Genomic DNA, 52457 nt, shown 5'->3' with positions numbered 1-52457 from the left:
CCGAACCCGCCGGCACCGTCGCGGTGATCTGCGTCGCCGACACCACCGTGAACGACGAGGCATTGACGGCACCGAACCGCACCGCCGTCACCCCCGCGAACCCAGTGCCCGTCAGCGTCACCACCGACCCCGCCGCCCCCGACGCCGGACTGACCGAACCGATCACCGGAGCGGCGACCGCGTATGTGAACGCCACACCGTTGCTGGTACCGCCGGGCGTCGTCACGGTCACCTGCACCGTGCCCGAACCCGCCGGCACCGTCGCGGTGATCTGCGTCGCCGACACCACCGTGAACGACGAGGCATTGACGGCACCGAACCGCACCGCCGTCACCCCCGCGAACCCAGTGCCCGTCAGCGTCACCACCGACCCCGCCGCCCCCGACGCCGGACTGACCGAACCGATCACCGGAGCGGCGACCGCGTATGTGAACGCCACACCGTTGCTGGTCGCCCCCCACCACCACGCCACCACGGTCACCTGCACCGTGCCCGACCCCGCCGGCACCGTCGCGGTGATCTGGGTGTCCGACACCACCGTGAACGACGAGGCGTTGACGGCACCGAACCGCACCGCCGTCACCCCCGCGAACCCAGTGCCCGTCAGGGTCACCACCGACCCCGCCGCCCCCGACGCCGGACTGACCGAAACGATCACCGGTATGTTGCTATCATGCATGGCTTACCCCCAAAGGGTTGTGCAGTCTTCGAGTTGACGAATGTCGTGCCTGACGAACGTCGTGCGTGCGCAAGCGGCCGGAGAGCCGGTTGTCCGCCCGGGGATGCGCGACCACGGGCGCCGAGGCGGGGAGCCCCGGTCGATGGAGGGAACATCGACCGGGGCTCGTCAGGGGTGTATCGCTGGGCGGGTCAGGCGGAACAGACTGGCTCATCCCAGCGGAGGAGATCGCCGCCGTCCGCCCGGTCGCTGTCGCCGGAAGCCTCCCCGGGGCGGTCGAAACGCCGTCCTCGGCCGATCCGCCCCCGGCTCCGCCTGTGCTTGCCGCGGACGGACTCGGCCGAGCGCATCACGGAGGAGTTCCGTTCGAAAGCGTGGCCGTCGACGGCTGCGGTCGCGCTCTCCGTCGTAGACGGTCTGCTCGGAGGTTGACGGCCCACCAGCACGGTCGGCACGTACCACCCCAGCAGATGCCCCCAGCACCACACCGCTGAAGTCGTCCGTCGACGGTCCGAGGGAGGGGAGCCGGCAGACCACCTGTCCGCCGCACGGGTCAGCACGCCTCGGAGCCTTTGGATCGCTTGCATAACGCCTCCTGGCGTATGTAAGCCGCCGCATCCGCCGGCACCGCTGAGACGGTGCCGGCAGATGGATCCACTTCCTCCACGGGGGTGCCCATCGCGAGCCGTACGTCACCCCGCCGCCTGAAGCAACAGCGGGCGCCGGCTGCGCGCTTCCCCCGGGAGGGATGGGCGGCCCGCCGGTTGGATACGGAAAAGTAATCCAGAGCCGTGAAATCGGTGACAAGTCTTCCGACCCGCTTTCACCCGCTTGGCGCAGCGCCCGGCCACCTCCCGAAATCCGGGAAACGGCCGATTCCGTAGCGCGCGACCCGACGCCGATCAGCGAAAACGGACACCCTTCCGGGGAATTTTCACGCTGATTCCCCACCCGGCGGGATCGCGACTTCCCGACCCGGGTTTCGCGCCGTGGGACCGGTCCGGGCAGGACCTGCGCGAGGACGCTCGGAGGTTGTCGCAGCGGGCCGGGTCGACCGGCCTCACAGCCGTGTCGTCCCCGGCACGCCCGGCACGGGCCGAGTCGCTGACCTGCGAAGTCCCGCCGGCGGCCGCGGGCCGGTCGTCCGCCATGGGATCCGTCCGCGGAAATCCGGGACCCCGGGGACGTCATGTGACGTTGCGGGTGATGTCGACGAAACGCGAGTAGTGGCCCTGGAACGCTACCGTCGCCGTGAATGTGCCGCCCATGCGGTTCTTGGCCACGATCAGGTCCGCCTCGCCGGCGCGCGGAGAATCCTTCGCGTAGGCGTCCTCCCGGTGGAGCAGGATGATTGCGTTGGCATTGGCCTCGATGCCACCGGATTCCCGCAGGTCGGCCATGGCGGGTTTCTTGTCCGCGCGCTGCTCGACGCACCGGTTGAGCTGAGCGGCCACGACCACCGGAATGTTGAAGGCCTTCGCGAGTATCTTGAGGCCGCGGGCGAGTTCGTCCACTTCGGTCGTGCGACTGCCGGCCCGGCCGGTCTCGGGGGTCATCAACTGCAGGTAGTCGACCAGGAGGACGGCCGGGAGCCGTCCCTGGGACTGCAGGCGGCGCAGCCGGGAACGCAGCCGGGGGATGCTGACCTCCTCGCTCGTGTCGACGGTCAGCGGAGGGACGCCGGCCAGGGCGATGGCCCGCAGTCGCCGTGCCTCCTGCTCCTGGTTCAGGGTGCGGTCGCGGATGCCGTGCAGGGGGACACGGGCCTCGGCGGCGACCATGCGCTGGATCACCTGCGTATGCGTCATCTCCAAGCTGTTCAGGTAGACCGGAAGGCGGTGCCGGATCGCGGCGTGCCGGGCCAGGTCGACCAACATCACGGACTTTCCCATCGCGGGCCTGGCGCCCACGACGACGAGGTCGCCGGGCTCGATGCGCAGGCCGGCCTCCAGGTCCACGTACGGGAGGGGCAGGAAGGGGACCGGTCCGGCCTCTTCCGCGGCGAACATCGCGTCGATCATCTCGGCCCAGTCCTTCACTTGATCGTCGGCGGCCTCGATGCCGCAGGTGACAGCCATGACCTCGGCCTGGGCGGTGTCCAGGACGGTTCCCAGGTGGCCTTCGGCGGCGTACCCCATGCCGGTGATCCGGGTACCCGCCACGATCAGGCGGCGCAGCACGGCGCACTCGTGGACGATCTCGGCGTAGTACTCCACGTTGGCCGTGGTCGGGACGGAGTCCACCAGGGTGTGCAGGTACGAGGCGCCGCCGACCCTGCAGAGCTCGCCGCGCTTGGTGAGCTCGTGCGCCAGGGTGATCGGGTCGGCCGGCTGGTCGGCCGCGTAGAGGTCGAGGATCGCCTGGTGGATCAGGGCGTGCGCGGGGCGGTAGTAGTGCTCCGGTCTCAGAGCCGTGCCCGTCACGTCGTTGATGGCGTTCGGGCAGAGCAGCATGCTGCCCAGCACGGACTGCTCGGCCGAGAGGTCCTGCGGGGGCCGCCGTTCCATCTCCCGTTCCTCCTCCCCTCGGTGGCGTCGACGGCCCGGGGGCGCCACCGCGTCCGTCGGCGGCAGGTGCGGGGAGGCTTGCGGGGGAATCGTCATGGCGGTCTCCTGTCATGGCGAGGGGCGGGCCGGCAGGGTCACGGGCGCCGCCTTCCTGCTCTGCGGCGCGCGGGACCGGCCGGTCAGGTGCTGCTGGGAACCGGTTTCGCGGCGGACGTGCAGGCACAGCGATCCGCGGTCTCCATGCCGTTGACCCGGCTGTAGACCCAGCCCTCGTCGCAGTCCCCGCAGAACGGCCGGGAGATCGGCGGCCAGGCGCTCCGCAGGCCCGGCTCGGCCGGAGCACCGGCGTACTGGGCCTTGGTGGCCTCACCCAGGCCCACCCAGGACGGCTGCTCGGTCCCCATCCACGTCGCGACCGCGATCAGCCAGTTCACCGACCGGCCCTGCCGCACCAACGTGGCCGCCGCCGCGGTGAAGTCGCGCAGCGCTGTCGCCCGGCGGTGCGGGCCGAAGCCCGCGGCCTTGCGTGCGTTGGTCCAGGCCGCGACGATCCGCTGCACCTGGGCGTCCTCGGCGGCGGTTTCGCCGCTGTCCCCGAACCGTCCGGGAGCGGTTCCCGGATCGGCCGTGCCGCCCGGCCCTCCTTCCGTGCCGGTCTTCTTCCGCTTCTTCACCGCCCGCTGTCCAGCGAACGGAGCAGAGGAGGAGTGGACTGAGTTAGAGGACAGAGTTGGGGTGCTTGAAGCACCTCCTGACAGCACTTCAAGCACCCCGGTGCTTGAAGCACCCGGGTCGAAGGCCTGTGAACCGGTCGAATCCGGACGGGGGGTGCTTGAAGCACCCGGGGTGCTCGGAGCACCCCCCGGGACGTCCGGTCCTGCGGAGCGTTTCGTCCCCTTGTCGACCCGGGGCTTGCGCGGCGGGGCGGGAGCGAGCGGCGGCCGGTCCTCGGCCGTCAGCGGTCCCAGCCCGCGGTCGGCCCGGTCCTCGTTCACCTTCGCCAGCTGTTCGGGGCTGAAGAACGAGAAGGGGATCAAGATGTCGTACACCTTCGGCCGCAGGGGCTTCGGGATGCGGAAGGCCGCCCGCTGATCGCCCTCACGGATGATGCCGCGGGCTTCCAACCGCTTCAGCCGGCGGGTGACCGTCGACTTGTCGCACAGGGCCGCCATCGCCAGCGAGTTCCGTGACGGATAGGCGTCGGTCCCGTCCGAGTTCGCCTTGCGCGCCAGCACGGTCAGCAGCAGCCGCTCGTAGGGGTCGTTCACCGGCGAGTGCTCGAGGGCCCAGTCCACGGCCAGGAAGCTCATCGCGGCACCGCCGTTCCGTCGGAACGGCGGTGCCGCGTGCCGCCCCGGTCGGGCGCGTGTCCGAGACACGCGCGGCAGGGCGCGCCGACGGCAGGACCGCCGGGGCGGCGGGACGGACCGGGATGCTCCGGGACCGGATCGCCGACCGGACGTGTGGGAAACCTCGCACCGTTGCGTGCGGTCATCGTGTTGTTCTCCTCTTCGCGACTGCAGCCATCCCGAAAGGATCAACCAGTGGCCGCTGCACGCGGACGCCACTCACCGAATCGCGATCAACCCCTCGGAACGGGGCCGGAATCCCCTGGTCACGCGACTCGCGCCCGATGTCCCCCGGCAGGCAGAACCCCTTCTGGGTCGGCAGCCGGCTCCGGAGCCGGAGGCCGCCCGCCGACTTGCCAGAAGATTATGTGTAACGCATAGTCACACGCCAAATGCGGATCGTGGCTGGGCGTGCGGCGGCGCCCTTCACCTCCACGGCGCTTCAGCGCGCCGGGTGAGGTGCCCGACGCGGCCTCGACGCGGGCGTCTGCGTCCTGCGGCCGGCGGCCGTGGACTCGGTACTCGGCCTCCGGTCGAGCACGGCGCCCACGGCCGCCGGCCGCTCCGCTCCTACCCGCCGCCGGGCAACCGGGCGGCGGGTACGGCGGAACGAGACTGCCCGGGCGGGACCGATGACGGTCCCGCCCGGGCAGGCGGCCTCGTCGGCCGTGCGGTCCGGTGGCCAGTGGCCTGACTCCCGGCTCAGATCCCCGGGCCGGCGAGGTAGGTGAACCCGCCCACGGCGGTCGCGCTGCCTCCCGCGGTGGTGACCGTGACGTCGACGGCCCCGGCGGTGCCGGGCGGCGTGACGGCGGTGACGACGGTGTCGCTGACGACGACGAACGGGGCCGGCGTGCCGCCGATGGTGACCGACTGGGTGCTGCTCAGGGCGGTGCCGGTGATGGTCACCGGGGTGCCGCCGGAGGTCGGGCCCACGCCGGGAACGACAGTGGCCACGGTGGGCGCGTCCACGTAGGTGTAGGTGAAGCCGTTGTTGGTTCCGCCCGCCGTGGTCACGCTCACCCCGACCGATCCGGCGGCCGTGCCCGCGGGCACGGTGACGGTGATGAGGCCGTCGCTGACGACGGTCGGCGTGGCGGCGTTGGCCCCGAAGTTCACGGCGGTGGCGGTCGACATCCCCGTGCCGGTGATGCTGACGGTGTTGCCGCCGGCCAGCGGCCCGGAGGTGTCGCTGAGCGCGGCCTTGAACGGCGCGCCGACGTAGTAGAAGTTGAGCGGGTTGCTGGTGCCGCCCGGGGTGGTCACGGTCACCTGGACCGTCCCGCTGCCCGACGGCGCGATGACGGTGACCGAGGTGGCGGTGTTGGCGGTGATGGTGGCCAGCTTGGAGCCGAAGTGCACGGCCGTGGCCCCGGCGAGGTTGACGCCGGTGATGGTGACGGTGGTTCCGCCGCCGGTCGATCCCTGGTTGGGGGAGATGGGCACGACTGTCTCCTTGGACGAGGTGGGTGAATGCCGCGACGGCGGGCCCAGGAGGAATCGCGGGGTACGCACGGTGCGGGTCGGACCAGGCCCCGGCGGGGACGAAACGGACGGCCGAGGCGGTGAACCGGGCGTCGGCGGGCCGGCTCACGGGTGTGGCCGGGCCGCTTTCCGGGCGTGAGGACGAGACCGTCCTGGATGGATTTCGCCGGTCGCGGTGGCGGGCGGATCGTTCACGCCCCTGCCAGGGGAGCCCATGGCGCCACGGTAGTGACCGGCCGTACGGCAGGCCGACGCCCCGCTCCCCCGGAGAGGATGGGCGACCCACCGGTTTGCAGCTTCCAGTAACCCATTGAGGTGACAAGCAGGCAAGGCGCTTGACGTCGCATCACCCGATTGGCGGCACGTTGCGGCCGGCAGCGCGACCCGCGCGGCGCGAACGCCCGGCCGCGCCGGACGCGTGGACCTGCCCGGCCGCACCGGCGGGGCCGTCCGCGGGTCGGCCCCCTGGGGGCCGCGTGCGCTTCCGGTGTGCGGCGCGCGAGCCCACGACGCGTCAACTGCCATTGACGCCCGGACCGGCCGACGTCCGGGCACGGGAGCGGACGGGGGGCGCGCGGGCGCCCGGGCGCGCGTGCACATCGGCCTATGCCTCTGACCGGTTCTCCGAGCGGCGGTGCCGGCCGTGCGACCGTCCGGGATCGCGGCCGTGCGCGCCACCGCTCCCCGGGCACGGTGGCGCGACGGGCGGCCGGATGGGCGCACGGCCCGGAATTCCGGGGAGGAACGCGAGCGCCGTCGCGCCCGCAGAGGTCTATTCCAGTCGACCCTCATTGCGCGCTTGCGAAGATTGTCAAGCATCCGACAGTCGAGATCCGGCCATCCTTTGGCCGATCTCCGCGTGCGACTTGACACGGCATACGCGGGGCCTTTGCCAATTGATTACAGCGCGATTCGCTCACTCAAATTGCACAGCAATCGGCGATGTCTTGAAGAATCCTTTCTGCTCCCGCCTCTGGATTTCGTGTATATTTCCTGGCTTCCCATGGGTCCCACGAGGGAGCCGTAATCCGTATCGGATCCTTACAGGAGCAAAATTGCTGACCGGAGAGGAATACATCAACATCTGTGCCCTGCGATCCCGAGGATTGTCCATCGCCGCAATCGCCCGTCTCCTCGGCCGCGACCGCAAGACGGTGAGCTCCTATCTGAGCGGGAAGCGCACGGTCGGGGTCCGCAGCTCCGGCGGGGGCGAGTTCGAGCGGTTCATCCCCTACTGCCGCCAGCGGCTGCAGGACGACGCCCACTTCGAGGCGTCGGCGCTGTTCGCCGAACTCGTCGACCTCGGCTACAGCGGCGGCTACTCGACCTTCACCCGCGCTCTGCGGACCCATCAGCTGCGTCCCAGGTGCCCGCTGTGCCAGCGTCCGCCCCGCACCCGCCCCGCTCGGCAGGACGACGCGGAGGAGGTGCACTTCCGCTGGTTCGTCTTCTGCGACCCCCCTGCGGACTGGGGCAGCACCCACGCCTGCGTCCTGGTGGGACGCCTGACCCGCTCCGAGCGCTGGAGCGCGGCGCTCGCGGAGCAGATCGACTTCGGCCACCTGGTCGGCTCCGTCGACCGCATCCTGCGCCAGTTGGGCGGGACCGGCTGGCGCTGGCGCTTCGACCGGACGCAGCCGATCCACTGCCCGGGGGGCGGAAAGCCGACCACGGCGCTGGGCAGGGTCGCGAAGCACTACGGTGTCGTCGCGGACCTCGGTCCGGCGCGGCAGGACGCCGACGACGAGGCGATCGGGCAAGCGCTCGCCCTGTGGTGGCGGACCGGTGGTGCGGACACCGGCCCGCTGGAGGCGCAGGAGAGCCTCGACAGGCTGGCCAGGCTCATGCACACCCACCAGGCCGCGGCGCGGGGCGGCCACGACGGGAGCAGCGAGCCGCCCGCGCCGGTCCTGCTCGACCTCCCCCACGACCCGTACCCCGCCAGGATCAGCGTGACCCGCGTGGTCTCGGCCAACAGCATGGTGTCGTACCGGGGCAACCTCTACGCGGTTCCGCGGCATCTGCACGGCCACGCCGTGGAAGTGCGCCGAAGGCTCGGTGACCCCCTCCTGGCGATCGCGACCCCTCGCGGACGGGTGATCGCCCAGCATTCACTGGCGCCCGACGGTGCCGGCCTGTCGGTCATCGGCCACCGGCACGGGATCGGTCTCGAGCGTCCGCTCCCGGTGCCGAGGCCGGCCTGCAACAGCAAGATGTACAGTCCTCCGTCCGCCGAAGCGCTCGCGGCGGCCGACGCGCTCCGACAGGACACCCGCGAAGAGGACGGGTTAGAGCCCGGTCGACAGGCCGGCGGTCCGCCGGGGCGCCCCGGCCGGTCCTGGCGGTGGACGGACGTCCTCGACCGGATCCGGAAGGACCCGCCCGAGGACGACGAGCACGTCCGTTCCGAAGCCGTGATCCACCTCGCCGCGCATCGGCAGCACGACCCGACGCCGTACCGGCGAAGCCACACCGGCTCGGCGAGGCACCCGGGATGGACGAGATAGCGCGTACGACGGCCTTCGGCCTGCCGGACCCTGCACCGGGCGTGATCACGCCCGGTGCAGGGTCCGGCAGGCCGCGCCCGAGGATGCACGGGGTCTCGGCCCCCGTCCTGCGGGCGGGCGGCCGGCCGGAGCCGGGTAGTCTCGCAGACCGGCGGCAAGTAAAACGCCGGGAATTGCTAACCGAATTCCCCATCCCACCCTTCCGGGCCCCGGAGGCCGCTCTCCCCGATAGTGACCCGGATGGAGTAGCGCAACTTTTGTATGAAAACTACTGAATTCACCTTCGATTGCCGGGACATCAATTCTTCGCACCACCCTGCCCGCCCACGCGCCCTGCCATCCGCGCTCGGCGGTGCATTACGTTCCGTCCATGCCGGCGCCCCGCCGGCATGGAACTCTTCTTTTCGGAGGGGATTCGGATGACCCGTTCTCGTCTCGCCGCCGGCGTCGTCGCCGTGGCCATCGCAACCGGCGCTGCGCTCGCCATCGCCCCCGCGGCCCAGGCCGCGGAAGCCCCCGTGCTCCAGGTGTCGGCGTGTGCCGCCGACCTCGCGGCCGCGCTCGACAGCAACGCGGCGGCCATCGAGGCCGACATCGCCGGTGACACCGCCGGCGCCCGCGCCGACAACCTCCACACCCTCGTCATCCTGGCCGGAGCGAGGCACGACTGCGCCTGCCAGCACGCCCAGGTCCGCGCGGACATCATCGCCGCGGCGACCGACAGCATCCGCGCGGCGGTGTCCAACTCGGTCGGCGACTCCGCTGCCGCGCTGGACAGCGAGGACGCCGTGGCGGCCGAGTTGACGGAGGCCCTGGAGATCGTCTGGTACTCCGAGGTGTGAGGCCTCGCGGCGTACGGGTGCCCGTCGTCCGCCTGCTCGGGTGCGGGGCCCCGGCGGTCGTGCCGCGCCTGTGGAGCCCGTCCGCTTCACAGGCGCGGCACGACGGCGCCGGCGCCGGTCGACAAGGCCCCGATCCTCGATGCGACGGACAGGCCAGGCCTACCTGGTGAAGGCCACCGGCCTGTGTGGTCCGCGAAGGCCGGCCGGCGTCCGGCGAGGTGGCTACCGTCTCCACCTCGCCGGCCGGCATCATGACGCCGTGCGGGCGTGAGGCGTCCGCGACGGAGCCGCACCAGCCCATCCACCGAGTGCGCGGCTCCACAGCCACGCACTCGGTGGATGGGCTGGTGCGTGACCCGCCACGGCATTGCCTCCGCAGGGGCCCGTCACTGCTGGGGCTGGCGGAACAGGTCCTGCTGCGTGACGCCGTCCGCGAACATGGCGTTCTCGCTCAGGCACGCGAGCAGGTCGAGGACAGCGGCGAGCGGCTGGTATTCCGTGCGGGTGGCCGGGTGCTCACCGCACTCCTTCAAGTGCTCCCAGAGCACGTGGAAGTAGTCCTCGAGCTCCAGACGCGCGTTGAACTGCGCGCTGAGCCCTTCGGAATCGAGGCGACGCAGGCCGGCGCGGTCGAGCCGGGCCACCGAGTTGATGACGCTGTTGACGATCTCACGGCTCTCGATGCCTGAGCTGGACATGGGTTCTCCTCACGATGTGCGCGGTGGAAGACCGGGGCTGACGCTCGATGCACCGCCCGGCCCGGCTGGATCGCGACCGTCCCGCAACGGTCAGCACGCCGCGGCGCTCCGACCGGACAGCGGGACGGCGGCCCACACCGAGCAGCTGCCGTCCGAACCGAGCCGCACCCCCCAGTCCTGCGAGTAGTCCGCGACGAGCGCCAGACCCCTGCCGTGGTCCTCGTCCGGCGTGGCGCGGTGCAGCTGCGGCACCTCGGAGGTCTTTCCCTGGTCACGGACCTCCAACAGGAGCCGGTCCGCGGTCCTGCGCAACCAGGCGGTGATGTGCGCGCTGTTGGAGTGCTCGAGGGCGTTGGTGACCAGCTCGGAGATCACCAGCAGGACGGCGTCCCGGGTATGGCCGGCCCGAACGCCCTCGGCGTCCAGCCACAGCCCTGCCAGCCGCCGGGAGACCGGTACCGCGCGGACCAGCGACGGCAGCCTGAAGGACAGCGGACGGCCCCTGACCCAGTGGCGCAGGACATCCTCTGCGAGGGCTCCCGTCGGCCGTCCATCGATCTCTGCGGTGGTCAGTGGAATCTCCTCCTCGGTGAACGGCGGGGCCGCTTCTCGGCTCACGGGCCGAATGCGGCTGCCGGTGCGACTGCTCGTGGCTTTCGCGTCCCGGTCCACGCCCGGCGCCTGGGGACCATTCCGTTCGGCGCGCAGCCGGCCGAGCGGGCGCCGGACTGGTGGAAGTAAATCAGAAATAGATTATTCGCGAGGAGCTATCCGCCACAAGAAAAGGGGGCGCATTTATACAATACAGCGCCTAGTGTGAAGGTAGGAATAGTTCACGCCGTCGATGATCCGGCGAAATGAAACGGCTTGTTTCGTCCACTCGGGTCCGGATTTGACGGCGAATGGCGGACATCCGGGCCATTGGTCCCGGCAATCGGTGGAGCCTTTTGGGACGAACGTCCCTCCGGGCGCGCAAGGGCGGTCGGCGACTCGCTCACGGAATTCCGCACCGACCTGGCCGAAATCAGCCGTTCCGCCTGTGCGTGTGGCGGCCGGGGAAACGTCCCGGTCGACGAGGGGCGGCCACCAGCGGCACCGCCACTGCGAGGAGCCGCGCCGCAGGCGCATCCCCGAGAGCGGTCCCGTCGTAGGGCCTCTGATCGACGGTGTGATCAGAGGCGCCGCGCGCGCCCGGGGGGAGGGATTCTGCCGGCTCCTGCTCGTGCGGAGAGGCCCTGCGAGCCGACGCGGGCCGGTGCGACTGTGATCGCACCGGCCCGCGGATCCAATTTCCTCGACCGGGGTACGGCAACGCGCCCCTTCAGCGATTGGGCGCAAGCCGGAAGCGCTGGCGGACACCGCAGCTGCTTACCCCCGGAGAGGATGGGTGACCCACCCGGTTCGGATGCACCCAGTTACTCACCGGACCGGAACAGCCGCAATCCCCCGACCGGTCGGTTCACCCGTACGGCCGAGCGCGCCGGAAATACAAACCGCTTCCGCGACCGGACCGGAAGCCCTCCGCAGGAAATTTTCATATCCCGGTCCGTTCGCTCGGGAAATTGGACACCATATCCGGAGGCGACTGCCCGTTGATCGCGGAATACCGCGTGCGGGAACCGGCCGGATCCGACGGCGGTGATCACGGCGCACCGACCGCGGGATCGACGGGAACGGCAGGAGCCGGACCCGGGGTGGGGATCCCGGCGGGCTGTCCCCGCACCCGCGCCGGCCCCCGGCGCCGGCGGGCGACCGGCGGACCACCGCAGAGGCAGACCCGGCGGGAGGTTCCGTGCCGGCGTCCCACAGGCCCCGGCCGCGCTGCGGCGACCGCGCCGGTCTTCCGCGCATCGGGTCGGCCGTCCCCCCGCGGAGCGGGATCGGACACCGCCACGGCCTCCGGGGGCACGTCACGGGGCCCGGTCCCGGGTCCGGGCGCGCGGTCGGCGCTTCCCCGACCGACGGCCTCCTGGCGGGAGGCCCTGTTGGCGCCCCGCCGGTGCGCAGCGGCGTCGGCGCGGCGGGCCGTCGCCGCAGCCTCGCCACCCCGGGCACAGGTCCGCTCCCGCTCGATCCGGCGAGCGGCGAGCCGCCGGCGAAGGATCGCTCCTTCCGACTCGTCGCCCCCTGCCGCCGACCGGTCGGCGGGTTCGCTCGCACCGGGCGCGACCCGCGCCGTGAGCGGGTCTGCCGGGGGTGTCGCGTGCGGCGCCCGGCCGGACGGCTCCCACTGCTCCCGAAGCCGGCGGCAGGCGGCAGCGGCGGCGGCGGGACCGCAGGAACGGCAGGTTTCCGGATCGTCGGCGTCGCGGACGGCCAGGGGCCCGCGGCACAGTGCGCACTCGGGGCTCCGGACCGGCCTGCTCCCGGTGACCGTCTCGCTCGCCCGGTCGACGACCTTGACCAGCCAGGGCAGCGGGGAGACCACCGAGGACCACGGCACCGCGCCGACCGGCTCCCTGCGGCGCGCGAACTCCCACGCCGACTCGAGGGCTTGGAGGACCACCGCGCCGTGGGCCTCGGGGGATGTGCCGTAGTCGGCGAAGGTCGCGACGATGTGCTGAGCGAGGAGGTCGAGCTGTCGCTCGGTCAGCCGGTCCGCCAGTTGCCTCGGCAGGCGGCTCAGGGCCGACGACGCGGCTTGCCGGCCCCATCGCCTCTGCTCGTCGGTCATCGACCGGATCGTCTTCCGGCCGGTTCGCCGTCCGTCGCGCCCGCCCGGGCCTGCTGCGTCCCCGTCGGCTCCCGCCGCGTGGCCTCGCGCGCGGGTGCGCACGGTTCCCGGTCCGCGGGACGGACAACCGCCCACGACCGCGGGCGTCTTCAGCAGGTCATGTTGGGAGGATCGTGTTTCTGCCACCGAATCGGGGGTGGCCGGTGTCACCGGATCGGGGGGATCGGCTGTCACCGAACCGGCGGCCTCCCGGCCCGGGTCGAGCGGGACCCCGTGCCGGGAATCCGGTCCGGAGCCGAGGGCCTCGACACCGTCGTCTGCCGGCCCGTCCGCGGACCGCGGCGCGGGGACGGGCCCGCTCGGGAGGGACTCCGGCTGCCCGTCCGGTCCGCGGACGGGCACGGCATGGACGACGTATCTGTACGCCCTCCTCTCCCCGGCTCCTCGGCTCACCCACCCCTGGGCCAGGAGTTCGGCCACCGCTTCACGGGCGGTTGCCTCCTTCATCCCGCACTCGCGCGCGATCCGCGCGACGGGAGTCGGTTCGGGGAAGTGCTGCCGCAGGGAGAGCAGGGCATAGACCTTGAACCGGGTACCGGCCAGACACGCCCGGGCGTACGAGCCGACGCACACGGTCAGCTCGTCGTCGGCAGGCGGACGGACACTCCGGTTCATGGTTCCGGTGGCGGGATTCCGAGACGCTCGGACCAGGTCCTTGGCCTTCGCTCTGGCGATCAGACGGTTGACACCGCCCCGTGACAGCCCCAGCTGCCGCCCGATGGTCTCGTCGGCCGCGAAGCAGAATCCCGACTTCCAGCCGTAGTCCTGCACCAGCGTCACCACCCGGATCAGGTCGCCGGTCAAGTCCCTGTCACCGAGCCACACCGCCGGGAACCGGGTGGCGGGCAGGCCGGCCCGCCCGGTCGCACGGGCCTGCCCGCGAGCAGGCCAGGGGCCCCGGGCCCGCTCCGTGCACACGGCGCCCGAGTACCGCGGGCTCACGGAGCACCGCCGAAAGCCCGACGCCCGCCCGCTTCGCCGCCCGGCCCGCCCGGCCGCCCGCCGACGCCCGGATCGGTCGACGGGCGATACGCCGGCCGTCCCGAAGTCGCCGAGGCGGCCCTTTCCCCGGCCCGCTCCATTCGAGCGGTGGTCACTCGCGCTCGAGAGCCCGTTTGGGGAGGTCCTTCGAGGTTTCGCTCATTCAGAGCCCGGCGTCCTCCCCAGGGAAGGACGGAACGGCGGATCACGACATGGCTGGGGAGCGGCTGGCAGATTCTGATTCGGTGATGCAAAATGGCAGTGCCTACTTACGGACGTGTGAGGAGGCAACAGCCCGTCAGGACACAGGTTCTCGCCTGATCCCGAGTGTGCGGACGGGCCGAGGCAGCGGTGAATTCCGTCGTCGACTTCAGGCATGTGGTCGGCGACGACGGATACAGGGCGTTCAGACACCGAGGCATGTGATTGGTACACAGACGGTGAAGGTCCGGTGGTGCGGACCAAACCGTCTCCATGCTGCTAGGTCACGTCAAAACCTCCCCGGCAGGGGGGCACAGTGATTGAAGAGGGTCGAACGAACGAAGAGAAGCGATCACGAGTGGTCGCTTCCGCCTGACGCGGTTTCGAGTCCAGGCGCCCGAGGGGTGATCTGGAACAGCGATGTCGCACCGACTGCACCCCCACAGCCGTCCGGACTCACCGGAGTCCGGACGGCTGATCCACGACTGAACCAAGTCTCGACCAAGAGTACTCCTCCCATCACAGAGTGTGAATACCTCTCGTGTACGACTCATCGTCGGGACCCACTGGATCCGGCCACAGGCAGTGGTTCGTTCGAATCGGCGAGAACGGACAGCTCGAACACTTGGCAGTGGGGTTCGATCGTCCGCCCGGAGCGTTCGCGTCACGGCGACGGCAGGACGCCGACGGCCATGATGCGGCATCCAGCGGTCCTGTCACCAGTCACCCGAAACGGGAAACGTGCAACCGGCCATTTCAGGCACGCAATCCGAGCGTCCGTTAATCGGATGACCGAACGGGAAAGGGGCGCAACGGTGGCCGTGCGGCCGACCGAAGGCCGGCTGCCGAGCGACTCCGCGCGCGGGCGCGCCCCGCTGGGGAGAATTGCAGAGCATCCGGCACCGTTCGAGACCGTCCCGCTGTGGAAGAGGGGAAGCCGAGCGAGCGGACGGGGTTGCGCTCGCTTCGACCATCCCCATCCGAGGCCAGCCGCAAGAACGCCGCACGCCCGGCAAGGAGCTCGGCGGCCCGGGTAAAAGCTCTGAGCGCCGGCAGCCTGAGCATATTTCAGGACACCCGGATGCCGTACATTTCCCGGCGATTAGCCCATCGTTGTCGGGGCATGAGTCCAACAGCAGTCAAGCCGCCTCTTCCATTGCCGCTGGAGCGGGACCGGATCTGCAGTGCCGGTGACAACTGGCTATTCGTTCCGGACCGGACGAATCCCGCGGGCGACCTGGAAAGTGGCTATCTCGTGAAGAACGGCGAACGCGTGGTGCTGACGCATTGCTCACGCCAGCTGGCCGAACTCTTCCGCATCCTGCGCCGACTCGAGTTCGAGTTCTCGACGCGGCTGCAACGATCAGAGGAATAAACGGGCTGATTGAGAGCGCCGGCCGCGATCCACGATGACGCAAACAGGAGGACTGCTTTGTACGAGTCGACGGACATCGATTTCAGCCCCTACTACACAGCCGGATTCAACCCCGACGACAGGGGCATACACAACCGCTCCCTCTGGCCGTCCGCCGGGCAGGTGTCCGCCGACCTGTCCTATCCGGTCGTCAACGGCTGGGCCGAGCCGGTCGTCAACGGCTGGGCAGAGCCGGTCGTCAACGGCTGGGCAGAGCCGGTCGTCAACGGCTGGGCCGAGCCGGTCGTCAACGGCTGGGCCGATCCGGGGATGCTTCCGCATCCTTCGAACGCGGAAGCGGTCGAGGAGGAAGTCGGCCTGCCGGCCATGGGGTTCCACCCCCAGTTGATCGCCGACCGCCGGGAGCATCGCGCCCGCCCGGCACGCCGCCAGCCCGACATCCTCGGAACCGTCATCGGATTCCTGACGCTGACGATCGTCACTGCGGTCTGCATCCTCGGTTGGATGATCTCCTACCATCCGCTGCGGAACGTGGCCCTTTCGCAGCTGCCGAGGGGTCTGTCCCAGTACTGGCCGGTCGTCGTCTACGGACCGTGGATGGTCGCGTCCCTCTCCGTTCTGCGTGCCGCTCTGGGAGGGCGCAGGGTGGCGAACTCCTGGACGGTCATCCTGGTATTCGCGGGCATCGCCAGCCTCCTGTGCATCGTCAACACACCCTGCACGATGCCCGAGGCCGTCGTCGCGGGCCTTCCGCCGGTGACGGCTGTGGTGTCCTTGCAGCAGATGGTGCGCCAGCTGCTCGTCGCCCGGCAGGAGTCCCAGGAGGACCGTCGGCAGAAACCCTCGCACCGGGCATCCCGGTAGCACGTGGACAACACGGCGCCTGCATTCTCCGCCCGTCCGTGCGGGAGCCCGAAGACCGCGGGTGACGGACGCGCGCCGGCACTCCCCTTCTCTGCCAGGAGGGCGCCGCACTGTTCCGGGTCGGCACGCCACCGGGCGCGGGCGGCGTCCGGCCGTTGCTTCGGGTCGAGCACTGCGCCGACTGCACCGTTCCCGATTCCGGTCCGGCAGGGACCACGGTTCACATGCCAGGCCCACCGGGCGCGCTCCCGCATCGGCCTGGCGCCGATCCGCTGCCCACGCGGGACCCCACGGTCGGTGACGATCGCTGCGCCCCCCTTCCTCCCCGCCCACGCTGGTGCCCCTGGGCAACGGATCGGGCGTGCCGAACCGAGCAGCGCCCATGACGAGGCGGGTCACACCAGATTGGCCCAATAGGGTGAATCGTCCATCTTTCGGGTGACCTCACGTTTGGCGCGGGTAGTTACGGAGTGCGCGCGACGGGCTGCAGACCGTAGCCGCACCCCGGCGCTGAACTCATACGGCCGGTAACCATGCTCCGACGGAATTGAAAGGAACGAGACTCATGCTCCTCACTCTGCTCGGTAACATCGTGGCCTTCCTCGGCTGGCTGCTCTAGCGGTTGTCGACCCACCCGGCGGCGAGCCGGCCCCGCCCACGCGTTCGGTGACGGGGCCGGACTCACCAAGAGCCTGCCGCGACTGCGAGACGTCCGGCGACTGACGCCATCCCATGCCGCACGCCGGCCGGGCCTCGCCGACCGGGGCAAGCCGGCGCCGGTCGCGCGATGCCACCGTGACGACCCCTCCGGGCGAGCGCGACGCCTCGGCCGAACGGGTGATCCCACACGACCGGCTCTTGTCACCCATTTGATGGTATGGGTCACTTTGAGCAGTAGAACCGGTGGGCTGCCCATCCCTTGCCGGGGGCCGTGCCTGAGGCGGTCGCAGCGGTTCTCCCGTGTGCTCCTCCGGTCATGAGGACCAGTGAGGGCCGTCGACCGCCTGCAGCACGGGCCGCACCGCCGCGGGCAAAGCCCCGCGGCGGCATCAGCCGCAGCCACTGTCCCATGAAATGCCTTCTACGCCCGGGGCAGTGCGCTGCGAGGCTCCGAACCGTGCTCAGAAAGGCTGCGCCGTGACCGACTCGATCCGACCCCATGCGCTGCTGTCCGCCGTCGCGCTCCCCCGGCAGGGCTTCACCGTGATGTCGTCGGCTGACGCCACGATCCCCGTCGGCCTCTCCCCGCTGGGGGTGGCACTGTCCCCGGACGGGGGACGCGCCTATGTCGCGAACCGGGCGTCGAACACCATCAGCGTGATCGACACCGCCACCGACACCGTCACCGCGACCATCTCCATCGGCAACGGCCCGTTCCTCACGGCGGTCTCGCCGGACGGCACCCGCGTCTACGTGACCCTGTTCGACGACGGCACCCTCGGGGTGATCGACACCGCCACCAACACCGTCACGGCCACCATCGCGGTCGGTGCCGCAGTCGTCGCGGTGGCGCTCTCCCCGGACGGCGCCCGCGCCTACGTCACCAGCCAGAGCGCCAACACCCTCAGCGTGGTCGACACCGCGACCAACACGGTCACCGCCACCGTGACCACCGGCCCCATGCCGATCGGCGTCGCCGTAACCCCCGACGGCACCCGCGCCTACGTCGGCTGCGTCGGAGACAGCTCCGTCAGCGTGATCGACACCGCGACCAACACCGCCACCGGCAGCTTCACCGCCGGCGACGTACCGGTGATCGTCGCCTTCAGCCCGGACGGCACCCGCGCCTACGTCTGCAACGCGGGCGGCGACAGCGTCAGCGTGGTCGACACCGCCACCACGACCGTCATCGCCACCATCGGCGTCGGCAGCCTGCCCCGTTTCGTGACCGTGAGTCCGGACGGGACCGCCGTCTACACGGCGGACTACGCCGACAACGCCGTCAGCGTGATCGACACCGCGACCGACACCGCCACCGGCAGCATCCCCGTGGGCGACGGCCCGGTGTGCGTCGCGGTCGCCCCCGCCGGGAACCGGCTGTACGTGACGGACAACGCCGACAACGCCGTGAGCGTGATCGCCCTCACCCTCGTGCCCGACCGCGGCACCACCGCCGGCGGCACCATCGTGACCCTCCGGGGCCACGACCTGGCCGGAGCCACCTCGGTGCGCTTCGGCGACACCCCCGCCACCATCCTGGCGAACACCGCGACCTCGGTCACCGTCCGCACCCCCGCCGGATCGGGCACGGTCCCCGTCACCGTCACCACCCCCGGCGGAACCGCCGTCCTCGGCACCTTCTCCTACCTCCCGGCCCCGCTGCTGACCGGAATCACCACCGGCGCAGGCCCCGCCATGGGCCCCTACACCGGCGGCGGCACCGCGGTCATCACCGGGTCCAACCTGGCCGGAGCCACCTCGGTGCGCTTCGGCTCCCGACTCGCCACCATCGAGTCCGTCACCGACAGCGCCGTCACCGTCACCATCCCCGCCGTCCCGTCCCCCGGCCCGGTGCCCGTCACCGTCATCACCCCCGGCGGCAGCGCCGACGGCCTGACCTTCACCTACCTCGACGTGCCCACCGTGAACGGCGTCAGCCCCGCCTCCGGACCCACCGGCGGCGGTACCGACGTCACCCTCACCGGCAACCACCTGACCACCACCCAGGAGGTCGCCTTCGACGGCACGCCCGCACCGTTCTCCGTCACCTCCGACCAGATGATCGCCGCCGTCGCCCCGCCCCACTCCGCCGGCGACATCACCATCACCGTCACCACCCTCGGCGGCAGCACCGGCGACACCTACACCTACCTCGACGCCCCCGGCATCTGACCCTGCCACCGACCCGGCCACGGCACCCGCGCAGCGGGCGGACACGGCCCGTCCCCGGGGCGCGTCGCACGCCTGCGCGCCCCCGGGGCGGGGGGACGATCAGGAGGACATCGACACCCTGCTCGACGGCGCAACCCCGGTATGGCGCGCCGCGGCAGATGCCACCTTCGGTCTGCTCGGAGCGCACTTCATCCCCTGACGCATCGGCAGGCCCGAGCAATCCGACGGGCCCCGCAGCGCCTGTGCACTGCGGGGCCCGTCGATGGCGCGCACGTCGGTCAGTCCGCCGCGTGGAGCCACAGCAGGTCGGTGATCCGGACCGCGCGTGCGACCGAGTCGACCGCGTACGAAATCAGGACGGGCTCGCCCTCGATCTCGACGTTGTACCGGTCCCCCATGTCGAAGCCCGGCAGCGGCTTCTCTGCGTCGACCGCCGTACCCACGCGCTCCGCGAGGTCGATCAACGCCATCACCACGGTCTCGGCCAGCACGGCGTAGCCATACCTGTCCATCGCCGCAGCACCGTGGCGGGCCGCTCGCTGTGCAGGTCGAGCGCCCACCGTTCCTACTGACTGTGCCTGAGTTGCACGGCCGGACGCCCCGAACGGTCTTGGGTGTCCTGGTCTCCCGCGTTCGCTCCCATGGTCGGCGGCGCGCATCGTGTGCGCGGTCCGGGTAGGGGAGGGCGGGTTCCCTCGCGCTCCCGGTCGCGGGTTCGGGCCTGGGCGGTCCGATGCCCACCGCGATCGCTCTGGTCGTGGTGGGGCGGTGCCGTCCGACGCCTGATCCGGTGTCCGAGGGCGCGTCGTCCGATCGCCACGGCCGCCGCCTGGTGACGGGTGACGGGGCGGTTCGGTGTGGTGAGGGGCTTTTGCCAGTGCTCGGCCCCCCATATCGAGGTGTAGGCGGGGTCCACGGCGATGATGCTGATGCCGCGCTCGGCGCTCATCGCGAGGAGCCGGGCGCGCAGTTTGCCGGTGGGGATGCCGGAGATCAGCTGCCGGAACCGCTTGCGGCGGCCGTGCTTCTCGCGGGTCTTGGAGTCGGTGAAGTCCAGATCCTCGATGACGATGGCCCGGCATCCGGTGTCCTTGGCCCAGTGGAGGAGGCGGGTGAGGGCGTGGCGGATCTGGGCGTCCCGGTGAGTGGCGGTGCCGGTGAGCCGGTAGTCGAAGGTGTGGGGCTTACCGATCGGGTTGCCGTGGGTGTCCAAGCGCCAGGCGGCGAGGTGGTCGGCGTTCATGTCCACTCCGATCACCTCTCCCGAACGCAACGACTCCACAGGGACGATGGGGAGGTCTTTGCGCTGCCAGCTCGCGTCGAGGTACCAGCGGCTCCGATCCGCGTCCACGTGGATGCGGTAGGCCACCGCCCGGTTCGTCTCGATGCGGTCGCGCCACTCTGCGCCCCGGTGCGGGAACGACACCTTCGCGGTGAGGACATACCGGCCGTGCTTGCCATTGGCCAGGTGCGCCAGTGGCGCGGGCAGCTTGATGCCGACCTCGCCGTCCGGCGTGACACGGATCGTTTCGTTGCCGAACCGCTTGCCGGACTCACCGTCAGCGGACATGAACCAGCGCTGGGCGTTCCAGCGTTCCCGCCACTGATCCTCGGTCAGGTCTGCGGCGTCGAGGTTGTGACGGGTCTTGAGCAAGCGTCGGCCACCTCGGACGACGGAGACCTTTCCGGCCTCACGCTCGGCCTTGACGTGCTCGAACTCGGCCTCAAGGTACGCCAGACGGCGGGACTTGACGAACCACTCGCGCTCGGACCGGTATCCGCCCGGGGCGCGCTTGGTGCCCTTCTCGCCGATCGGTAGGGACAGGCGGTGGCGGATCGTTGCGATACCGGCCCGCAACGAGTCGAGGTGCTGCCACTGGGCGCGGCGGGACAGCCCCCACTGGTCATGTGTGGTCTTCGTGATCGAACCGGCCCAGCGCGCCGATGACTGCGGCGTCAGGTCACGCTTGCGGGCCGCCCACGTCTTGGAGGAGTGCTCCAGGCCGTCCCGGATACGCCGGGCCAGATCCCGGGACGCGAGCGAACCGAGGTGCTCGCCGACCAGCCGCAGGACCTTGCCGTCCTCGGCCGTCAGCCCCTTGAGCCGGTCGCGCACGCACACACCCGAAGCGGGATCGGCGACGAACGGACGGGCGATATCACGCAGGTCAGCCACGCTCGGCAGCCTCCAGCGCGGCCTTCGCCCGATTCTTCGCCGAGGGACGCCCGTACAGGCGGGCACAGAACGAGGTCAGTATCTCGGCCATGTCCCGCACCAGATCGTCTTCGGCCTCACCCTCGTCCAGGACGACCAGGCGGCGGCCCGACGCGGCGAGCGCGGCTTCCACGAGTTCGACGTTCATCCGGCCGAGGCGGTCCTTGTGCTCGACAACGACCGTTGTCACAGCCGGATCGGCCAGCAGACGACGGGCCTTCGACCGGCCGCCGTTCATCCCGGAACCGATCTCCGATTCGACCCGGACGACACGGTGACCACCCTTGGCCGCCCATCCGGCGAGCCGGGCCGTCTGCCGCTCAAGGTCCGACCTCCGGTCATGTGAGGAGACCCGGGCATACAGGCCGACGCCGCCGGTTGTGTCGTCGGATGCGGCGTTGGCCTCGATGCTCACCAGGATCGTGCGCGGCCCCACCCGCTCAGCCGGAACCGGCAGAATGCCCTGACGGAACCAGCGGTAAGCGGTATGGGGACTGATCCCCTGCGCTCGCGCCCACTCCGTCAGATTCATGAACACGATCATCATGCAACTGGATTACGCTCACGCACACTTACGCACAGTCAGACGTCAACAGTTCACCACCCCCCTCGATCGCTCACTTGCCGTACCCCTCCGGGGCAGCCTCGACGGTCCGGAAGTTCCGTCCGGCCTTGGCGTCCACAAAGCGGTCCTGGCGGCCCGGAAGCTGGTTCAGCATGGCCTCAAGCCACCACTTGTGCATCACTGTGTTGATCTCCTCTCCTTCGGTGGCCCGCCCCACCTCGTCGAAGAACTCCATGCGCTGAGCACCCTTGAGTGCGTCGCCGATGGCGTTGATCGTCCGCGGGATAGGGGTAGTCCGGGGATCCGGCCTAGGAGTCGGCGATCCCCATCCATCGGGCATCGCAGCGGTTGCCATAGGCCCCTCCAATTCGGATCGGCTGATCAGTCGGGGGGCCCGGGGCAACGGGTCCGGACCGACCAGGTGTGATGCGCGAGGTGGGCAGCCCCGCTGCGCCCATTCTGCCTCGCCCGATGGCTGAGTGGGCCGCCTGATCGAAATTGTCGCTGAGGCCGGGCAGCCCGCTGGCCGACTGCAGCCGACAGGTCTGGGGTGCTCGGTCACCAAGGCGTGGCCCCGGAGCCAATCGCTCTGAGACAGGGTGACGGCCCCCGCTGGGGTGGGTCGGACGCCAAAAGCCCACTCCGTAACGTGACTGGGTGGGACCGGCCCTACTGGTCGGGCCATGCCACAGGCGTGAAGCGGGACCGGTCGTACGGCTGACCCCCGCTGACACGGGCCGGACCCCGGAGCCGAGCCCAGTAACGTTACCAGGTGCGGCCACCCCCCTGCCCTGAGGCGAACGACTTCCTGGCCTGCGGCGTTCCTACACCTTTGCTTCCTGAGTCTCGGCGGCCGGTACGCCCGCCATCGCGACCAGCGTCAGCCCGTCGAAGTCCACGGGTTTCCGTCGCTGCTCACCTGCCGTCCGCAGCTCGAAGCCCTGCTCGTTCGCCGCGGTGTGGACCAGCACCGCCACGCCGGTCCCGACGCATCCGCTGACGGCCTGCCAGAGCTCCTCGCGCACCTTGGTGGAGGTGGTGCCGACGTACAGCTGGGGTGTGACCTCGATGAGCCGGCTGGTGAGGGTCGAGCCAGGTGGTGCTGAGGGACTCGGGGACGGTGGCGGCGTAGCAGCGGACGCCGCCGGATCCGGCGATGACGACGGTGGTGCCGTGGCGGGCGAAGGCGGACAGGGCCCGGGCGTGATGGAGGTACCGGGGCCGAGGAGGACGCAGCTGAGGGCTGCGGTGGGAAGGTAGACCGCCTCGGTGCCACGGTGCGGGCTGGTGACCTCGGCGCAGACGCCGGTGTCGTCCTGGACGATGCGGACGATGTCGAGGTAGAGGAAGGAGAGGGAGTCGGCGATGCGGGGCAGCATGGCGACGGTGGGGGCGGCCAGTTTGCGGCGGGCGGCGCCGGGGTCGGGGCGGCGGCCGGTCACTGCGGCCCCCGACTGGGGGCGATGCTGAGGAGGCCGCAGCCGTAGGCCTTGCCCTTGCCGATGCCGTCGGTGAGGCGGGTGCGCAGGCGGTCGGCGTCGGTGATGACGGCGGTGCCTTCGAACAGGACGCGGTCGTGTTTGACGGGCCGTTGGTCGCTGCGTCGGTGCCCCTTGGCGGCTTCGAGGGGGGCTGGAGTGGAGGGTGCCGAGGTTCAGGCCCGAGGCCTCTGCCTGGCGGGCCCACCAGTCGTCGGCGGCCGCGCCCTGGAGGGGGACGACGGCTTTGAGCCGGTAGAGCTCGCGGGTGGCTCGGCTGGGCCTGCGGATGGGGTTGGGGCGATGCGGTAGCGGATGTGGAGGCCGGGCCGGAGTGCGTCGAGGAGCGGGGTGAGGGTCTTGGTCGCGGCGTGGCCGTATCCGGCGGGAAGGCGGTCGAGGTCGGGCCGCTCGGCGCTCTGAAAGAGGATCTGGTCTCCGGCTGGCGTGGACTCGGTGCGGAAGAGGACGCCGAGTCGGCGGCGCGGTTCGTCGTCGGCGACGTGGTCGGGGAAGAGCGACATCATGCGGTGGTGCAGGGCGACGGCGCCGACGGTGTCGCGGCGGGCGTCGCGGCTGCGCGGGTCGGGGATGATGTGGGTGAGCCACAGGGTCATGCGGGGATGCTTTCCGGGTGGGCGGTATGCCGGTCGAGGTAGTCGCCGAGGGCGTTCAGGTAGCCGGCGGCGAGGCCCTTGCAGCGGTCGGCGGGCAGGGTGAGGGTGCGCTGGTAGCGGGGACGGGCGCGGTAGGCCCGTCGCCGGGGGTGGATGGCGATCGGGTCGTCGGTGACCTCTCCGGCGGGGGTGCTGCCGTCGTCGTCCCCGGGCTGAGGGTGGTCGCCGAGACGGTCGAGCGGCTGGTCTCCGTGGAAGACGACGTCGACGGTCCTGCTGCCCGCGCGGGCTCGCCGGGCGTTCGGCAGGTGGACGAGGTGGTGCAGGGGGTCGTCGACTAGGCCGAGCAGCAGAGGGCCTTCGGGAGGGCAGGAGCGGCGCCCCAGGTAGGGCGGCCAGTGCGGGTTGCGCAGGGCTTCCGCCCAGAGGTCGAGGGCCTCGGAGTCCGGGGTGGTGACGACGGCGGTGAAGGCCGCGTCGGCGAGGTAGTAGCGGTGGGACAGCAGGGTGGCGTGGTCCCGTGCGGGGTCGGGGCGGTCAGGCCTCGGGGGCGGCGCCGTCCGTGTCGTCGGCATCGTTGGCTTCCGTGGTGTCGCCCTGGTCGTCGTCCTGATCGCGGGCCCGGCGCTCGCCGTCCTTCTGCAGGGCCCGGTGGTAGTCCTGGAGCCAGATCCGCTTGACGGTGCCGGAGCGGCGCCGCCACTGGCAGAGGTCGATGAGGAGCTGGGCCCAGTCGACGTCCACGTCGCAGCCGCGCAGTTGCCTGACCGCGCCGGGCAGGTGGCGGTGCAGGCCGTCGACGCTCTGTCGGCTCAGCAGGTTGAGGCGGGTCTCGGCCGAGGTCGCCCGCAGTCCGGCTCCCGGGCCGCCTTTGAGGACGCCCTCGGCGAAGGCGTGGCCGAGGCTGCGCGGGGGGATTCGCCTGGTGGTGGCGGGCTCCGTGGCCTCCGCGCGGTCTGCCGGGTCGCCGGGTGTGTCCGACGGTGCCTCGGCGGTCGCCTGTGTCTCTCCCGTCGGCTGGTCCGCCGGATCGCCCTTCGACGCGTGGTTCTTCTTCGACGCCTCGCCCTTCGCGGCGGCGTACTGGTCGCGGCGCTGTGCGGCGATCAGGGAGGCGGCGGTGTAGAACGCGCGTTGGACGTCGCGGCTGCGCGTCTGATCGTCAGTGAGCCAGGAGGCCACGTAGCGGTGCATGAACGGCACGGCGTCCAGGTCCTTGCCGACGCCGCGGCGCAGGGCCGCGCGGACGCCGGGGTCGTCGTGACTGCGCTGGTCGATCCTGGCGGTGAAGGCGCGCGCTCGGCCCAGCGAGGGGATGAGGGTGAGCTCCTTCGGCGTGCGGACCGCGTCGTCCGCCGGTTTGGCAGGACCGGAATGGTGCTGGTGTTGCTCACGTGTCCTCCGTGCTGGTGTTGCGGCCGCCGGTGCCGCCGGTCTTGGCCGGGCGCTTCACCGGCCCGCCGTACAGCTCGATGCGGGCGGTGGTGCAGGCCTTGGCTCCGCGCATGGTTCCCAGCGCGCCGTAGGTGACGGTGTCGTACGCCTGCTCGGCGAGGACGCGGAACGCCGCGGCCGCGCCGTCGAAGTCGCGTCCGTCGAGGCGCTTCCAGAACTCGCAGTTACCGCTCCCGCGTGTCCGTGGACCGTGTGAAGGAGCGTGGCCGAGCGGCGCGACGTTCTCCCTGTCTAGTTCTCGTTTATGCCTGTCTTTTGTGTTCACCACCATGGATGCGGATCGTCATTTCGCGTGAAGTCTCACGTGCGCTGAGGGCAGCAGCTCAATCGGGCCCTGCGCTGCCCGCCCAGCCCACCGAAAGCCCGGCACCTGTGCGCGACCACCTGACAGCATGTCGGGGTGACTGGACAGGTGCACAACCGCAGCGAGGGTCCCCCACGTACTTGATCCAAGCGGGGAACATCGGAGAGGTCCGTCTGGGCTCCTCCCCTGCCTCGCGCGGCCGACGTCCGGCTTCCGCCGGCGTCGAGGACGACGTGTTGGACGGACTGGCCCGCGAGGTCCTGGACCAGTGGCGTGGCAAAGCCAATGTCCGCGGCCTTCGCAAGCGGGTCCCGCTGGTGATCCCGTGGGAGCTGGACCACGGACACCGGAACAGCCCTGGTGAGGAGCGCACTGAGCAGCTCGGGCTCGGTGATCTGGTCACCCGGGTCAGAGCGCTCTCGCCGCACCAGCTGGTGATCACCGGCCCGGCCGGCGCCGGGAAGTCCTCCCTCGCCGTCCTGCTCGGGCTCGGGCTGTTGGAGGACAGGGAGCCCGGCTCCGGAGAAGCCGTTCCGGTGATCCTGTCGATGCCGGACTGGGAGCCGGGAAGCAGCATCCAGGACTGGGTCATCAGGCGCGTCCGCGAGGACTACGGGGAACGCGTCGCGGGGCTCGACCAGCACGTGGTGAGGTCGCTCGTGCAGGGCCGACGGATCGTTCCGGTGCTGGACGGTTTCGATGAGCTGCGCCCCTTGGCTCGCGAGGAGGCGGTGGACGCGCTCAAGCGATCGCTTGGCACGGACGGTCCGCTGGTCCTGACCTCCAGGCCGGAGGCATACCGGCATGCCGTTGCCTCGGCGCCGTTCCTGCGGGGCGTTCCGGTCCTGCGCGCCTGCCCGGTACCTCCGGAGTCCGGCCGGGCCTACCTCTCCCGGATGTGCCATCAGAACCGGGTCGGATCCTGGCAGTCGGTGTTCGACGCGGTCGAGAGCGACCCCGCAGGTCCTGTACCACCGTCCTGTCGTCGCCGCTGATGCTCTGGCTCGCGGCGACGCTGTACGCGTCGGAGGAGGCCGATCCCCGTGAGCTGCTCGATGCGGAACGGCTGCCGGCACGAGCCGACATCGAGGGCCACCTCCTGGACGGGCTCATTCCGACCGTCTACTCGCGGGGACCGAGGCCCTCCTACCTCCCGGGGTCGGTGCGCCCTTGGAAGCGCGAGGACGCGCTCACGTACTTCCGCTTCCTCGCCGGTCGGCTCCGTCGACGACGCACCCAGGTCATCGCATGGTGGCATGTGCGGAGCCGGTTGACCGAGCCCGGCGTCTGGGGCTCCGTCGTCCTGGTCGCCGTGGCCCTCCTCGGTACGTCTGCGGCCTACGTGATCGCGGCGCCGCTCACCCTGATCGGAGTACCGTCGCCCGCGCGGCACGGGTCGGGGTTCTGGAGCATCGCCCGGGTGCTCAGCGCGGTCGCCGCATTGGCCGTCATCGCGACGGCCTTCGGAAGACTCTTCACGCGGCACCTCTTCAGCGGCTTCGACGAACGCCCCCGAAGGCCGGCCGGGAGCCACGGCCGGATCGTCCTCGTCCTGGCGGCCGGGGCGACGGCAGCCGCCGGCGTGGCCGTACCCGGCAGCACATCGGCGTACCTGTGCGTCTTCGTTCTCCTCCTGGTCTCCGGTGTTCTTCTGACGCGGCCGACCAAGCCCGACTCACCGGTCAGACCGGAGACACTGCTGCACGGCGAGCGCAGGATCGCGCTCGCCGAAGCCGCAGCGGTTGCACCCGCCGTCGCGGTGACCTCGATGGCGTTCCTCCACTGGCTCGGCGGCCATCCCCTGCTCGTCATCAGCGGTCTGGTCATTGGCTGGTCGTCGTCGGCCATGGTGCTGGTCGCCCTCAGCCGGTGGGGCCGTTGGACCGCCACCCGTCTCGTCCTGGCGGCCCGCGGATGTCTGCCCCGCGACGTGCTCGGCTTCCTCGAGGACGCCCGGCAGTTGGGCGTGCTGCGGCGGATCGGCGGAACCTACCAGTTCCGGCACGCCGGGCTCGGGACCCGGCTCGCCGGGGCCGCGTCGGCGGACACCGCAGGCACAGGAACGCCGCCGCGGGAGGTGGTGCTCAGGAGCAGCGTGCTGAGCATCGGAGCCGTGCGATCGATGGCGTTCGACATGCTGGCTCTGGTCACCGTGTTCCTCCTCGTGGTCTCGCCGATGTCCGCCGAAGGGGGCTTCCGGGCCGACTGGCATCGGACCTGGATGCTCCTGCTCGATCAATGGCCTGTGCTGCTGGGTGTGGTCGGCGTGCTCATCTCGGGTTCGTTCGCCCTGTGGACGGTGGCGCGGCGGCTGCGCATCGACGCGCAGGGCGTGGAGCTCAATGAGGGCCGCAGGCTCCGGTTGCGGTGGGAGGACGTGGCAGAGGTCCGAGTGCGCAGGATCCGGCCACGCAACGGCAGAGGTGACTCCCCCGGTCTGTACGTTGCCTACTGTCTCGCCATGAAGTCGAAGGCCGGCCGGACGGTGCCCCCGTTCCTCGTCGACCGGGACGGCTGGCTCCGGGTCTGGGACTTGGGTCCCACCGAAGTGGTGCCGCTCGAGCTGGAGGCCGCACTGTGCCGGTTCGCTGCCGGCCTCTGGCGTCCTGAGCACTGAAGCGCCGTGCTGAAGCGCCGTGCCGCCCGCGATGGTCGGCGCGAACGAGTCCGGTTGCCCGGCGCTGTGCGGAGTGAGGGATCGGGCCGTCGCTCCGCCTGGCCCATCGTGATTTTCCGCGGAAAATTCGCAGCGCTCCGGGCGACGCTCCTGACCCTGCCCGTCGCCGTCGGCCACGACAGCCGGTCGGCGGCTGTGCGGGAGAGCAGCTGACAGGAGCCCCGGCGGTCCACGGACGCTTGTGCATCGTGAGGGCGTTCGTGAGCGCTCCGGCCTCTCACGGGGCCGGAGGCGGATTTTCCGCAGAAAATTCCGGGACGATGGGGAGCCGAGCCTCCACGGTAGTAGTGCCGGACCGTCAGGTTGAGGCTCGTCCTCCCACGGCCGCCTGACTTCGCGCCCGACGCCCGGCGGCGGACCCGTCAGCCGCGAGGATCACCGTCCCAGCCTCAACCGGACGGACGCCTCGCCAGAATTTTCTGCGGAAAATCGGTGGACCGGCCGGACCCGACTCGGCACGCTGACCGGGCGTCTGCTGGTGCCGCCATCCGACCGCACAGCGGGTGCTGACCACCGTTCCGCTGTCCGGCACTACCGAACGGCTGACGGTGCCGACGCGCGCCGGAAGCGCTCACGGCTGTCAAGCAGGGACCGTGCCGGGTGCCTCCGCGTCCCCGTCACCGGGCCAGCGCCCCTCGATGTACAGCCGGATGAGCGCGGCGTGGGAGAGCGGGCTGGTCGAATCGGTGACGTCCCCGTTGGTGGTGTAGTCCAGCAGGACGACGTCCCCCTTGTTCCTGATCAGCTCGACCAGGTCGGCGACGCGGTGCTCGAGGATCCAGCGGTAGGCCGGCAGGTAGATCCGGCGCCGGGCCGCCTCGTAGGGCAGCAGCCGCTCGCCGTGCAGACCGGTTCGGTGGCCCCGGACGGGACCGTACCGACGGACCGTCCGCTTCAGACCCTTCATCGTGGTGACCCCGAGCTTCGAGGGGTTGACGTCGGAGTCGTGGAACACCTCAACGCTTGCCAGATCCCCTCCACCGACTGGCCGGTCACACCGTCGCTGTAGGGGACCGGGATGCCGCCGTGCGGATAGAACGGGCTCAGCCGCACCCACGGGTCCGGTGCCTTGGAGGTGACGTCGATGATCTCCGCTCCGGGAAACGCGGCGGTCAGCGACGGCAGCGCACGGCGGCGGCTGGCAATACGGATCGACACCTGGAGGGCCCCCTGTCTTGACGGCATCAGTCACCGAGGATCTCCGACGGCACTGACATCCCGCCCCGCCCGTGGAGGCGGCGGCACCCTGGCCGCTCCGCTCACAGGATCGGCCGAGTCCGGGATCGGAAGTCCTCGCTCTGATCGGGGTCCCGTTGGCAACCGGGAGGGAATGCCTGCGGATCCGTCAGTGGCCGACCGCATCGGGATCATCTGCTGGTTGACTGTGCGTCGTGACGGAGATGATCGAGATACCGGACGCGGCGGGTGACTGGGAGCCCGCGACGGAACTCCGGGCGGGGGTGGGCGCAATCCGGCGCGCCAGGTGTCGATGTTCCAGAGCGTGACTTGGCCGTTGACTTCGCTGGCCCTGCTCTCGGTGGACCTGGACGCGGTGGCGCGGCGGCTGAGGCTGACCCTGGAGACCTCGTGGGACGGGCACGGCTGTGTGCGGGCGGCGTTCTTCGTGCTGGACGGGACGGACTTCGTCGTCACCCACCACGAGGGCGACGCTCCGGGAACCCACGTCTGGACCCGGAAGGGCGGGCCTGTCGGTTCGGCGGCCACGCGCGTGGGCAGCCTCCTCGCGGCTCTCGGCGTGGGACCGGAGGCGGTCTCGTACTCCACCTGGGGGGCCGGCACCGACCTGTCGCACATGCCCGCCGCCTGGTGGCGCGGCCGGTCGAAGCCGACGTGGTCGCGTCAGGACTTCTGGGCGAACTTCAAGATACGTCCGGGGATGTTCGTCGGCCGTGTCACTTTCGGGGCCGTGATCGGGTTCCTCAACGGCTATGACACCGCCTCCGAAGGAGCCCTGCTGGACGGGTTCAGGGAGTGGCTCGCGGCCAGGCTGGGAGACGGCTGGAACCTGGTGTACTGGGCCTTGGCCGAGGAACTGATCTTTCCCGACGGCCGTCCCGAGGAGCCCTGGTCGCCCGAGACCGAGCAGCACGCCGTGACCGGCCTGATCGACCTGATCGACGAGTTCTTCGATCAGCTCGCCGACGACCCGAAGCACTGCGCCGGAACGGTCTGATCGAGGGGCCCGGGCCCAGCCCCGAGTGGACGGCGGGCCCGCAGCCGTATCGCCGGCATCCGCCCGGTCAAGGGGCGTTCGGCCATCGTGCGCCAGTACCCGGCTTGGACCCGGGTGCCCTGGCTCCCGCAGTCGGGGCGGCGGACGGCGGGGCCGCGCGCGGCGGCCTCGACCAGCGGCCGGTCCGGGCCTGTGGTCACCCGCTCCGGTCCGAGGTCGACTCCGGGGAACAGCACATCCTCGATCGAGTCGAGAGCCACGCAAAGGCCACCCCGCAGCGGAACGATGCACGCGTGCCGATGACCCGGTCTTCCACGGAACCCCGGGCAGAGCCGAAATTTTCCGCAGAAAATTCGTGCGCCGCCGAGAGATGCCCGGGGACGGGCAAGGCAGTGGGCCTCGGCACTGCCGGAATCGCCGCTCGATCCGGCGCTCGGGCCGGCCGGCGACCCGGACGCAGCCGCCAGGGCCCGTCGGATTTTCCGCGGAAAATCCGACGGGCGAGGCCCAGATGACGCCTGGCCCAGGAGCACGGCTGCGGCCGGCTGCCCCTGGCCCTCGCCCGTCCGGCGAGCGGTGTCAGCAGTGGTGCCCGGAGTTCGCGGATGTGAGACCACCTGAAGAGCTGGACACGATCGACCGCCCATGCCCGGGGGCACGCCGACGGCGATGGCAGCGACGTGCCCAGCCGGATGCGGGGGCAGGGCACCGGAACGGTGCCGGAGCTCGAGGACGGGGTGCGAGGGATGCGCCCACGCATCCGACGAGGTGGGTGGGCTCCTGCGGTTGCTGGGGCGATGACGACCCACTGGTCCGCCAGTACACCGTCCTGATCCGCTCGCCGCCCACTGCCGCCTGCGTTCCGCTCTCACGGACTCGGCGCCGACCATCCGTGCCGAGGCCGGAGGCGACCCGGAGCCGACGCCCTCGCGTTCGTCCCCCGGATCGGGACCACCGAGGAACACGCCCGGATCCTGACCGAGGACGCGGACGCCCTCGCAGCGATGGCCCGCGGCTGGATCACCGAAGGGGACCACCAGCGCCGCGGCACACGCCACGTCCTTCAGCTGTCCGAGATCTGGCGCGACCGCGAGGACGAGACCGTCCGCCTGCTCACCGCCGCCCTACCTCGCAAGCGCTCCCCCGGAGACCTCGGCATCCTGATCGGCACCGTCTCCCGCTGCTCGCCCGGAGCCTGCCACCCCAACCCGGCACTCGCCGACGACCTCCTCCCCCACACCGACGCCGTCTGCGGCCCGAAGGCCCAAACGGCCTCGGTCAGCTCGGTGATCCGCGCCTGCTCACCGACGTTCCCGATCCGAGCCCGGAGGCACTGGCCGCGCTCGTCGTCCGTACCCGCAACCCCGAACACCAGCGCCTGGCCCTGCGACACCCGACGGCACCGGGTTGGACTGCCTCTACGCCAGCCTCTCCCCCGAGGACGCCCGCACCCGGCCGCCGCCACAACCGTCATCGCCGCCCGCCTCACCGGCGATCCGGGCGCAACCCTGCCGCCTGCTGGAGCACCGGCTCGCGAGCTGCGCACGGCATCCAGAGGAGACGGGACACCTGAGCCCGGCCGCCGCTCCCCCGCAACCCCTGACCGAGCAGCACCTCGACGGCGGCGGCTGCTGCTCGGTCGGCGGCACAGCCCGGTGTCCGGGCCGACATCTACGACTGCCACCGGCGGGGGCTCGCCCACTTCGTCGACAACCTGGAGGGCACCGCGCCGTACGAGCCTGTACGGCTGCGATCAGGGCGGGCTTCGCGCTCACCGGGCTCGCGCACGCGCAGGCCGCCGAGCGATGGAACGGGCCCGCCGAGCGCTGACCGGGCAGGGCTGGACGGTCGGTTTCCGCGATCTTCACGACGACATCCAGTTGAAGCTGGCACCCCCGAGCGCCGACCCCGGAGGCGTCCCCGACAACGTCTTCGTCGGCTACTACGACCACGGTGGCTTCTTCACCATCAACGCGCGCGCCGAGTGCGCCCACTACCTCGACGACAGACCCGCTGAACTTCGAGGGCAAGCCGGAGCACCTCGCGCCGCTCCCCTCGGTACCCAGCCGGGTCCGCCGGGACTGACCGTGATCCCCACAGAGAATTTTCTGCGGAAAATCCGGAGCCCACCGGAGAGCGACCTCCGGTCGGTCGCCACCCCGCGGGGCCGTCGGTGGGGGAGAGCGGGCAGGGTCAGGCCCAGCGCCCGGCGGGCACCTCTGTCATCCCTCTGCGATTTTCCGCGGAAAATCCGGCCCACCGGAAGCCGCCTTCGAGGACGGGTGTCCGACGCGACGACGGCACACTATGGACGGCACGAAGCGCTGAACCCTCCCAGGAGCTCCGAGCCCCGAAATTTTCCGCGGAAAATCGAGAGCCCGTCGACACGCCCCCGACGCCTCCGCCCAGCAGGCCAACCGTGAGCGTGTCCGCCGCCGGGCCCTACCGGTGTTCCCGGATCAGAACATCCCCTGCCCGGGAGCCACACGGCAGTCCAGGTCACGCGGCAGTCCAGGTCACGCGGCTTCAGGTCGTCGAGGCCCGAGAGAAGGACGAAGCGGCTCAACACGAGCCACTGACCTCCGATGAGAGAGCGGCGGGACGGTCGTCGCTTCCCACCCCCATGGCTTCGACGAGACGGAACGCCTGCGCGCCGTCCAGGAGGAGGCCGTCGGGGTTCCGCCCGAAGGCGGCCGCAAGAACGACCGGGAGGTCGGCTCCGGAGACAGCGGCACGCAACTCCGCCAGGACACCGGGAAAGTCGGCGTCATCGATGACACCCAGATACTCCTGGCGCAAGCGGTGGATGATCTCCACCAACTCGGGCCGCAGCCGCATCCAGGCACGGGACGTCCGGATCTCATCGCCAACCTGGTCCATGAACCAGCGCATGACCTCGTACGGGATGTCCAGGTGCCGTCCTCGGGGATCGAAGCACACCGTCGGCTCGCGTGCCGGGTCCTCGTCGGGGATGACCGCGGTCACCACGGCCCGATGCTCCCGGACGAGGTCCAGTTCCAGGTACCAGGCGTCGTCAGGCACCGAGTACATCGCGGTGATCGCGTACTCGCGGCTGGGGGACGTGACCATCGTTCTCAGGCCTTCGGGTTGGTCGGCGGTGTGGTGCGGACCTCGGCGTCCGGGGCCAGCCGCAGGCCGGCCATGGCGAGGAAATCCGTGAGGTCGATCCAGCCGCCGCCGGTTCCGTCGTCCCACCTGGTCCAGAGGCTCGACTCCTCGCCGTCCCAGGGGTCGATGTCCTCGCTCGCATGCCGCTCGACGGTCCCCTCACCGTGCCGGTACCGGAGGTACAGGTACTGACCCGTGGTCGTCCAGGCATCCCATTGCGACGGGCAGCTCCCGCAGGTCTGCACCACCCGCGCGATGGTCACGTCCTCGTGCAGATGGGCCTCGACAGCGCCCAGGTGCCGATCGTGCGAGATGAGGAGGTCGTCGACGAGACCGAGCAGGCGGACGCTCCCGCCGGGGAACTGGAGCGTGAGACCGGCTGAGAAGGCGACCCGGCCGTCGTTGTATTCGATCTCCCGGACCGAGCGGATCGGCTGTCCGATGAACCGGGTCACCGGAACATCCGACAAATCGTCGATCACCGAGACACGTCCGTACTCCTCCATCGAGTACGGCCCGTGCGGCTGATCGGCCCGCAGCGACAAGCCTGTCGACGGCGTGTGGAACAGAACCGGGCCCAGCCCCTCGAGGTGAAGCCACAGGTGCACCAGCGACGGCTCGTCGTCTCCGAAGTGGTGCCAAGCCGTGGTCACCTTCAGCAGTCGCCTTCCGATCAGGTCAGGGCTGAAGAGTTCCTCGTCGTCGATCACCCGCCGATGCTCGCACGGCCTCACCACCAGGGCCCCCGAATTTCGACCGGCTGCTCTCGCCTGGTCGGCCGGTTCGACGGACTGGCCACCGCTGATGCCGGCCGTCCGGGTCCGGCCCACGTCATCAGGGTTCAGGTGGGCCCGACCGGGATGGGAGATCGACGGCACAGCGTCGACCGGATGTCCTGACGGCCGGTCAACGCGTCCGGTGTCGACGCCATTCGGCTTCCGGAGGCACCCCAGCACGTCAGGCGACGCGCAGTTCACCGTCCATCGCGGCCACCAGCCACTGGGCGAGGCCGATCCCCAGCGGCCGGCAGTCTCCGTCTGCGGCGGACCACATCGCGCCGTCCGGGTCACGGAAGTCGATCACCGACCACATCGCGCAGCCCCAGTTGTGGAGCGGCACCACTCCGGCAGGCACGCCGCCGGTGGGGTCGGGTCCGAGCTCGTAGGACGTCGATCCCACGCCTCTCCGACCAGCGCCGCTCTGAGGACCCGTGGCCTGCTCCGAGCGTGCCGTCGATGGGCGCCCTGGCAGCGGGGCATCTCCCGATCGGCCTCGAGGGAACGCCGAGCTGAGATCATTGCCGGACGGTGGGTACCGGCCGCCAATCCGTTCGGAGATCGACACGCCCTCTGGCACGCTGAGGGCATGACCTCCTCCGACGATCGGGAACTGGCCGCCGCAGTGCGGGACGCCGACTCACCGCTCTGGTCGGTTCGCGCCTCGGCCGGACGGCAGCTCGCGCTGTCGGACAAGGTCGACGAAGTCGTGGACGTCATCCACCGGCTCCTCCTGGACCCCCAGGACACGGCGGTCACCCAGGAGACGGCCGAGGCCCTGCTCGCACGCGAGGACACCCTCGGCCTCCGGTGTGTGCTGCTGGCCAGAAGCCACGCGACCGAGACCTGCACCGCCGACGAGATCCAAGCCGCCGTGGACTGCGACCCCGGCTGGACGACCACCGAAGGCGCGGACCGGCTGATCGAGGGACTTCACGAACTGGCGGGGGATGAGGACCCTGGCGTCCGCGACGAAGCCCGAAGGCTCCTCGCGAGGCTGCGGCCGCGCGAGGAATGGGCCGACGCCGGCACCTCCTGATCGGAATCCCCCCGTCCAGCGCTCGGGCACGCCTGTCCGCGTACTCGTCGAAGCGCTCGGCCGGGTACACCCGGACGTGCTCGCCGCAGCGGGCATGAGTGCTGTGTCGGGTTCGGTCCGGTCGGTGGAACGGGGGACCGCTGCTCTACTGCTTGGGCGACCCGGCCGGCGCGGGCACGTCGAGGACCCGTGCGAGGGCGGCGGTGACAGGAGCCTGGTGGCCGGGCAGGTGCCGGTGGGCCCAGTCGGCGGCCAGTGCGAGGAAGATCTCGCGGCCGAACTCCTCGTCATCGGGGTCGAGCGGCGGAAATTCCACGATGTCGTAGAAGTAGTCGCCGCCGACGTCTGCGGATGTGTGGAGGACGACCTTGTAGCCCGAGGAAGTCGGTACGACCTCGACCCAACGAATACCGGGAGCATCGGGTTCGCCCGCGGGACCGAGGAACTGCTCGACGGACCGACCGCGGTGCAGGGCGCCGACAGCGAAGGACTCGATCAGGTAGCGCACTCGAACAGCGTAGAAGGCTTGTCCATCGGGGACGCGGTCCCGGATCTCCGGGAATCCCCGTCGGCACCGAGACGCACCGCACCAGGGCGCGCTGACCCCGTCCAACCGCGCCGCGACCTGTTCCGGCCACCACGCGTCCGCCCGTCCGGCTTCCCCTTCGTCCGCATCGAGCAGACGCCGCCGCGGCAGGGAGTGAGTCATCGTGACGACGACCCATTGCCGCCCCCGGCCCAGCCGGTCGGCTCTTTAGCGGCAGAATCGCCTGGTCCGTCGGCGTCCGGTGGCAATCAGCCAAGGCTCGACGACATAGGGCACCGGTCCGTGGCTTCGACGGACCTGCCCCCGTGTCCCGTCTCAAACGAGTTGGTCCCGTCCCAGGTGATCTGGTCCGATTCGCTTGGCATCTCAGCCGGTCTGGGCCTGCGGCGCCTGTTCCCGCGGCAGAGCCTGCTCGCCTGCGCCGCGGTACCCCGGACAGCAACCGGGGACCGGCCAAGACGATACTTCTCACCTATGAGAGTCAGATGCCTGGAGATCATCCATCCCGACGGCGACTTCCCCGTCACGGAGTTCGACGGGATCCGGGTGGGCGGTGTCTACCCGGTTCTGGAGATGGTCACCTACGACATCGACTGCCAGATCCGCGTGCTCGGCCCCGGCACGCCCGACCCCGGACTGCTCTGGGACCCCACTTCCTTCGAGACGGTGGATTCCCGGATACCGCCCGGCTGGACCCTGGTGATCACCGACGGCCGCACCCGTCTCGCCGACGCCCGCTGGCAGCGCCCCGGCTTCTGGACCGACTACGCCCACGGCGACCCACAGGCCCTGGCCGACTACGAGCACGTGAAGCGCGAGCTCCTCGCCGCCACCCCACCAACCGAGAACTGACCCCCGCGCCCAGGCGCCGCCGCCCGTGTCCGGACAGGGAGACCGGCGGCCCGACGGCGACGAACCAAATCAATTGGGACAACGGCTGACATCTGCGCCGGAAAGACCAGATCAACCGAGAAGACCTGCCCCCTGGCTTCTCAATCAATCTGGCCGTCGCTGGTCACAGCCGGGTAGCGGGAGCAGATCATTTGCGACGGGACACCCCACTGGCTCCCCGGGCTCCGATTTTCCGCGGAAAATCCGGTGACGGCGCCGGCCCAGGGGAGCTCTGGCCTGCGACGTCGCTGGCTGGGTGCCTGCGGCCACACGGAGGAAGCGTTCGCAAGCCACCTCAAGCGGTTCGAGCAGCCGACGCACGAAGGCTTCGTGATCTGTTTGCGCAGCACCGGCGCAATCGTCGGCAGCGTCAACACCAACAACATCGTGAGGGACCACGAACCGCTGGGCCATCACCGCGTCTACGGCCAGGGCGGGGAGCTCCCGCCAGGGGTGACCCCGGTCGTCCACCGGACGGCCGGCTGCCAGGGCGGTCGTCCTCGCGGCGCGAAAATGCACGGAAGGCGACTGCCCGTCAGCTGTACGTCCGGACACGTGGCCGACGAGATCTTCACGCACCCGCAGCCGGCGGCGATCTACGACCCGCTCGATCCGGATCGCGGCGATCTCGACGCCTACCTCGCTCTCGCCCGGCAGCTCGATGCCAGACGGGTGCTGGACATCGGCTGCGGCACCGGCGTCTTCGCACTCCTGCCGGCTGATCGCGGAATCGAGGTCGTCGGTGTGGATCCGGCCAAGGCCTCCATCGAGGTCGCCAGGAGCAAGCCGCTCGGCAAACGGGTCCGCCGGATCTGCGGCGACGCGTCGGCCCTGCCACGGCTGCAGGTCGACCTCGTCACCATGACGGCGAACGTCGCCCAGGCGATCGTCGCTCCTGACGCGTGGGAGCACACGCTCAGGGACGCACACCGGGCCCTGCGACCCGGCGGGCACCTGGTGTTCGAGACGCGGGACCCGGCCCAACGGGCCTGGGAGGGATGGAACCGCGCGGCCTCGCACAGGGTCACGGAGGTTCCGGGCATCGGCGTGGCCGAGAACTGGGTCGAGCTGGTCGAGGTGAGCGGCCCCTGGTGACGATTCGCTGGAACTACGTCTTCCCTGACGGGCAGCGGTTTGTCTCCGACTCCACCCTGTGGTTCCGGGGGCGTCAGGAGATCGAGGCGGACCTGACCGCGCAGGGGTGCGTCCCGCACGAGGTCCGGGACGCGCCCGATCGCCCGGGCAAGGAGTTCGTCTTCGTCGCTCAACGGCGCTGGTCCCCACGACGCGCGGACTGATGTCCGCTGGCTCGAAGGTTTCAGCCGACGCGCGTCGAACGAGACCAGGAGATGCCGTTCCCGCTGATCCGGCGGTTCGCCGCCCACGCCACCGAGCAGTCGGACGGCCTTGGGTGGGAGCGGGCCGGAGCGGGCCGGCGGCCAGGTCCTGGAGAGCCTCCTGGCGGGCCGGTCGGCGCTGCTGAAGGAGCTGCGCCGAGAGGGCGGGTAGGCGGCAGGGCGATGGCAGGCGCCGCCGGAGGACGTGACGGTGGGGTGCGACCCGCGTCCGGGCCGCACCCCACCGTCACGTCGCGGCACTCAGGCCTTCGGGAGCGTTATCCCCAGCTCGAGCATCGCCGGCGAGGCCGGGCCGCCCTCGGAGCGCTCGGTCTTGTAGCCCTTGACGCCGGGGGCGACGGTGCGCGGGTCCACGGCCTCCGAGGGGGCGCCGGTGGAGTACAGGCCGTCGGGGTCCTGGTCGCGGTCGTGGGGCAGCAGCCAGAAGACGCGCCGGCGGAAGGTGCCCGAGGCGCGGGAGGACTTGGCGTCCGGGCCGAGGATCGCGTAGCCGACCATGCGGCCGTCGCGGTGGTAGGCGGGGCGGCCGCGCCGGGTGGTGAGCCGGTCCAGCGACTGGCGGACGTAGTCGAGGTCGGAGGTGTCCTCCAGCCAGACGAGGTCGGTTTCGTGGGCGAGCTCGGCCGGGTCGATCAGCGCGCTCACGCGTTGTGCTCCTCTGTGTCGTCGGTGATCAGGCCGATGCCCGGGTAGTACTTGCGGCTGTTGGACAGGACCATCTCCTTGGGAGAGGTCATACCCAGTGTCTCGCGGACTCGTGCGGCGAAGGCACGCCCGGACACGGGATTGGCGCCCTCGAAGCCGCACCAACGGGTGTAGGCGCCGAAGAGCTGGGACTGCTCGGCGCGCATGCCCTCGCCGGTGACGCAGGCCTCCTTGAGGAAGCGGCCGACGTGGTCCTCGGTCTCCGCGTAGGCGGTGGTGGCGGTCTGGACTGCCTGGGGGCCCGCGAGGTCCTTCTCGCCGGCGAAGTAGCGGCGGGCACCGTCGATCAGCCAGGCGAGGATGCCGGGGCCCTCCTCGGCGACGAGGACGTGGGCCAGGTTGTCGATCTTGCGTTCCTCGGGGACGACCCGTTCGAACGGGATCAGGCGCATGCGCCGCCAGAAGGCGAAGCCGCCGGTGCCGACCTCGGGGCGGTGGTTGCCGAGCAGCCAGAGCTTGTGGGTGGGCTCGAAGGAGAAGAAGTCCTGGCGCATCCGGCGGGCCTTGATCTTGTCGCCGCCGGTGAGCAGCTTGACCCGGGCCTCGTCGAAGCGGTCGCCGGGCTTGAGCTCGGAGCAGACGATGATGCGCCGGCCGTGGAGCTCGGCGAGGTCGGTGGGGTGGCCGTCGAAGGTCTTGGCCATGAGGAAGCCGGGCGGGGCCGCGTCGGCGTAGTCGCCGAGAAGCTGGATCATGACGTCGAGGAGGACGGACTTGCCGTTCTTGCCCTGGCCGTAGAGGAAGGGCATGACCTGGGCGCCGACGTCGCCGCTGATGGAGTAGCCGAGCAGCAGGTGGAGGAAGTCGCGGGTCTGGCGGCCTTCCCTGTCGTCGCCGAAGGTGTCGGTGAGGAAGCGGTCCCAGCGCGGGGTGGGCATCCGGGCGGGGGCGAGGGTGGTGGAGCGGGAGTGGTGGTGGACCTTCGGGTCGGGCGGCACGATGGCGCCGGTGCGCAGGTCGACCACGCCGCCGGGGGTGCACAGGGCGTAGGCGTCGGCGTCGAGCAGGGCGGCGTTGAGGACCATGCCGGGGGCGGACTTCGCCTGGGCGAGCATGGCGTTCATGCCGGAGGTGGACAGCGCGCGGCGGCGGTGCCGGCGCAGGTCGGTGTTGGTGTAGAGGCCGCGCGGGTCGTGGGTGGCGATGCTCTCGGCCATCTCTCCGGCGGCCCACAGGACGGTGTCGTCCTCGTCGAGCTGCCAGCGGTGGGCGGACCAGCGGTACCAGCCGATGCCGGGGACGTGGCGGTAGTCGCGTCCGTAGAGGTGGACGAAGAGCTTGGCGTTGCCGCGGTCGGAGAGGGAGTCGGGCAGCAGGCCGTGGAGGCTCGCCTGCGGTCCGGCGTGGGCCTCGGCCGGCTGGGCGGGCTGGGCGGCCGGGGTGCTCTGCGCGGTGTGGAAGCGCTGCACGGGCTGCGGGGGAGCGGGGGAGGCCTCGGCGGGGGCGTCGAGGAGGCTCTCCTGGACGGCGGCGCCGTGCCAGGGGGGCTGCGAGGGGCCGGGGACCGGTGGGTACTCCAGGATCTGCTGGGCTGCGGCCACGGGGTCGAAGACCGTCCTCTTGCGGGTGCTGTCGGTCATCCGCGGGCCTTCCCAATGTGCAGGGGCTGCCGGGCGCCGGCGGCGAGGCCGGAGCGGATGACGGCGGAGCTGTGCCGGTCCTGGGCGGGACGGGCGGTGCGGGCGGCGTCGAAGAGGAGCTGCTCGGCGGCGCTGTGGGTCAGGTGCCCGGCGGAGACGAGGCCTCCGACGGTGTAGGCGGCGCGGTTGAGCTTTCCGGTGAAGCCGGCGCCCTCGGGGGTCGTGGCGCAGTCGGTGACGTCCTGCAGGACGGTGTCGAGGACCCGCTCGGCTCCGCGCTTGCCGCCGCCCGCGGCCACGACGGCCTGCCGGGCACGGTCGGGCACGGGGGTCGGGACGGCCGGCCGGTCCTCCTGCCTTTCCTTCAGGTGCCCGGTGCGGACGAGTTCCTCGGCGAGCCACCGGGGGAGGGGTGCCGGGTTCCAGGCGCCGGGGAGGGCGGTGTAGGTGCCCGCGCTCGTGGTGGTGCCGGGGGCGACGATGTAGCCGCCGTGGGCGCGGACGTCGACCTGCCAGGCCAGGGCCCGTCCGGTGGAGGAGCCGGTGGAGCAGGTGAAGCGGTGGTGGGCGTCGTCCCGGTACCAGATGTGCAGGCCGCCGGAGGGGGTGCGCACGCGCAGCGTGGACGTGTCCTGCGAGGGGTCGGGGGAGCGGCGGAGCGCGGCCAGCAGGGCGAGCGTGTGGTAGCCGTTCTCCAGGCCTTCGAGGTCGACGTGCTCGTGGATCGGGATACCGGGCAGGATCCGGTCGCGGCCGGGCACGGCGCCGGGGTGGCTGTCCACGTCGATGACGACCAGGCCTGCGGGGCCGCAGGCGACCCCGGCGCCGAAGTCGGGGTTGGTCTGCCACCAGGCGGTGATGACCTCCTGGTCGACGGTGGCGGCGTGGAACCCGTGGCACCAGCGACCGAACCCGGGGCAGGCGCACTCGGCGGGGGAGTGCGGGGACTCCTGGCAGGACTGGCAGTTCGCGGGCGGCGTCTTGCGCCCGGGCGCCAGCGGATGGACCGGCCAGCCCTGGGCCGCGCACCAGCGGGCGACGGCCAGCATGTCCGGCCGGCGGCCCGTTCGGTCGCTCCCCACGGCCTGCGGCGCCGTCACGCGGGTCCCTCCCCTTGGTCCAGTAGCTGCTGCAGCTGCTCCGGTAGCTCGGTAGCTGCCCGACTTTCGGTCGCTCGTTCAGTCGCTGAAGGCAAAAAGCCAGGTCAGGGCACTGGTGGGCGCCGGATCAGCGACTGAAGCGACCGAAGTCCAGAAGATAGCTCACACAGACTATCCGAGCGAGCACGTGCGCACCCGGAGTGGCGGCCCTCGCGGGAAAACTCAGCTACCGAACCCTGGCGGAGCGACCGAGTCGCTTCGGTCGCTGTTTTCGGTCCACGGATGTTTTCGCAGGTAGAAGCCGTTTTTCAAGCCAAACAGCGACTGAAGCGACTGAAGCCCGGGTCTATAACGCGCACACGCACACGGGAATGTCTTCATATACCCGAGCTTGAGTCGCTTCAGTCGCTACAGGGGTAGGTTAACAGCCTCTGACCTGGGGTTTTGTCCAGCGACTCAAGCTCAGCGACCGAAGCTACCGAGTCTCTCCCGCCTGGTCGCTCGGCGTGTCGCGCGTGTCAGGACCGCTTGGAAGGCCCCGCGCTCGGTCGCTTGGGTTGTTTGGGTCGCTCCGGTAGCTCCGTCATGGACCGGAGGCCGGTGCACCCCTGCCGCCGGTACTGATGTTCAACCTGCAAACCGTTGCGCGGGAAACCCGCTGCTTCGGTCGCTTGAGTCGCTTCGGTCGCTTGCCTGGCCGCCGGAGGACTGGTGAGGCACCTGGAAGGCCGGACGACTCGTATCCTCCGGGACGGGGACAGTGGGTCGCTTCGGTCGCTGTGGCCGGGCACCAGGAGCGGTCGAGCCCCGGAGCCCACCTGCCTGCCCCGGATTGGCGTTCACAGCGACCGAAGCGACCCAAGCGCGGACCTGTCCGACATCCGTCACCCGCGCAGTGACCGAAAGCGACTCAAGCGACCGAAGCCAGGACACTCCGGGGCCCGATGCTCCCTCGCCGGGGAATCCGCTTCAGCACCGTCAGCACCGTCTGGTAGACCTGACCGCGGTGGCACCATCTCCCGCTCGGCGGGACCCGCGTCGCCGTCAGACCGTAACCACCGAACTCACCACCGCGCGGCGGAGAGTCGAGCCGTGGAGGATCACGACGTGTGCGGCGTCGCCGTGTACTTCCCGCTCCGTCGAAGCGGAACTTCCAGATCGGCCTGCGCGAGTCCATATGGGGCTGGAAGCGCGACACCGCCGACAAGGCCGACACCCCCAAAGTCCTGGCCGAGCTGAAGCCGGGCGACTACATCCTGTTCGGCCACCGGGGGCCGAACGCCCGTGTCCCCGCCGGCGAGTGGGCCGACGCGGTCCTGCGCGAACTGGCCGTCGTCCGGTCACCGGGACCGTGTACCCCGACCAGAGCGAGGTCTGGCCCGACGACACCTACCCGGTGCGGGTTCCCCTGGACGTGCTGGACCTCGAGTCCACCGTCACAGGAGCACAGCTCGGCGACACGGCGATGGAGGCCTTCAGGCTCTCCGACAACAAGCAGTGCGACCCGGTCCCCGTGGCCGACCAGGTCATGACCAGGCTGGCCGACTCGATCGAGCACCAGCCGGAGTCCCCCGAGGAAAGCGGCCGCTGAGCAGCCGGCGCCCTCCATCCCCTGGCACGGCCCGACTTCCGCCCAGAGCCAGGACCGCTACCTCGACCTGGGCGACAACCTGGACCGGGCCGTGGTCACCTTCGCCCGCCGAGAGCAGGCCCGGCTCCGCCGCGAGAAGTTCAACGGGGCGAGCTCCGTCCGCTGCGACCTGTGCGGACGGACGCTGCCTTCCGGGCTCGTCCGCGCGGCGCACGTGCGCAGGAGGTCGCGGTGCAACCTCGAACAGCGCTCCCACCTCGCGAACCTGATGGCCGCCTGCCTGCTCGGCTGCGACGCCCTGTTCGAGGACGGCTTCATCCGGGTGTCCCCCGAGGGGAGCGTGGAGGTCCGGAGTTCATCGACACGTGCGTGGCGCGGTACCCGAGCCCGGAGGAGGTCGGCAGCTGGCAGCGCAGCTGGCCGGTGCTCCTCGACGCGCCGGTCCGTGCCGTGCAGGGGGACCTCGACGTCCTCCTGGAGTTCTCACTCCCGGGAACGGGCGAGCGCGTCGATGCCGCCGTCGTCGGCCAGGACGCGGACGGCGTCCTGACGGTCGTGGTGGTCGAGCTGAAGCAGTGGACGCGGGCGCGGCCTTCGCCAGGACTCCCAGGGTCGCTGGAGGTCGGAGGGCGGACCGTCTCCCATCCCGCCCGCCAAGTCGGCGGCTATGTCCACCACCTGCGGGACTGGGCCGACGGCGGCAGCGGCGTACGGACCAAGGGCACGGTGGTCCTGCACAACGCCCCCGCCGACCTGATCGACCTCCTGCGGACCATGGCGCCCCCCGGCGGACCGAGCGCCGAGTTCCCCCTCCTGGGCCGCGACGACCTCGCGAGCAGCGTGCCCCCAGAGGACCTCGCGCGGCGCCTCGGCTGCGCCGGCCTCAGGCCCGCACCGCAGCACGCCGTCGACCGGTTCCTCGAAGGCCGCCACCGGCCCTCCGAGCGCGTCCTGGAGCGGCTGGCCGCCAACATCGAGAACCGCCGCCGGTTCTACCTCATCGGCGAACAGGACCGGGCCCGCCTGGCGATCCTCGACGCCGTCAGACAGGCGGCCGCCGACCGGAGCTCCGCGGACGGGGAATCCCGGCCGGGCGCCATGGTCCTCGTCACCGGCGGGCCCGGCACCGGCAAGACGGCCATCGCCGCCCGCGTCATGGGCGACCTGTGCGGCATGCCCGGCAGCAACCCCCGCCTGCTGACACCCTCCGGTACCCTCACCCGCCAGCTCCAGCGGCTGCTCAGCGACGATGCCCGCGGCCTCGTCGCGACGTTCAAGAACAAGAACCCCGGCGGCCTGGACGAGAACAGCGTCGTCCTCCTCGACGAGGCCCACCGCGCCGCCACCTACCCGGACCAGCGCGGCCCCGGCTTCCCCATCGTCCTGCGCAAGCTCCTCGAACAGGTCGCCGTCCTGGTCCTCTTCCTCGACGAGCGCCAGATCGTGCGCCCCACCGAAGGCCTCAAAGCCGACGAACTGGAACACCACGCGCACGCGGCCGGGGTGACGTTCCGGCGCATCGACCTCGACACCCAGTTCCGCTGCAACGGCTCCCAGGCCTACCACCACTGGGTCGACACCCTGTTCTCCGAAACCGGCACCCCACCACCGTGGAGCGGCAGCGGCTACGACCTCGCCCTGGCCGACGACCCCGACGCGCTCGCCTCCTGGGTCGACGGCCACACCGCGCGCGGCCACGGCGCCCGGATCACCGCGGGCTTCTGCTGGCCCTGGAACGCGGCCGACGTCCCTCCGCTGGAGCCGGAAGTCGCCATCCGCTGGCACGGCCCGGACCACGACGAGCGCTCCTGGGGCCGCCCCTGGAACCTGCGCGCCGAACAGCCCGTCCCCGGCTTCCCCGACGTCCCGGCCCGCCCCTACTGGGCGACCGACCGCGGCGGCCACGACCAGGTCGGCTGCATCTACACCGCCCAGGGCCTCGAATACGCCTTCGGCGCCGTCATCCTGGGCCCCGACCTCGTCCGCCGCCGCGACCGCTGGCAGGCCCACCCCGAAGCCAGCCACGACGCCAGGCAACTGCGCACCCTCCCGCCCGAGCGCTACCGGTTCTACGCCCTGAACACCTACCGCGTCCTCGCGACCCGGGCCACCCGCGGCACCCGCCTCTACTCCACCGACCCCGAGACCCAGGCCTACCTCGCCTCCCTGCTGCGTGGTACCTGACGCGGCGAGCACCAGGGACCCGGCCGTCAGGCCGTGAGCCGGCCCCGGCCCGGTCGACGGGCAGCCAGTCGGCGCCGAGCGCGGTCAGCAGGTCATCGGGGGCGGTCCCGAGACGGGACCGCCCGCGGCACGTCGTCAAGCCGCACCCACAGGAGGCCGAGGCCCGGTTCCCGTACGCGGTCAGCCACAGGACGCGCGGCGGGTGCGCCACAGGTGGCCGACGGAGGCCTCCGCCTCCAGGCCGACGAACGGCCCCGGCGGGTGCGAGCGCGTGTAGTCGGCCAGCAGGGCGCGCACCCAGGGCCTCACCCAGGATGGGCAGCAGCAGTCGGACGGGGTCATCACGTTCTTGACCACGCTGTTCATCCGGTCCGGGTCGCCCGTCCCCCAGGGGCACGGTGATGGTGACCTCCCGCCCGGTCCAGGTGCTTGGCACCGGCCCGTTCACGCCGTTCGGCATCGCGTCTCGTCCGCTGCAGGCCACGGCCCCGCACCGGTGGGCACCGGCATACCCTGGCCCCAGCCGCGCACGGCATTCCGGCCCGACGAACAGGCCCACGACATACGCGCCCGAACTGTCGCTCGGAGCGGCTACCACCGCCCGCGGCGTGGGCCCTCCCGACCTGACCCGGCCGACCGGCACTTTGTCCCACGGCGGCGGTCCCGGAGACCTGCGAGGGCGGTTTGTCGGTGGCGTCGTGTTGGGTGGCGCCATGACCGTCCACGATCTCGTCGCCGCCCTGCCCCGACCGGACGACCTGCGTGCTCGCTGCCGCGCGGTGGCAGTGCTCGACGCGATCGTCTCCGTGCCGTACGCCCCCGGCCACACCTTCACCGTCGACTGGCGCCCGTGCGTCGACCTGGCCTTCATGGACAACGGCTCCGGTGACCAGTACGCCGTCGTCTTCGACCCGGCCGGCGTGTTCCTCTACGGCTTCGACCACGAGAGCGACGCCACCCCGTGGCGCGAGGAGGACCGCGCCCACTGGCCCGGACTGCTCGACGGCCTGCCCGCCTCGCTCGCGCCCTACGCACAGGCGGAGGAATTCCTCTTCGACGGATTCTTCGACGCGACCGTGTGCGCCTGGTACGAGACCGGATCCACCACCTGGCGGTGCGGGCCGGTCGAGTTCGCCGACGGCGACACAGACGGTGCCGACTGGCTGTTCGACCTCCTCACCGCGACCGACGGCGCCCGGGCCTTCACCGCCTACGCCGAGGACCACTACGAGCACACCGTCGACGAGGAGGCCGTGGCGGCCGTCCTCGAGGGCGCCCCGCTGGACCACCGCACGCTCACCGCCCTCTCGGCCCACGCGGACTTCGCCACCATCGCCGGCAAAGCCCGCGCCCTGGGGTACCCCGTAAAGGACAGCTGACGGTCACCCCGACACCCCCGTCTCCACGGACCTGCTGACGGAGGCCGTCTGGGAGGAGGACGAACCGCCGCGGTCCGCGCGGAAGAACCTCCAGGCGTACGTCTCGGGTCTGCACGGGCCAAGGCGGCGCGGCACCCGCCTGGTCCGGTCGTAACGGCGAGTCGAACAGGGATACAGCACGCCGCTCCGACGAAGGCGTAGATCGAACTGACGAACCATAGCTCCAGCGTGATGATCTGATCTCAGACAGTAATCGACGCGATCTCGACAGTCTCCCTCATCTCCTCATCACGCACCGGCCCTTGCCGCCACGCTGTACCCGCCGCGAGCTCGACGGGCGCGCGAGATCGGGAGGGGATATGACGAGGGGCACCGCCCATCAGGTCGAACTGCTGCGCGCAGAGGTCGGGGCGGCCCTCCAGGCGGGCCTGGAGGAGATCCGCAACAACACCGACAACCTGCGGACCGAACTCAGCGCGACGCTGGCGGTCGGCCTGAGCGAACACCGCGACGAGTTCTTCGAGGCGATCGCCCGAGAGCAGCAGGAAGCCGGCCGCGCCCATCAGGACAACCGCAGCCTCCACCGCCAGCTGGCCAACCTGCGGGCTGAGCTCAGCGCCCTGCAGAACGGCATCCATTCCCCTCTGGGAGTCGGCCACGGCAAGTCGCCACGGCCCGCCATCGACTCGCCCGAGGTCGTCAGCCAGCCGGCGGGAGTCTCGCCGGAGGTGGACAGCCAGAACGACGCCATTCACTCTCCCGGCGACGACGACAACGACGGCTCCGTCGACACCGCCGGGGTTCCCAGCACCGAGCCCCCGACATCCGAGCAGGCCGCAGAGCCGACCACCCCCACCGTGACCGGCGAGGCCGCGGGATCCGACAGCGAGGAGACGACCGTGTCCGAGACCACCCCCGCCGACAACGCGCCGGTCACCCCGCATGCCCTCACCAAGGACCAGCTCAGCCAGATCGCCGCAGAGGTGGCCGCCAGGCTTGCCGAACCCCAGGGCGCCCTTCCGGAGGCTGTCGCACCTGAGCTGGAAGTGCAGTCCGCAGAAGCGCCCGTGCCCGAGCCGATCACCGTCACCGCCTCTCCGGAGGACCAGGCGCGGCTGATCGCAACCGAGCTCGCCGCCCAGCTCGCACATCTTCTGCGCCCCTCCGTGGCAGCGGCGCGGGACGCGGAGGTCGAATCCAAGCGCACGGAAGCAGTCGCACGGGAGCAGGACTCAGTCGATGACCTCCCGAATGGGCACGCCGACGATGTCTCCGGCCTGATCCCGGAGCCCTTCGTCTGGGAGAACCACGTCAGCACCCTCCGCAAGGCCGCCGCGGTGAAGACCGTCTCGATCTCCTGCCACCCTGAGACCTGGGACTTCCTGGCTGCTCAGGTCGAAGGCACCGACCACTTCTCGAAGCCGGTCAGCGACGGCAACGAGGACACGGTCCTGTCCGGCCGCAGCACCCTCGCCCTTCTCAACGCGCTTCGGGAGACCGTGTGCAGCGGCCTCGGCAAGGACACCGGCATCGAGACCTGGACCCTCGCCGTCACCAGCTACGAGCGCATCGCCGCCGTCATCAACAGCACCCGACCCGCTGATGAGCAGATCGGCAGCGACCGACTGCAGCAGCCGCACATCGTCCTCGACGACCGCAGCAGCACCGGCTCGCCCGCCGCCGGCTGACCTGCCGATCAGCAGCCCGTCGGCGTCCCCGTCGAGGGCGGGAGCCCGACGCGGATTTTCCGCAGAAAATCGGCTCTCTTCCGCGGCCACCGACAACCACGGCGGCGCGGGCACGCGCGCATCGGTACGGTGGTCGGGTGAACTGGGCGCATCTGTACGACTGCCATGGTGATGTCGACAGTGTCCCCTTGCTCCTGGACCGGGTGGAACGAGAAGACGACGCCGACGCCTGGCAGGAGTTGGGCTTCCGGCTGTGCCTCGAGAGCGACCTGGTCCTCCCCGCCGGCTTCGGCGCCTTCCCTCGACTGGTACGTCTGGCGTCCAGCAGCGCCCAGGCGCGTGCCCTGGCCGGGACGATCCTGCGGCGTGCCGCCGGTCACCACGGCTGCGACGACCTCCTGGCGCAGTGTGCCGACGCGATCGCGGAGTTCCGCGGGCTGTTGGACCGACACCTGCGATCACGGCCCGCCGACTACCTCGCGACCTTCCGTTCCCTGCTCGCGGCCGACGAGCAGTACCACTGGAGCGCCGTCCTGGACGACTTCTCCGACGACTTCTACGCCGTCCCCTGCCCTCACTGCACCGTGGAGGTGACCGTTGCGATCGGCGACTACGGCCGCTACTCGGCGATCCGCGACTGGAACCTCGGCGACGTGAACCGACGCGACCTGCGCCCGGCATCGCGGAAGGAACTCTCCGGCACCGCACGGTGGATGCACGACACCGCCCTGCGCGACGGGCGGGAGCAGCTCGCCGACGGCATCGCCCATCTCTTCGGCAAGGCCGAATGCCCAGGGTGCGCCGCCGTGTTCAGCATCGCGGACGAGTACGCCTGCGCCAACCGCCCCGTTCCGGGATTCGCCGGGACGGCGTGACCGGCCCGGCTCGCGAGCCGGAGTCGCGACGAGATGCCGGGAGCGGATCGAGGCGCGGCTCGCCCCTGCCGTGGGACGTGGACTGAGCTGTGGGGAAAGCGTCGCGGTGGTCCCACGACGGCTTCCGTGCGGCCGAGCCGGGTCACCGATGACCAGGAATAGCGCGGATCCTCGTCCGACCTCGCGGTCCGGCAGGCTCCGTCAGAACCCGTGCACAGCCTGCCAGGTCTCAAGAGCCGGCATCGTCCGGTGGCCGACGACGACCGGTGCGACGGCCGGCACTCCTCAATGCCAAATGGCTATCGAATTCGAACATCATATCCAGATTTGGTCGGAAGATGATCAAGTATCTTGCCAATTCCTATTTCCATCAGGACTTTCGCCTTGAAGCGCCCACTTCACTTGGAGTGGTCGAAAGATTCATTCGCGAGGAGGGCGAGGGCGCTGCAGGCGCCCTCGCCGAGGAAATCTCCTCGATTTTGGCTGGGGGAATCTCTGAGCGCGAGGCAAGAGAGATGTGGATGGTTGGATTCAGGTCCGAATTCGATCCTCAGGTCGAGGGGTGAACATGCCTTCACTGGTTTCAGTTGATGCTTGATCTCATTAAGAGTGAAATGGATGCGAGCGATTGAATTCAATGTGGATTTCGATGTATTCCGTTCTGTGTGATCCGGATTCTAGATATGCCTGCTGCATCCAGGTGTGCTTCTGAAGTCTAGTGATCATTGAATAGATCGGCGGAATTCGGGGCCTCGGCGTCTCTTCCTCTCGAGATATCGCAGGCGGCCCTGCCGGGCTTGTTTCTGGTAGGGCCGCTCGCCGTCTCCACTCCGCACCACAACATCCCGCCGTAGGCGGCGCGTGGTATATCGCCTACAGCTACACTGATCATCGGCGGCGGGGGCACTGCTCCGGAGGTTTCCTACCGTGACCGCCCCTCTGTCGTCTGAGCCCGCAGGCGACCCGGCGAATCAGCCGCCCGCCCGGGTCAAGAAGGGTCCTGAACGACACGTACCAGGCATGCACGAAGAAAACCTGCTACGACCGCCCACCGCAGAACCCGTCTGCGCGCGGTCTGGAACGGCCCGAGTTCCTCCGGCAGGGTCCCGCCAGGGCGCGCAGGTGCGGTACTTCCATGCGATCGCCTCAAGCGTGCGGCGGTGGTCCGCCCACCGCCGGCCACGGACCGGATCGGCCGGCATCAACGGCTCGATCCGGTCCCACATCGCATCACTGATCATCAACCGCACAGACACGTCCGATCAACTGCTCAGCCCATCAAAGAGACACGCCTTAGCCTCGTGCTTTCACGGGCGGGGCTGTCCGAGGCGTGATCAAAAGAATGAGGAGTGCCTCTGACCTGGGACGATTGGACTTGTCTAGGGTCCTGGTCGCCGTCAAGAAAGCTGCACTCCTCAGGTGAAGAAGCGTAGCGGGTCGTACCCGCGTGTCCGCGTCGAGGGCGGTGGTCGCGGGGTGATCTCGCAGTCCGGCGCCGTGCTGCTGGTCGAGACCGCCCGCAAGACAGGGCTGGACACGGCGATATCGACGGCACTGGCGCCGTGGCGCAAGGCTCGGGCGGTCCATGACCCGGGCAAGATCCTGCTGGACGTCGCGCTCGCGGTGGCCCTGGGCGGGGACTGCCTGGCCGATGTCGCGATGCTGCGGGCCGAGCCCGCCCTGTTCGGACCGGTGGCCTCCGACCCGACCGTCTCCCGCCTGGTCGACACCCTCGCCGCGGCAGGGCCCCGCGCACTCGCGGCGATCCGGCGGGCACGGGCCGAAGTCCGCGAGCAGACCTGGCACTTGGCCGGCGAGGCGGCCCCGGACGCGGACGGCGAAGTGACGGTGGACATCGACGGAGTGCTGGTCCTCGCGCACTCCGAGAAACAGGACGCGGCCAAGACCTGGAAGAAGACGTTCGGCCATCACCCGCTGTTCGCGTTCGTCGACCACGGCCGCGAAGGGGCCGGGGAACCGGTCGCCGGACTGCTGCGGCCGGGGAACGCGGGCAGCAACACGGCCGCCGACCACATCGAAGCGGCCCGGGCGGCCCTGGCCCAGCTGCCGAGGAAGTACCGGCGAGGACGCCGCACCCTGATCCGCACCGACTCCGCCGGCGGCACCCACGACTTCCTCAACTGGCTCACTGCACGCGGCCGATGGCTGTCCTACTCGGTCGGGATGACCATCACCGACGCCATCCACCAGGCCGTACTGAAGATCCCGGCCCCGGCTTGGACCCCGGCCGTCGAACCCGGCGGCGAGATCCGCGACGGCGCCTGGGTCGCCGAACTCGCAGGCGATGTCCTCAAGGGCTGGCCGAAGGGAATGCGGCTGATCGTCCGCAAGGAACGGCCCCACCCCGGCGCCCAGTTGCGCTTCACCGACGCCGACGGCATGCGGCTGACCTGCTTCGCCACCAACACCACCGGCACCCCGATCGCACGGCTGGAGCTGCGGCACCGCCAGCGCGCCCGCGCCGAGGACCGCATCCGCGCCGCCCGCGACACCGGCCTGCGCAACCTACCCCTCCACCAGGCCGCCCAGAACCAGGTCTGGCTGGAGATCGTCCAGCTCGCGCTCGACCTGCTCGCCTGGATGCCCATGCTCGCCCTGACCGGCGACGCCCGCCGGTGGGAGCCCAAGCGCATGCGGCTGCGGCTGTTCTCCGTCGCCGCCCAGCTCGTCACCACCGGCCGCTGTCGCTACCTCCGCTTGGCCCGCCACTGGCCCTGGACCGACGTGATCACCAGCGCGTTCGCTCGCCTGCACGCCCTTCCGGCCCCTGGCTGACCAGCGACATCGCCCTATCGCGACAACCACCCGACCACTTCCGGAGCCCGTGGAACCCGGCGCCCACCCGACGCGACAGCCGGGCCCTCGGCCTGCCCGCCACCGCCCAGAGAAGCCGAAACGGCCCGCCAGATGAACCGACGGACCGTCACGAAAGATCGAGGTTAGCTTGACTCTGTCGGGGATCTTGGTGTTCGGCTGCGGGTGATCATGGTGGTGCGTCAGTCTCGCGGGTGCTGATGATCGCGAGATGTCCGAGG

At 70.7% G+C, this 52457-nt stretch carries 41 protein-coding genes and 4 pseudogenes; 18 read left to right on the top strand and 27 right to left on the bottom strand.

From position 1 onward, the window contains the following. The 4 genes from ACZ3TI_RS34490 to ACZ3TI_RS34475 form a co-directional block, all read right to left on the bottom strand. Positions 1–679 (bottom strand): IPT/TIG domain-containing protein (locus ACZ3TI_RS34490; RefSeq protein ID WP_465733389.1); only part of this gene is annotated, 679 nt, incomplete at its 3' end. Positions 680–1866: 1187 nt separating this feature from the next. Beyond that, entirely contained in the window at positions 1867–3282 is a 1416-nt protein-coding gene (locus tag ACZ3TI_RS34485) for a replicative DNA helicase (protein ID WP_465733340.1), read from the bottom strand. 83 nt (positions 3283–3365) lie between these two features. After that, entirely contained in the window at positions 3366–4496 is a 1131-nt protein-coding gene (locus tag ACZ3TI_RS34480; RefSeq protein ID WP_465733338.1) for a helix-turn-helix domain-containing protein, read from the bottom strand. 741 nt (positions 4497–5237) lie between these two features. Beyond that, complete coding sequence (locus ACZ3TI_RS34475) at positions 5238–5981, bottom strand: IPT/TIG domain-containing protein (RefSeq protein ID WP_465733336.1); 744 nt, start codon at positions 5979–5981, stop codon at positions 5238–5240. A gap of 1145 nt (positions 5982–7126) precedes the next feature. On the opposite strand from ACZ3TI_RS34475, the gene ACZ3TI_RS34470 reads away from it, so the two are divergent. Continuing rightward, positions 7127–8527: a Mu transposase domain-containing protein gene (locus ACZ3TI_RS34470; RefSeq protein ID WP_465733334.1), complete on the top strand. Its 1401-nt coding sequence runs from the start codon at positions 7127–7129 to the stop codon at positions 8525–8527. A gap of 419 nt (positions 8528–8946) precedes the next feature. Next, positions 8947–9369, top strand: a complete 423-nt coding sequence (locus ACZ3TI_RS34465) for a hypothetical protein (protein ID WP_465733332.1) — start codon at positions 8947–8949, stop codon at positions 9367–9369. A 386-nt stretch (positions 9370–9755) separates the two neighbouring features. Here ACZ3TI_RS34465 and ACZ3TI_RS34460 read toward each other — a convergent pair whose 3' ends face one another. Both ACZ3TI_RS34460 and ACZ3TI_RS34455 read right to left on the bottom strand, forming a co-directional pair. Further along, positions 9756–10067, bottom strand: coding sequence for a hypothetical protein (locus ACZ3TI_RS34460; RefSeq protein WP_465733330.1), 312 nt, complete (start codon positions 10065–10067; stop codon positions 9756–9758). A 90-nt stretch (positions 10068–10157) separates the two neighbouring features. Continuing rightward, positions 10158–10685, bottom strand: a complete 528-nt coding sequence (locus tag ACZ3TI_RS34455) for an ATP-binding protein (RefSeq protein ID WP_465733328.1) — start codon at positions 10683–10685, stop codon at positions 10158–10160. Between the two features lie 4421 nt (positions 10686–15106). On the opposite strand from ACZ3TI_RS34455, the gene ACZ3TI_RS34450 reads away from it, so the two are divergent. The 3 genes from ACZ3TI_RS34450 (at position 15107) to ACZ3TI_RS34440 (ending at position 19054) form a co-directional block, all read left to right on the top strand. Next, positions 15107–15358 (top strand): hypothetical protein, encoded by a 252-nt coding sequence (locus tag ACZ3TI_RS34450; protein ID WP_465733326.1) that lies wholly within the window; start codon positions 15107–15109, stop codon positions 15356–15358. A gap of 57 nt (positions 15359–15415) precedes the next feature. Further along, the gene (locus ACZ3TI_RS34445) at positions 15416–16222 is read left to right on the top strand and encodes a DUF2637 domain-containing protein (protein WP_465733324.1); all 807 of its coding nucleotides are present in this window, start codon (positions 15416–15418) and stop codon (positions 16220–16222) included. A 1137-nt stretch (positions 16223–17359) separates the two neighbouring features. After that, the gene (locus ACZ3TI_RS34440) at positions 17360–19054 is read left to right on the top strand and encodes an IPT/TIG domain-containing protein (protein WP_465733322.1); all 1695 of its coding nucleotides are present in this window, start codon (positions 17360–17362) and stop codon (positions 19052–19054) included. Between the two features lie 278 nt (positions 19055–19332). Here the strand turns inward: ACZ3TI_RS34440 and ACZ3TI_RS34435 are convergent, their stop codons facing one another. From ACZ3TI_RS34435 to ACZ3TI_RS34385, 11 genes and pseudogenes are all read right to left on the bottom strand, one after another. Beyond that, positions 19333–19566 (bottom strand): hypothetical protein, encoded by a 234-nt coding sequence (locus tag ACZ3TI_RS34435; RefSeq protein ID WP_465733320.1) that lies wholly within the window; start codon positions 19564–19566, stop codon positions 19333–19335. Between the two features lie 53 nt (positions 19567–19619). Continuing rightward, positions 19620–21230 carry a nuclease/transposase family protein gene (locus ACZ3TI_RS34430; RefSeq protein ID WP_465733318.1) on the bottom strand — a complete coding sequence of 537 codons (1611 nt, stop codon included), beginning with the start codon at positions 21228–21230 and terminating at the stop codon, positions 19620–19622. Next, a complete protein-coding gene (locus ACZ3TI_RS34425) occupies positions 21223–21801 on the bottom strand; it encodes an IS607 family transposase (protein WP_465733387.1) in 579 nt (192 codons plus the stop codon). The genes ACZ3TI_RS34430 and ACZ3TI_RS34425 overlap by 8 nt, the downstream gene beginning before the upstream one ends. Positions 21802–21886: 85 nt before the next feature. Continuing rightward, positions 21887–22069: a hypothetical protein gene (locus ACZ3TI_RS34420; RefSeq protein ID WP_465733316.1), complete on the bottom strand. Its 183-nt coding sequence runs from the start codon at positions 22067–22069 to the stop codon at positions 21887–21889. A 589-nt stretch (positions 22070–22658) separates the two neighbouring features. Next, positions 22659–22886, bottom strand: a complete 228-nt coding sequence (gene cas2e / locus ACZ3TI_RS34415) for a type I-E CRISPR-associated endoribonuclease Cas2e (protein ID WP_465733385.1) — start codon at positions 22884–22886, stop codon at positions 22659–22661. Between the two features lie 34 nt (positions 22887–22920). Further along, positions 22921–23213 (bottom strand): annotated as a pseudogene (locus tag ACZ3TI_RS34410) (CRISPR-associated endonuclease Cas1); the annotation flags it as partial. A 59-nt stretch (positions 23214–23272) separates the two neighbouring features. Then, the gene (locus ACZ3TI_RS34405; protein WP_465733382.1) at positions 23273–23401 is read right to left on the bottom strand and encodes a type I-E CRISPR-associated protein Cas6/Cse3/CasE; all 129 of its coding nucleotides are present in this window, start codon (positions 23399–23401) and stop codon (positions 23273–23275) included. A gap of 87 nt (positions 23402–23488) precedes the next feature. Beyond that, positions 23489–23929, bottom strand: a complete 441-nt coding sequence (locus tag ACZ3TI_RS34400) for a type I-E CRISPR-associated protein Cas6/Cse3/CasE (protein ID WP_465733314.1) — start codon at positions 23927–23929, stop codon at positions 23489–23491. Continuing rightward, entirely contained in the window at positions 23926–24504 is a 579-nt protein-coding gene (cas5e, locus tag ACZ3TI_RS34395; RefSeq protein WP_465733312.1) for a type I-E CRISPR-associated protein Cas5/CasD, read from the bottom strand. The genes ACZ3TI_RS34400 and cas5e overlap by 4 nt, the downstream gene beginning before the upstream one ends. Beyond that, positions 24467–25207, bottom strand: a complete 741-nt coding sequence (gene casB / locus ACZ3TI_RS34390; RefSeq protein WP_465733380.1) for a type I-E CRISPR-associated protein Cse2/CasB — start codon at positions 25205–25207, stop codon at positions 24467–24469. The genes cas5e and casB overlap by 38 nt, the downstream gene beginning before the upstream one ends. 112 nt (positions 25208–25319) lie before the next feature. Then, complete coding sequence (locus ACZ3TI_RS34385; protein ID WP_465733310.1) at positions 25320–25655, bottom strand: hypothetical protein; 336 nt, start codon at positions 25653–25655, stop codon at positions 25320–25322. Positions 25656–25924: 269 nt separating this feature from the next. On the opposite strand from ACZ3TI_RS34385, the gene ACZ3TI_RS34380 reads away from it, so the two are divergent. Together ACZ3TI_RS34380 and ACZ3TI_RS34375 are read left to right on the top strand one after the other, a co-directional pair. Next, positions 25925–26683, top strand: coding sequence for an nSTAND1 domain-containing NTPase (locus ACZ3TI_RS34380; protein WP_465733308.1), 759 nt, complete (start codon positions 25925–25927; stop codon positions 26681–26683). Beyond that, positions 26683–28305, top strand: coding sequence for a hypothetical protein (locus ACZ3TI_RS34375; RefSeq protein WP_465733306.1), 1623 nt, complete (start codon positions 26683–26685; stop codon positions 28303–28305). Before ACZ3TI_RS34380 ends, ACZ3TI_RS34375 begins: the two co-directional genes overlap by 1 nt. Positions 28306–28945: 640 nt before the next feature. On the opposite strand, the pseudogene ACZ3TI_RS34370 reads toward ACZ3TI_RS34375, so the two are convergent. Then, positions 28946–29550: pseudogene (locus ACZ3TI_RS34370) on the bottom strand (DUF6939 family protein). A gap of 316 nt (positions 29551–29866) precedes the next feature. Here ACZ3TI_RS34370 and ACZ3TI_RS34365 point away from each other — a divergent pair. Continuing rightward, the gene (locus tag ACZ3TI_RS34365) at positions 29867–30559 is read left to right on the top strand and encodes a hypothetical protein (RefSeq protein WP_465733304.1); all 693 of its coding nucleotides are present in this window, start codon (positions 29867–29869) and stop codon (positions 30557–30559) included. Between the two features lie 2562 nt (positions 30560–33121). Here ACZ3TI_RS34365 and ACZ3TI_RS34360 read toward each other — a convergent pair. The 3 genes from ACZ3TI_RS34360 to ACZ3TI_RS34350 form a co-directional block, all read right to left on the bottom strand. After that, positions 33122–33649, bottom strand: a complete 528-nt coding sequence (locus tag ACZ3TI_RS34360; protein ID WP_465733302.1) for a hypothetical protein — start codon at positions 33647–33649, stop codon at positions 33122–33124. Between the two features lie 5 nt (positions 33650–33654). Continuing rightward, positions 33655–34398 carry a hypothetical protein gene (locus tag ACZ3TI_RS34355; RefSeq protein ID WP_465733300.1) on the bottom strand — a complete coding sequence of 248 codons (744 nt, stop codon included), beginning with the start codon at positions 34396–34398 and terminating at the stop codon, positions 33655–33657. A 247-nt stretch (positions 34399–34645) separates the two neighbouring features. Beyond that, positions 34646–34867 (bottom strand): hypothetical protein, encoded by a 222-nt coding sequence (locus tag ACZ3TI_RS34350; protein ID WP_465733298.1) that lies wholly within the window; start codon positions 34865–34867, stop codon positions 34646–34648. Between the two features lie 186 nt (positions 34868–35053). On the opposite strand from ACZ3TI_RS34350, the gene ACZ3TI_RS34345 reads away from it, so the two are divergent. Beyond that, positions 35054–35503 (top strand): hypothetical protein, encoded by a 450-nt coding sequence (locus ACZ3TI_RS34345; RefSeq protein ID WP_465733296.1) that lies wholly within the window; start codon positions 35054–35056, stop codon positions 35501–35503. A gap of 145 nt (positions 35504–35648) precedes the next feature. Here the strand turns inward: ACZ3TI_RS34345 and ACZ3TI_RS34340 are convergent, their stop codons facing one another. Next, positions 35649–36011 carry a hypothetical protein gene (locus tag ACZ3TI_RS34340; protein ID WP_465733294.1) on the bottom strand — a complete coding sequence of 121 codons (363 nt, stop codon included), beginning with the start codon at positions 36009–36011 and terminating at the stop codon, positions 35649–35651. A 513-nt stretch (positions 36012–36524) separates the two neighbouring features. Between ACZ3TI_RS34340 and ACZ3TI_RS34335 the strand changes: the two genes are divergently transcribed. Beyond that, positions 36525–36902, top strand: a complete 378-nt coding sequence (locus ACZ3TI_RS34335) for a hypothetical protein (protein WP_465733292.1) — start codon at positions 36525–36527, stop codon at positions 36900–36902. Positions 36903–37496: 594 nt separating this feature from the next. Next, positions 37497–38239, top strand: a pseudogene (locus ACZ3TI_RS34330) (class I SAM-dependent methyltransferase). Positions 38240–38539: 300 nt separating this feature from the next. Here ACZ3TI_RS34330 and ACZ3TI_RS34325 read toward each other — a convergent pair. From ACZ3TI_RS34325 to ACZ3TI_RS34315, 3 genes are read right to left on the bottom strand one after another with little or no spacing between them, the layout of a single operon-like run. Next, positions 38540–38944 carry a DUF6009 family protein gene (locus ACZ3TI_RS34325; protein WP_030240262.1) on the bottom strand — a complete coding sequence of 135 codons (405 nt, stop codon included), beginning with the start codon at positions 38942–38944 and terminating at the stop codon, positions 38540–38542. Beyond that, entirely contained in the window at positions 38941–40584 is a 1644-nt protein-coding gene (locus ACZ3TI_RS34320; RefSeq protein ID WP_465733289.1) for a DNA primase family protein, read from the bottom strand. Before ACZ3TI_RS34320 ends, ACZ3TI_RS34325 begins: the two co-directional genes overlap by 4 nt. Then, positions 40581–41684, bottom strand: a complete 1104-nt coding sequence (locus tag ACZ3TI_RS34315) for a bifunctional DNA primase/polymerase (RefSeq protein ID WP_465733287.1) — start codon at positions 41682–41684, stop codon at positions 40581–40583. Before ACZ3TI_RS34315 ends, ACZ3TI_RS34320 begins: the two co-directional genes overlap by 4 nt. Positions 41685–43035: 1351 nt before the next feature. Here ACZ3TI_RS34315 and ACZ3TI_RS34310 point away from each other — a divergent pair. Together ACZ3TI_RS34310 and ACZ3TI_RS34305 are read left to right on the top strand one after the other, a co-directional pair. Next, on the top strand, positions 43036–43275 hold the full coding sequence (locus tag ACZ3TI_RS34310; protein WP_465733285.1) for a hypothetical protein: 240 nt from the start codon (positions 43036–43038) through the stop codon (positions 43273–43275). A gap of 369 nt (positions 43276–43644) precedes the next feature. Then, complete coding sequence (locus ACZ3TI_RS34305) at positions 43645–45459, top strand: DNA/RNA helicase domain-containing protein (protein ID WP_465733283.1); 1815 nt, start codon at positions 43645–43647, stop codon at positions 45457–45459. Between the two features lie 180 nt (positions 45460–45639). Here ACZ3TI_RS34305 and ACZ3TI_RS34300 read toward each other — a convergent pair whose 3' ends face one another. After that, positions 45640–45825 (bottom strand): hypothetical protein, encoded by a 186-nt coding sequence (locus ACZ3TI_RS34300; protein ID WP_465733281.1) that lies wholly within the window; start codon positions 45823–45825, stop codon positions 45640–45642. A gap of 347 nt (positions 45826–46172) precedes the next feature. Here ACZ3TI_RS34300 and ACZ3TI_RS34295 point away from each other — a divergent pair, with 347 nt between their 5' ends. From ACZ3TI_RS34295 to ACZ3TI_RS34280, 4 genes are all read left to right on the top strand, one after another. Then, positions 46173–46838 carry a hypothetical protein gene (locus ACZ3TI_RS34295; RefSeq protein WP_465733279.1) on the top strand — a complete coding sequence of 222 codons (666 nt, stop codon included), beginning with the start codon at positions 46173–46175 and terminating at the stop codon, positions 46836–46838. Positions 46839–47197: 359 nt separating this feature from the next. Further along, positions 47198–48526, top strand: a complete 1329-nt coding sequence (locus tag ACZ3TI_RS34290) for a hypothetical protein (protein WP_465733277.1) — start codon at positions 47198–47200, stop codon at positions 48524–48526. Between the two features lie 137 nt (positions 48527–48663). Then, positions 48664–49401: a hypothetical protein gene (locus ACZ3TI_RS34285; RefSeq protein ID WP_465733275.1), complete on the top strand. Its 738-nt coding sequence runs from the start codon at positions 48664–48666 to the stop codon at positions 49399–49401. Positions 49402–49739: 338 nt separating this feature from the next. Then, complete coding sequence (locus ACZ3TI_RS34280; protein ID WP_465733273.1) at positions 49740–49967, top strand: contact-dependent growth inhibition system immunity protein; 228 nt, start codon at positions 49740–49742, stop codon at positions 49965–49967. A 479-nt stretch (positions 49968–50446) separates the two neighbouring features. Here the strand turns inward: ACZ3TI_RS34280 and ACZ3TI_RS34275 are convergent. After that, a pseudogene (locus ACZ3TI_RS34275) lies at positions 50447–50657 on the bottom strand (transposase); the annotation flags it as partial. A gap of 163 nt (positions 50658–50820) precedes the next feature. Here ACZ3TI_RS34275 and ACZ3TI_RS34270 point away from each other — a divergent pair. Continuing rightward, on the top strand, positions 50821–52197 hold the full coding sequence (locus ACZ3TI_RS34270) for an IS1380 family transposase (protein ID WP_465733271.1): 1377 nt from the start codon (positions 50821–50823) through the stop codon (positions 52195–52197). Positions 52198–52457 lie beyond the last annotated feature (260 nt).

It is taken from the genome of Kitasatospora sp. NPDC023120, assembly GCF_055560835.1.
This window is presented reverse-complemented; position numbering and strand designations above follow the sequence as displayed.

What these genes read in the sequence shown, in the direction of transcription:
- ACZ3TI_RS34335 (WP_465733292.1), top strand. Translation starts at nt 36,525, where the DNA reads ATGAGAGTCAGATGCCTGGAGATCATCCATCCCGACGGCGACTTCCCC.
- ACZ3TI_RS34345 (WP_465733296.1), top strand. Translation starts at nt 35,054, where the DNA reads ATGACCTCCTCCGACGATCGGGAACTGGCCGCCGCAGTGCGGGACGCC.
- ACZ3TI_RS34400 (WP_465733314.1), bottom strand. Translation starts at nt 23,929, where the DNA reads ATGACCCTGTGGCTCACCCACATCATCCCCGACCCGCGCAGCCGCGAC.
- ACZ3TI_RS34290 (WP_465733277.1), top strand. Translation starts at nt 47,198, where the DNA reads ATGACGAGGGGCACCGCCCATCAGGTCGAACTGCTGCGCGCAGAGGTC.
- ACZ3TI_RS34465 (WP_465733332.1), top strand. Translation starts at nt 8,947, where the DNA reads ATGACCCGTTCTCGTCTCGCCGCCGGCGTCGTCGCCGTGGCCATCGCA.
- ACZ3TI_RS34425 (WP_465733387.1), bottom strand. Translation starts at nt 21,801, where the DNA reads ATGAATCTGACGGAGTGGGCGCGAGCGCAGGGGATCAGTCCCCATACC.
- ACZ3TI_RS34300 (WP_465733281.1), bottom strand. Translation starts at nt 45,825, where the DNA reads ATGAACAGCGTGGTCAAGAACGTGATGACCCCGTCCGACTGCTGCTGC.
- ACZ3TI_RS34375 (WP_465733306.1), top strand. Translation starts at nt 26,683, where the DNA reads ATGCTCTGGCTCGCGGCGACGCTGTACGCGTCGGAGGAGGCCGATCCC.
- ACZ3TI_RS34280 (WP_465733273.1), top strand. Translation starts at nt 49,740, where the DNA reads ATGATCAAGTATCTTGCCAATTCCTATTTCCATCAGGACTTTCGCCTT.
- ACZ3TI_RS34450 (WP_465733326.1), top strand. Translation starts at nt 15,107, where the DNA reads ATGAGTCCAACAGCAGTCAAGCCGCCTCTTCCATTGCCGCTGGAGCGG.
- ACZ3TI_RS34385 (WP_465733310.1), bottom strand. Translation starts at nt 25,655, where the DNA reads ATGGTGGTGAACACAAAAGACAGGCATAAACGAGAACTAGACAGGGAG.
- ACZ3TI_RS34485 (WP_465733340.1), bottom strand. Translation starts at nt 3,282, where the DNA reads ATGACGATTCCCCCGCAAGCCTCCCCGCACCTGCCGCCGACGGACGCG.
- ACZ3TI_RS34480 (WP_465733338.1), bottom strand. Translation starts at nt 4,496, where the DNA reads ATGAGCTTCCTGGCCGTGGACTGGGCCCTCGAGCACTCGCCGGTGAAC.
- ACZ3TI_RS34295 (WP_465733279.1), top strand. Translation starts at nt 46,173, where the DNA reads ATGACCGTCCACGATCTCGTCGCCGCCCTGCCCCGACCGGACGACCTG.
- ACZ3TI_RS34320 (WP_465733289.1), bottom strand. Translation starts at nt 40,584, where the DNA reads ATGACCGACAGCACCCGCAAGAGGACGGTCTTCGACCCCGTGGCCGCA.
- ACZ3TI_RS34420 (WP_465733316.1), bottom strand. Translation starts at nt 22,069, where the DNA reads ATGGAGTTCTTCGACGAGGTGGGGCGGGCCACCGAAGGAGAGGAGATC.
- cas5e (WP_465733312.1), bottom strand. Translation starts at nt 24,504, where the DNA reads ATGCCGACGACACGGACGGCGCCGCCCCCGAGGCCTGACCGCCCCGAC.
- ACZ3TI_RS34460 (WP_465733330.1), bottom strand. Translation starts at nt 10,067, where the DNA reads ATGTCCAGCTCAGGCATCGAGAGCCGTGAGATCGTCAACAGCGTCATC.
- ACZ3TI_RS34360 (WP_465733302.1), bottom strand. Translation starts at nt 33,649, where the DNA reads ATGGTCACGTCCCCCAGCCGCGAGTACGCGATCACCGCGATGTACTCG.
- ACZ3TI_RS34435 (WP_465733320.1), bottom strand. Translation starts at nt 19,566, where the DNA reads ATGGACAGGTATGGCTACGCCGTGCTGGCCGAGACCGTGGTGATGGCG.